This window comes from Paenibacillus sp. yr247 (assembly GCF_900103825.1).
GTDB lineage: Bacteria > Bacillota > Bacilli > Paenibacillales > NBRC-103111 > Paenibacillus_E.
In genome coordinates this window covers 57672-98502 of the sequence record NZ_FNIF01000018.1, presented here as the reverse complement: position 1 = coordinate 98502, position 40831 = coordinate 57672, and the positions used below count along the sequence as shown (strand labels likewise).

Sequence of the window (40831 nt, the reverse complement as noted above, 5' to 3'; positions counted from 1 at the left end):
GACGAGGTTGATAGGTTTGAGGTGGAAGTGCAGCAATGCATGCAGCTGACGAATACTAATCGGTCGAGGGCTTAACCTCAAAGCTTTCCGGAGGAAGGCTAGCTTCGGAAGCATAAGTATTTAACCTAAGGAAACCAACTTTACGCAAGTTTCGTATCTAGTTTTCAAGGCGCAAACACGCTTTGACTGTTTGGTGATGATGGCGGAGGGGACCCACGCGTTCCCATCTCGAACACGACCGTTAAGCCCTCCAGCGTCGATGGTACTTGAACCGCAGGGTTCTGGGAGAGTAGAACGTTGCCAAGCACATTTGAAAGAGTCTTTTTGGAAGAAATTCCAAAAAGACTCTTTTTTTTACATCAGTACAATTTGGCTCATTAAACCATACTACCCTATGAGGAGGGATTGGTATGGGTACATCGTTACACAAGAGATGGTTGAGTGTCTTACTACTTTGTTTGTTGATGACACAGGTGGTTAGTGGTTGCTCAGTGAAGATGGATTCGGTCAAGGATGAGTTACATCCACTCCGAACATTAAACAACTTAGGAAGTACATTGCCTGCTCCTATCCAAGAAGTGAAGCAAGTGTCTTCAGTAAAAAATAGCACCTTTCCACTAAAGCCTGCCAAGCAGATCGTTAAAGGTATCTATGTATCGGCCTGGTCAGCAGTAGGCAATAAATTTGAGCAGTTGATCGCGTTGGTGGATCAAACTGATTTGAATGCGATGGTCATCGATGTTAAGAACGATTCGGGACAAGTTACATATTCCTCAACGGTACCCTTGGTGAATGAGATAGGTGCGAATAGTAACGTCATTATTCGTGATTTGAGAGCCAAGCTGCAAAGGTTGAAGGAGAAGAACATTTATACAATAGCGCGGATCGTTGTTTTTAAAGATCCCTATTTAAGTCAGAAGAAAAGTAGCATTGCCATGAAGACTTATGCTGGTAACGTGTGGAAAGATAGCAAAGGAACGGCTTGGGTGGACCCCTTCAAGGAAGAAGTGTGGGACTATAATATTCAAATCGCTAAAGAAACGGCTGAGTTAGGTTTTGATGAAATCCAATTTGATTATGTGAGGTTTCCGGAGAATGGCAAAAAAGTTGATGAAGAGGTCAAATTCGATAACCCAAAGAAGTTGACGAAAGCACAGGTGATTGAGGCTTTTCTCAAGAAAGCAAAGGAACGAATTGGCGAGAGGGCCTTTTTGTCAGCAGATGTCTTTGGTTTAACGACCTCCGCGGATAATGATATGGGCATAGGACAAGATTGGTCGATGATCAGTAAGCAGGTTCATTATATTTCACCGATGTTATATCCTTCTCATTATTCTAGCGGTATATATGGGGTCAAATACCCCGATTTACAACCCTATGCGATCATTAGCAAGGCCATCAGCGACGCAAAAGGGAAGAATCAACAGCTCATGCAGGCAAATAGTCATATAGCGGAAATTAGACCATGGTATCAGGATTTTACAGCTACTTGGGTAAAGCCGCATAAGACATATGGGACGGCTGATGTTAAAGAGCAGATAAAAGCAGCTCAAGAACAGGGTGTGGAACAATTTTTATTGTGGAATTCGAGCAGTACGTACTCGTATCGTTAACGAAATCGTCTTATTCGGACAGATGCCAACCCGTGGACTTGTCCTTTTCCTTGACACGAAAAATAGGCTTTTGTTAAGATTGCAATCATATACAAAACGAATAAGCAGCTGCTTATGACGAAAGCTTACCTTAATAGATAGCTCTAAGGAGGAATACGTGTTGTGAGGGAAGACAAGTTTGGTAAGGAAGGCTTGACGTTTGATGATGTGTTGTTGGTGCCGAGAAAATCTGAAGTGTTCGGTAAGGAGATCGACGTTTCAACATTACTCGCGCCTCAGGTGAAATTAAATATCCCGTTTATTAGCTCCGCTATGGACACTGTAACGGAATCGGCGCTTGCTATTGCGATGGCACGAGAAGGCGGTATCGGGATTATCCATAAGAATATGACAATTGAGCTTCAAGCTGAGCATGTAGACCGTGTTAAAAGATCAGAGAGCGGGGTCATTACGAATCCATTCTCGCTAACTCCAGAACATCATGTTTATGACGCGGAAGAGCTTATGGCGAAATACAGGATTTCTGGTGTGCCTATTGTAGATGAGTCCAATAGGTTGGTAGGGATTTTAACGAATCGCGACTTACGCTTTGTACATGACTACTCGATCAAGATCAAAGAAGTTATGACGAAGGAAGATCTTGTTACGGCTCCGGTTGGAACGACGCTTCAACAAGCAGAAGGCATTCTTCAAAAGCATAAAATTGAGAAATTACCTCTGGTAGATGATAATTTTGAGCTAAAAGGTTTAATCACTATTAAAGACATTGAGAAAGCCATTCAGTTCCCTAACTCTGCGAAGGATGCACAGGGCCGTTTACTCGTAGGCGCAGCTGTAGGTGTTTCTAAAGACGTTTTGGAGAGAGCTGCAGCGCTTGTCAAAGCTGGTATCGACGTTATTGTCGTAGATTCTGCACATGGTCATCACATTAATATCGCAGAAACCGTGAAAAAGCTTAGAGCGAAATATCCGGAGCTGCCTATTATCGCAGGAAATGTCGCCACTGGTGACGGTACACGTGACCTCATTAAGGCGGGAGCTTCCATGGTAAAGGTAGGTATTGGTCCTGGTTCTATCTGTACAACAAGAGTTATTGCAGGGATTGGTGTTCCTCAAATTACGGCTATCTATGATTGTGCCCAAGCAGCAGCAGAGTTCGGTACTCCTATCATCGCAGATGGGGGCATCAAGTACTCAGGTGATGTTGTAAAAGCGATCGCAGCTGGGGCCAGTGCGGTTATGATTGGCAGTCTATTTGCTGGAACGGAAGAGAGTCCGGGTGAGTCCGAGATTTTCCAAGGGCGTAAATTCAAGGTTTACCGGGGGATGGGTTCATTAGGTGCAATGAAGGAAGGCAGCAAGGACCGTTATTTCCAAGAGAATGAGAGCAAGCTTGTTCCTGAGGGAATAGAAGGCCGTGTAGCCTATAAAGGGCCAATGGCTGATACGGTGTATCAACTCGTAGGCGGTCTTCGTTCAGGCATGGGCTACTGTGGTGCACGCAACATTCAGGAACTTATTAACGATACGCAGTTTATACGGATTACAGGTGCAGGATTAAAGGAAAGTCATCCGCATGATATCCAAATTACGAAAGAAGCACCCAACTACTCGATGTAAATGTTACCATGTGGTTAAAATTGGGGGCGTGGGATTTGAACCTACGTCTTCTTTTTTTTGTCTAATAGGGTGTGTTACAATATAAACTGTCATTATATCGCTAGGGAGAGTGGAATTGTGAGATTTTTAAGTTTTACAAAGAAAAAGGTTGCTTTGGTGTTAGGTGTCAGTTTAATTGCCCAATCTTTACTTTTACATATACAACCAACGTATGCCGCCGATACCAAAACGCCAGCAGCAACTACGGCTCCAGCAGCTACACCTGCTCCAACGGTAGCTCTTAATGAGCCAAAACCGGCAGCTAAATCTGCGGTAATTATGGAAGCTAGTACAGGAGCTATTATCTATGAATTAAATGCAGATGAAGCCTTTCCTCCAGCAAGTATGGCTAAAATGATGACGGAGTATATCGTATTAGAAAATATTAAAAGCGGGAAGATCAAGTGGGAAGACCCAGTTATCGCATCTAAGAAAGCCGCAGACGTGATTGGTTCCGGACAGCTCATTGCTGAAGGGGAGAAATTGACTGTAAAAGATATGTTTAGTGCAATGTCGATTTATTCCGCGAACGATGCTTCTGTTGCACTAGCTGAATTTATTGGCGGAGGCTCGGAAGAAAATTTCGCTAACATGATGAATGAGAAGGCGAAGCAGTTAGGGATGTCCGATAAAGCGCATTTCATTAGTGCAACGGGTCTTTCCAGAGCAGACCTGAAGGCTGATGCACCGGCTGGTATTCAAGGCGAAACGACGATGACGGCGCGTGATTCTGCTATTTTAGCCTATAATATTATTAAAGATCATAAAGAGATATTAGATTTTACGAAAATCATATCCACCAAGCTTCGTCCAACCGATAAGACACCCATGATTAACTGGAACTGGATGCTTGAGGGCAACTCGAACAATCCTAACTTCAAGAAATTTGCTTACCAAGGATTAGATGGTTTAAAAACGGGCCATACCGATGAGGCCAAGTATTGCTTCACTGGAACAGCAGAGCGTAACGGTATGCGTTTGATAACGGTGGTAATGGGTACGAATACCGAACCGGATCGTTTTAATGAGACACGAAAGCTTTTTGATTATGGATTCCAAAATTTTGAGATTAAACCTTTCCTCAATGCGAAGCAAGAAATAGATTCTTTGAAATTCGTAAACATTAAGAAAGGTGTTCAAACCCAAGTGCCTCTTGTGACGAAAACAGGACTAACGTTCGTTGCTAAAAAAGGCGCGAAGGATACAGACTTTAAAATGACGGCAGAGCCGCTTGAAGAGAGTAAGCTCGTAGCACCAATTGCGAAGGGCGATACGCTCGGTAAAGTGAAGGTAAGTTATAATGGTCAAGAAAAAACGATTGATCTTATTGCGAATGATGATGTTCAAAAAGGCAGTTGGATTCGTCTCCTGTTCCGTTCCTTCAAAAACTTCTTCAGTGATATGTTTAAAGGGATTAAAGGCGGTTCCTAGACCAGAAAATGGGTTGTATAATGCCCCTCCTTCATGTAAAATGAGTGTTTAGAAGTTTACTATCGAATCGTGTAGGGAACTGCATGAAATTGTTGTAGCAGAGAGACTTTGACTCCGTCAAAGTCCCTATAATTGGTATAGGAGGAAATAAAGAATGGAAACAGGAACATCCCGCGTTAAAACAGGTATGGCCGAAATGCAAAAAGGCGGCGTCATCATGGACGTCATGAATGCTGAGCAAGCAAAAATCGCAGAAGCAGCTGGTGCATCTGCTGTTATGGCGCTCGAGCGCGTACCTGCTGACATTCGTGCTGCCGGTGGCGTATCCCGCATGGCTGATCCAACCATTGTTGAAGATGTTATGAGAGTTGTTTCGATTCCGGTTATGGCTAAAGCAAGAATTGGACACTTTGTTGAAGCAAAAGTCCTGGAATCTCTGGGCGTTGATTATATCGATGAGAGTGAAGTTTTAACACCTGCGGACGAAGTGTTCCACATCAACAAACGTGATTTCACAGTTCCTTTCGTATGTGGCGCTCGTGACCTCGGAGAAGCATTGCGTCGTATTGGCGAAGGCGCTTCGATGCTTCGTACTAAAGGTGAGCCAGGAACGGGTAATATCGTTGAAGCTGTTCGTCATATGCGCATGATTACGGGTCAAATCCGTAAAGTACAAGGTATGTCCAAGGATGAGTTGATGTTTGAAGCGAAAAATCTTGGCGCACCTTATGAGCTGCTATTGCATGTTCACGAAACAGGCAAACTGCCTGTTGTTAACTTTGCGGCTGGCGGTGTTGCTACACCTGCAGATGCGGCTTTGATGATGCACTTAGGGGCCGATGGTGTATTCGTTGGTTCCGGTATTTTCAAGTCAGATAGCCCTGAAAAGTTTGCTAAAGCAATTGTTGAAGCTGTAACGCACTATACGGACTATAAATTGATTGCAGAAATCTCCAAAAACCTAGGTACCCCTATGAAGGGAATCGAAATTTCCAAGCTGCAAGCTTCCGAGCGTATGCAGGAGCGCGGCTGGTAATGACGAAGATCGGGGTTCTCGCGCTGCAAGGCGCGGTAGCAGAGCATATTCGTGGAATTGAGAAAGCAGGTGCTGAGGGCGTTGATGTTAAACGTACCGAGCAGCTAGCTGATCTTGATGGAATTATTTTACCTGGTGGAGAGAGTACAACTATCGGGAAGCTGATGCGCACGTATGGCTTCATCGACGCGCTGCAGGAATTTTCCGCCGCGGGTAAGCCAATATTCGGTACGTGCGCAGGGTTGATTGTCATCGCGAAAGAGATCACCGGGCAGCCGGAAGCTCATCTTGAGCTGATGGATATTACGGTGGCTCGCAACGCGTTCGGTCGTCAGCGCGAAAGCTTTGAGACGGACTTGCCGATCAAAGGCATCGACGAGAACGTTCGTGCGGTATTTATTCGGGCCCCGCTGATTGAGAAAGTGGGACCTGATGTGGATGTATTGGCCACGTATGACGGCCAGATCGTCGCTGCGCAGCAAGGACATCTCCTTGCGGCATCGTTCCATCCAGAGCTGACAGACGACTTCCGTCTGCACAGCTATTTCTTAGATATGGTAAAGCAAAGGCAAGCATAATTGATGGTACAAGCACCTTGATATTACCGGATGTTCCGGTAAGGGTGCTTGCTTCCATATTCTAACCATTTTGCGCTAACGGAGGAATCTCGTTGTTTGATGTAAAGTTACTTCGAAGTGATTTGGCAGCGGTTCAAGCTGCGATGCAAAACCGTGGTAAGCAGATAGATGAGCTGAACGGTTTCACAGAATTAGATCAAAAGCGTAGAGAGCTCTTGCAAGAAACGGAGCAGCTCAAAAACCGCCGCAACACCGTTTCCCAAGAAGTTGCTGGCCGCAAAAGATCCGGCGAGAATGCGGATGAGCTGATCCAAGAAATGAAGGTCGTCGGAGACCGCATTAAAGAGCTGGATGACGAGATCCGCGTACTAGACGAGTCCTTACAGCAGATCTTGCTCTCCATCCCGAATATGCCCCATGAGAGCGTGCCTGTGGGCCGCACGGAAGAAGAGAATGTGGAACTCCGCCGCGTAGGTGAAATTCCACAGTTCGATTATGAAGTGAAGCCGCACTGGGAAGTTGCACAAGAGCTGGGTATTCTGGATTTCGAAGCAGCGGCGAAGGTGACGGGTTCGCGTTTCGTTTTCTACAAAGGGCTTGGCGCGAGGCTGGAGCGCGCATTGATTAACTTCATGATGGACCTTCACAGCGATGAGCATGGCTATGAAGAGATGCTGCCTCCTTATATTGTTAACCGCGAAAGCTTAACCGGAACAGGACAGCTTCCTAAGTTTGAGGAAGATGTGTTTAAGATGGAGAATTCGGATTATTTCCTTATTCCGACAGCGGAAGTACCGGTAACGAACTATCACCGTGAGGATATACTTACGAGCGAGCAGCTTCCTGTTAACTTTGTTGCCTTCAGCGCATGTTTCCGTTCGGAAGCTGGATCTGCGGGTAGGGATACACGTGGCTTAATCAGACAGCATCAATTCAACAAAATTGAGCTTGTTAAGCTAGTTAAGCCCGAAGACTCCTACGACGAGCTAGAGAAGCTTACAGGGCACGCTGAGCGCGTCCTACAGCTGTTGAGGCTGCCATACCGAGTGCTTTCCCTGTGCACAGGCGATATTGGCTTCACATCGGCGAAGACGTATGATCTGGAAGTCTGGCTGCCGAACAGCGGTGCCTACCGCGAGATTTCGTCCTGCAGTAACTTCGAGGACTTCCAGGCTCGCAGAGCGAATATTCGCTTCCGTAGGGATGCTAAGGCGAAGCCGGAATTCGTACATACGCTGAATGGTTCAGGCTTAGCGCTTGGCCGAACAGTCGCTGCGATTTTCGAAAATTACCAGCAAGCAGACGGTTCGATCATCGTTCCGGATGTTCTCGTTCCTTACATGAACAACGTAAAAGTGATCACCAAAAAATAGCACTTGATTCTCCCCGAGTATTTATGCTACAATGCTTTTTGTCACTGCACAAGGTTGTCTCCTTACCGGGAGACACCTATCGTGGAGAGGTGGTCGAGTGGTTTAAGGCAGCGGTCTTGAAAACCGCCGAGGTGCAAGCCTCCGTGGGTTCGAATCCCACCCTCTCCGTAACCATGGTAATACCCAACCAAAAAGTCATGCGATTCTTATGAATCGTGTGGCTTTTTTTGTATGGATAAAAGACGATACACCTCCGCATTTTATACATGTGGAGGTGTTACCTATGAGAAAAGCTGACAAGCTGACGATTGATCAAGCCGAATTGGTGCATGAATGGATGACGGTACTCCCGACGACGCTGCAGCCAACCGATCAGGCGCGTGTATGGGCCGATGAGGCTGATCCTCAGGCATTAAGGGTTCATATTATGGCGGCGGGGCATACGGGCTATACAATCGATTTTAAAGTCACCTACGTGGACTCTAGAGAGGTTAAAGTCGAACTGACTGACGTGCAGAAAGGCACTCAACACATTGAGGAGACCAGCGATCTTATGCAAAACCTGGTGGAAGATTACATTCGCCATATCCATGAATGTGCACAAGCATTGCAGAAAGTTACACACGCCTAAGAAGCGGAAGGGGAGTTCACATTGACGAAACAAAAAGCAGTCGATAAAAATTTGCAGAATGTAGCCAAAGATTTTGAAGCTAGTCCTGTGAATAGTCATCAGGCTCAACAGGTACAGCAGCAAGTGAATGATCATAGACATCAAGATGCACTTAATCACGATAAGAATAGAGGGGATGTATAACGATGTCGAAACCAGAAGCATATTCGGTAGGCGGAGCTCAAACTCAGAGCGAAGTAGATGGGAATAGTCAACGTAACCGAAATCAAGAGCCTCTTTCAGGCTCTAAGAAAGTGAAAAACCGGAATCACTCAGGGCATAACCAACATGCAGAAGGAACTGGACACGGTAAATAAGGATTTTCTCCTCAGGGAAAAATCTTTACAAAATGTTTAAAATTCATTTAGCCGGACATACTATTGTTGTCGGTTAGCAGAGAGGTGTGGTTCCGTTGGAGCATTATGCGAAAGGGAAACAACCGTTGCATAGAGGACTTTTCTACCTGTTATAATCAGGCTGGAGGGGATGTGCCAAAGACACTTACCGTGTTTTATAAGCAGATTTTCCTAAGGTTTACGTGTAACATGTTTTAAAGAAATCAAAAAAACACCGACAAAAAAGAACCCTTAGGGGTTCTTTTTTTCGTCTATTTCAAGGTATACCTGAGCTGGAACGTGACCGTATGGATAAGATGGATAAGGCTGCATCGTATGAACACCTCTCGTTTTGTGATAGAACACTAATTTAATACCGCCACCAATCAAAATCAGAGCGACAATGAAGGTTTGACCGAAACTGTTAATCCAGTACGTATAATGTAAATTGAACGACGATTTCTTTGAATACATAGTAACCGCCTAGTAAGATGAGTACAAAACCGATGGAACGATGGTATGCGGTCCAGTTCTCCGAAAAAGAAAAAAGAACGAATCCAAAAATGATCCGTTCCTCAATTTACAATGCTGCTGATGTACTGCCTGGTTTGACTTGCTGCGTAGAGGAACTATTTCGAACAAACCATTGAGACAAAAGCGCGCTAAAGATACTGAGTATACCAAGAACAATAAATCCTTGATTCAAGGAGAACCAGTCGCCAATCACGCCCATTAGAACGGGCCCAATGAACATACCGAGTCCATATATCGCTTGAAAAAAGCCCATCGCCGTCGCCCGCTTATCCGCAGGCATATGTTTAATGCTCATCCCCATGAGAACGGTAAAAGAAAGTCCGCGACCAAAGCCGACAAAGGCCTGCGTTATCATAAGTACCCAAAGATGATGTGTGAAAGGAATCGTTAACGTAAACAACCCCATTAAAATAAAGCCCCATACAACCATTCGCTTCTCCCCATATCTGACAGCCCATCGCCGCCCACCAAATAAGGAAGCTAGCGCTACCGGCACATTGGCAAATAACGAGAGCATGGATAAGGAGAATTTATCAGCACCCAGCTCTATTGCATAGACGGGGGTAAACCCGAAAACAGTAGCAAATATAAGTACCTGCGACAAAATAGCTAGCAAGGATACGAAAAGAAGCGTGCGGTCCATTGCCACTTCACCGATACCGCGCATAGTAATTTTAGGAGCATCGGGTTCGACCTTCTCCACTAAGAAGAAAGATCCTAACAATCCTACTACGCCAAGCACGGCACCTAAAATGAAGGAAGCCTCCCAGCCGAGAGAGTCTGCCGCCCATCCTGCAGAGAGAATACCAAGCACCTGCCCCAAGGAATTGAAGAAGGAGATCGTTCCGATCGCTTTCGTTGAATCTTCATGCTTATAGTAGCTCGTAAATAATACGGTAAAATCAACCCATGTTGCCGCGGCTGCGCCTGCAAGTGCTCGGAGAATAAGGATCCACGTGAAATCGTGGGTTATCCAAAGTCCCAACCCAGCCATAGCTGTGAACAGCAGTCCGAAGGTAATAAATAGCTTCCTCTTATGAAAACGGTCAGACATGATACCAACGGGAATCCGCAGCAGCATCTGCGAGATGCCATACATGCCGACAATCCATCCTGCAAGTTGATGGTTCCCGCCCAAAAACTCTACATAAGGTGCCATGATGGGGACGCTCGTATACATGGACATCCAGAAGAGCAGGGTAACTGCGCAGAAAAGAGGAATCCGATAAGAGATTGGAGCTTTGATGATTGTCATTGCATGGAGCTCCTTTCGGACTGATACTTAGAATGAAATCAAGAGGAATACCAAATCTATCGTTTATTATAAAACATCGATTGTAGCAAGGCTATGACTGGATGCTTGCAAAATAAGATAATGTGCGGAAATCGGCAAGTGATCCCTTACCCTGCCTCAATATCCGTCTCACAAAAATGGATGATTGATGGAAACGGAAGTGCCATGTAAATTGAATGGAGTCTTACTGCTAGCACCGACTAGCAGTCAACATCACGATGAGAATGGAGGAAAAACAGTGGGCGCGAGTCGATTGAAACAGGTCTGGTCAGGCATCGCTCGGGATAAATTTTTATACATTCTTGCACTTCCGGGCCTGCTCTACTTCCTTATTTTCAAATATGTGCCTATGTGGGGAATTATCATTTCATTCCAAAACTATTCACCTTACCAAGGTATGTCGGGAAGCCCATGGGTGGGGCTAGAGCATTTCCATCGCTTTTTTTCCAATCCAGACTTTTTCATGCTCTTCCGCAATACGTTAGCGATCAACATCTTGTCTTTGGTCCTCTTCTTTCCGCTGCCGATTGCGCTGTCTTTAATGCTTAACGAAGTGCGAAACATGGCTTATAAGAAAATCATTCAATCGATTGTGTATTTGCCTCATTTTTTATCGTGGGTTATTATCGTGGGCATTACGTTCCTGATGTTTTCGACAGGGGATGGGGTGATCAACCAAATGCTGGTCAGCCTAGGTTATGGGAAAATTGATTTTTTAACAAATAAAAGCTTTTTTTGGGGCATGCTTACGGCTCAGTCCATTTGGAAGGATGCGGGTTGGGGAACGATCATTTTCCTTGCATCTATGGCGAGTATTGACCCTCAGTTATACGAAGCAGCCAAAATGGATAGTGCCGGAAGGTTCCGCCAAATGTGGCACATTACATTGCCAGGCATTCGCTCTGTGATTATTATTTTATTAATTTTACGGATCGGCCATATCATGGATGTCGGCTTCGAGCAGGTGTTCTTGATGATGAATGGTGCTGTGTCCGAGGTAGCCGACGTGTTTGATACCTATGTGTATCGTTTAGGTGTGAAGCAGGGTCAATTCAGCTACAGTACGGCTGTCGGTTTGTTCAAATCGGTCGTTGGCTTGCTGATGGTCATTGGAGCGAACAAGCTCGCAAAGAAATTTGGCGAAGACGGCGTCTACTAAGAAAGGGAAGGAGGAGTCCTCGATGTCTTCAATCATATCAACTAAAAGCGATCGCGTGTTTAATGCGGTGAACGCCATTCTGCTCGGCATACTGGGAATCATCACTTTCTTTCCGCTTTACTATGTCTTTGTCGTTTCGTTCAGTGATCCATCTAGCTATTTATCAAGTGAACTGAAGCTGTTTCCGTCCAAGTGGAGTCTGGCTTCTTACAAATATCTGATGTCCACAGATGCTTTCCTTCATGCCATAGGAAACAGCGTATTTCTAGCCGTTGTCGGCACAGCAATCAGTTTATTAGTTACTTCTTGTCTATCTTATGCAATTTCTCGAAAAAGACTTCAGGGCCGAAAGTTTATCATGCTGCTAATCTTGCTTACGACCTTATTTAATCCAGGTATTATTCCTCCATATTTGTTAGTGAGGGACCTTCACTTGATTAATAGCACGTGGTCGCTTATCTTGCCTGTATTAACAAGTGGTTGGTATGTTTTGCTGATGAAGGGCTTTTTTGACAGCATTCCAGCCAGCCTTGAAGAGTCAGCCAGAATCGATGGTTGTAATGATATCAGCGTATGGTATCGCATTATTCTGCCGCTTTCATTGCCTTCGCTTGCTGCTTTCGGGTTGTTTTACGCTGTAGCTTACTGGAACACCTTCTTTACGGCGCTTTTATACATTAATGACTTTACGAAGCAGCCGCTCCAAGTATTGCTGCAAAATATGTTGATTGACGCTTCAACAGCAGCAGGCGGCGGGGCCGCAGCTGAGATGATGTCGGAGCAGCGCATCCCGCCGGAAACCTTGAAGATGGCTGCAGTGGTCATTGCAACCGTCCCGATCCTGTTGGTATATCCTTTCCTTCAGAAGCATTTTGCTAAAGGAGCCATGGTTGGTTCAGTTAAAGAATAGTATATTTGATGATAATTTGGGGAGGTTGTACAATAATGATTATGAAAAAGAAAGCAATATGCGCAGTAGCTTCTACCCTTCTGGTTTCCTCGCTGCTTGCGGCTTGTGGAAGCAAGGACAGTTCAACGGCTACTAGTACGGGAGAAGCAGTATCCGCTAAGCCGACCGAGATCAGCATCATGACGATGTATTACACACCGGAGCCTCCGGGACCGGACAATGTAATCGTTAAAGAAATTGAAAAGAAAACGAACACGAAGCTGAAAATCACCTGGGTTTCGCCTAACAACTATGGCGATAAAATCAACGTGACACTGGCTTCAGGCGACATTCCTGACCTTATTTTGTTGGACGATCCATTCAGCGCTCAAGTACGCGGCATGGTGGCGCAGGGCGCATTCTGGGAATTGACGCCGATGCTGAAGGACTATCCGAATTTGATGCAATATCCAAAGGAATCTTGGGAAAATACGAAACAGGCTGACGGCAAAAACTATGGTATTCCTCGTGCCCGTCCTACGGATGGCGGAGGCTTCCCTTACCTGCGTAAGGATTGGCTCGATACTTTACATTTAGAAATTCCGAAAACAACGGACGAGCTATATACCGTATTGAAAGCTTTTGTTGAGAAAGATCCGGATGGCAACGGGAAAAATGATACGATCGGGTACATCGGCTTCGTGGACCAGAATGGCATGTCCTACATGGGCCAGCTGCAGAACAGCTTTACAAAAGTAAATGGCGATTGGAAGATCGTAGACGGCAAGCTTGTCAATGTGAATTTGCTTCCTGAAATGAAGGATGCTCTTACTTGGATGAACCGTGCCTACCAAGAGAAGTTGATTCCAGAGGATATGGCTGTACTTAAAAATACACAGGCCAAAGACTTGCTAAAGGCGAACCGAGGCGGTGGCTTCCAGGATACAGCCGAGGCAGCATGGGAACCTACAGAAGAACTGCGTAAAACGAACCCGAAGGCAGACTTTATACCATTGGTATCGCTGAACGGATACTCGAATAAAGATAGTGGATTTTTCGGTATGTACGCCATACCGAAGTCTGTGCCAGAGGCTAAAGTGAAGCAGCTGTTGAAATTTATGGATTACGGTGCTACACAAGAAGGCTATGATTTGGCTAGCTTTGGCTTGAAGGATGTTCACTATACAGTGAAGGATGGCTTCAAGACTCCAACCGAACAGGCGAAGAAAGATATTGTAGCCCAACAGGCTTTGGGTCAGATTTTCTTGAAGTACGATCAATATCTGCGTGCCTACAGAACAGGTATGCCAAATGACGTTCTGGAACGCAACAAGAAGATCATTGATGAAAAAGCTAAGATCAGTGTAGGTGATCCTTCTCTTGGTCTAAACTCCGATACAAACCAGAAGGTAGGTACGGAGCTAAGAAAGAAAATTCAAGACATGAAGACCAAGGTTATTATGGGTAAAGAAACTTTGAGCGCATGGGATAACTACGTGAACAAACTGAAGGCAGATCCGGATATGGTGAAAATCACGGAAGAAATGAATGCTGCTTATCAGAAACGGAATAGTGCTAAATAAATAAGTACCATCCCCCCCGATGCTTAAAAATTTGAGCTGTCGAGGGGGATTTCGGTATTTGGTTAGAGAGGGATTAGCTATGTGGTTTCGATGGAGGCAGTGTTGGTATTGGTGGACACAGCGTTCCGGCAGGAGCAATTTTTATCGTAGAAGCTTGATCTTGGTGTTGTGCATTACCAGCTTGCCTACAGCGATCATCGGATACACTTCTTATATTACGGGACGTGCCCACATCGAGATGGAAATTATGCGAAATCATGATGCACTTCTAAAGAAAACGATGGACCGCATGAACGATAATTTAGCTCAACTGGAATTGGCAGCTACACAGTGGTCGCTGGATAGTAGAATGGACGCAAGACTTGGGGACATGAATTTAATCGATGAATACAACGCGACGCAAAATTTATACCGTTTTCTTGGCGTAATGAAAGGAGCCTACCCGTTAATCGATCAGGCGCAGCTCTATTTGGATCGGCAGGATCCAATTCTTATTTCGGATACCGAGGGCATCGTTCCTATTAAGAATGAGCAGGAACGGGCTACCTTTCACACCTTGATGGATCAGAAGCGAGGGGTATTTTGGTGGGATTCACTTCCCAAGGTTAATGCAAAGACGGATTCAACTTCTGTGGCTTTGATCCAAAAGCTTCCTAGTGTGGGAGAGCCTTACGGTGCGCTTATTTTATATTTGGATAGAGAAAAACTAGTGCAAATGGTCGAGGAAATGACCACAGATAACAATGGGGCTTCCTTTCTAATGGCAAAGGATGGACATATTATCATCTCCCAAAGGACGATCAATGAGGAACATGCCCAATTAGAAGCGGCTATTCACGAGAGTGTAATGGGTAGGACTGAGGAAACCGGCTCTTATATCCTAGAACGCAAAGGACAGTCTTACTCTGTCGCATATGGTCAATTCTCCCGTTCAGGAACACTGTGGAAATATGTAACCGCGACCTCCTTATCTCAATTGACGGCTCCCGTGGTGTTTATGTCGAGGAGCATGCTTAGTATTGGAGGAATAGGGCTTCTTTTGGCCGTGCTGTTGTCCTGGGTCGCTTCAAAGCAAATTTACCAACCGATTGTACGTTTGGTGAATGTCATCAAAGATTACAAGCCTACGCAAGAGAGCCAAGAGGATGAACTAGCGTATATCGAGAGAGAGTGGAAGCATTTAAGTCAGGAGAGCAGAGCGCTGGAATTGAAGCTGGATCAGGCATATCCTGCGCTAAGGTCTGCCTTCCTTTTACAGCTTGTCCAAGGTCATTTCTACTCCTTAAGCGAATCAGAGTTGCGAAGTCGGATGGAGGGCTTCGACTGGCAGACGGAATCACAGTGGTTCGTTCTGCTGCTGGTACAGATTAGCGGTTTTGCGAAGGAGGATGGCAGATTCTTGGAAAGTGAGGAGCAGTTGGCTACGTTTGCAGCAGCTAATATTGCTCAAGAAATCGTTAAGACGCGAAGTCAACCTGCTGAGATTATCAACTTTCAGGATATGACAGTTGGTATTCTTCTCTCCTATCCGATGGATAGAACGAAGCAGCAGGCCAAAGATGAGATGTATTTGCTTGCCGATGATTTGGGTCATACCATTAGTTCACTGCTTAAGATACAGACAGCCGTTTGCATGGGGCGATTGACTTCTCAAGTTCATGACCTGCCGCAGCTATTGTTGTTTTTACGCAGCGCGATCCGCTATCGGGATCTAAAGGTAGATCATCAGGTGCTTGATTTGGAGGAAATGCTTCCAAACGCTAATGATGTTGTGCATTATCCGTTTTCTTTGGAGAAAGAGCTCATGCAGGCGATTCGCATGGGACAAAGCGAGCAGTCGCTGAACCTGATCGAATGCTTTATTCAGGAACTGGTTCGCCAGTCGAGCAAAGAAAAGCTTCTGCAGGAGGGAGCGATGCAGGTACTTGGCAGTATGCTTCATACGATGTTGGAATCAGGTTTTAATCCGCATCACTTTTTTGAAGGGTACAACCTGTATGAGCAGTTGAATCAGCTTCGGGAGCCGGAACAGATGGTGCGGTTTTTTCAGCAGAAGGTGATTTCGCCTTATATCGAGGGGCTTAATGAATATCAAGACATCCATATGAAGCGACTGGTTGAACGCGTAACGGATCGGATACAGGAGCGGTTTATGAGCAGCGATATTTCCTTGGAGGAATGTGCGGACGCATTCAATACAACGACTTATGCGCTGAGTAAAGCGTTTAAGCAAATCAATGGCATGAACTTTATCGATTATTTGATTTCGCTGCGTATGGACAAGGCAAAGAAGCTGCTTATCGGCACGGATTTGAAGGTAAACCAGATTGCAGAGCAGATCGGATATCAGCCTTCGTATTTTATTCGACTTTTTAAGAAGTATGAAGATATGACACCGGGTCAGTATAGGGATAAAATGAAATAGCGCTTATTGTACAAAAAAGCCTACCCGTAATAAAACGGTAGGCTCTTTACGTTTACGGCAAAGATGATCAAAACGCGCCCGAGATGATTCGAACATCCGGCCTACAGTTTAGGAAACTGTTGCTCTATCCTGCTGAGCTACGGGCGCATGGCATCGTTTATTTTATCACGATGCTTTTCATGATGCAATGCTATTCCTTCCCGCGGAGCTTACGGAAGAACTGTGTCAACATCGTCGCGCATTCTTCCTGCAAAACGCCGCTTACGACATCGACCCGGTGATTGAATCGTTCCTCCTGCAGCAAGTTCATAAGTGTTCCCGCGCAACCAGCTTTGGGATCGGTGGTGCCGTAAATAACTTGCGGGATCCGTGCTTGGACAATCGCTCCGGCGCACATGGGGCAAGGTTCAAGCGTAACATAAAGCTGGCAATCGAGCAGCCGCCAGGCTTGCAGATGCTCACTCGCTTGCTTAATGGCAATCATCTCAGCATGAGCGAGGGGGTCAAGGGTTGTTTCACGGAGATTGTAGCCGCGGCCAATAATTTGACCATGCTGAACAACGACAGCTCCAATGGGTACTTCTCGAATGGCTTCGGCTTTGAGAGCTTCTTGAATGGCTTCTTTCATCCAGGGGATATGTTCATCCACAGGGGGACACCTCGCTAAAATAATCTTATCCACATGTGCATAAAAATCGAACAAATATTCGTTTGTTAACAACCTGTGGATAATATTGTGGATAACTTAAAAAGTTGTGGATATTTAATCTTTCTACATTCATACAACAAAAAGAACGCCTATGCAAGGGATTTAGTTGATAATACGAACAGCGATAGGTATAATGATAGATATTCGTAGGTCTTTAAGACCATAATGACTATAATACATGTGTAATGAGATAGCAGCAGTTCGAAAATGGCAAACTTGCTGAAAGGCAAGGACGCAAAGCTGAGGGTCTACGGTTCCCACGGAACTATGACAGCCTGGTTACCGAATATCGATGCATTTTTGATTGAGGTAATAGGCTGTTCCGGGCTACGGAGCAGTCTATTTTTGTATACGGAAGGTGTTGAATAAATTGGGCAGCGGGCAACAAAGAATGAAGTTTTACGGCAGCAAAGAAGGCTATGACGCGGATGTTATGATCGACAGTAAGGCTGTCCTGAGCAAAAATGATTTCGTATCCACAGGCGTATTAACGTATGCGCTAGGTGACATTATCGAAGTGGAATTGCCGGAATTCGATGTTTTTGGGCTCGGCGATAAAGTGAAAATGACGGTATATACGAAATCTGGTTTGTTTGTTTTGGATACGACCGTGGTTGCCAAAGAGCAAGGATCGGTTATTATTATTAATCCACCTGAAAATCGGAGAAAGTTCACCGAAAAACGGGAGTTTCCACGTGTGGATGTGACTAACGAAGGCCTGTTGTTTGGACTTCATGACTTAAACAAGAGGAATAAACATCAGTTTGATAATCCAATTGGTATCTCCATCAAAAATATATCGGTCAACGGCTTAGGGTTTACGATTGTTGATAATGAAATGATTGAAAAAATTATTCAAAAGCATTCTCATCTTGAAGTTGAACTGAACCTGGGCTTTTCGATGCCATGTACTATGGAAATTATACGGAAAGAAAAATTGAATTCGGGCTTCTATTATGGAGCAAGTTATATCAACGTTCCGGAAGAGAAAACCAACGCATTAAGAGGATTTATTCTTAAAAATCAGATCGAAACTTACTTCGTAGAGAAGCGGGATGCCCAAATTAAAAAAGCATTGGAAAAAAGGTCTAAGGCGAATCAATAGTCTTCAGGCTTTTTTTTGAGTTCCAAGTGCTATATAATAAGAAGGATGATTTTCGAAAATTAAGGAGTTGTAACTACAATGGCTTTGAAAGCAGGTATCGTCGGTCTACCGAACGTAGGAAAATCGACATTGTTTAATGCAATTACACAGGCGGGGGCAGAATCTGCGAATTATCCGTTCTGTACGATCGATCCGAATGTTGGGGTAGTAGAAGTACCAGACGAGAGATTGCAGAAGCTGGTAGAGATCGTTGTGCCTAAGAGCATTGTCCCGACTGCCTTCGAATTCGTAGATATTGCGGGTTTGGTGAAGGGTGCGAGCAAAGGCGAAGGGCTTGGAAATAAATTTCTGGCACACATTCGTGAAGTGGATGCCATTGTGCATGTAGTCCGTTGTTTTGAGGATGATAATATTACACATGTATCCGGTAAAGTTGATCCGGTTGGCGATATCGAGACGATTAATCTCGAGTTGATTTTGGCAGATATCGAATCTGTTGATAAAAAGATTGAGCGCTCTCGCAAAAACCTTAAAGGCGGCGACAAGAAGGTTGTAGCAGAGGTTGAGTGTCTGGAACGTATCAAGGAAGCCCTTTATAACGATATGCCAGCGCGTAGTTTGGAGTTAAGTGATGATGAGAAACTTCTCGTGCGTGATCTTCACTTGCTGACGATGAAACCAGTGCTCTATGCGGCTAACGTGAGTGAGGACGAGGTAGCTACGGCCGAGGATAATCCTTTTGTGAAAATTGTTAAGGAGTTCGCGGCGAAGGAAAACAATGAAGTGGTGCCGATTAGCGCGAAGGTCGAATCGGAAATTGCTGAACTGGAAGAAGAAGAAAAAGCGATGTTCCTCGAAGAGTTGGGACTTCAAGAGTCCGGCTTGAATAGATTGATTAAAGCAGCTTATAGAAAACTCGGCTTGTACACGTACTTTACAGCTGGGGTGCAGGAAGTTAGAGCATGGACAATTCGCAAGGGAACGAAAGCTCCTCAAGCGGCTGGTGTTATTCATACCGATTTCGAACGTGGTTTTATTCGTGCAGAAGTGGTTTCTTATGAAGATCTGACGGCGGCAGGATCGATGAATGGTGCCAAGGAAAAAGGTCAAGTGCGTCTTGAAGGTAAAGAGTATGTAGTGAATGACGGGGACGTCATGCATTTCCGATTTAATGTGTAATTAATAAAAAATAAAGAAAGGAGTGATCCTGTATGTTGGATCGACTTCAGTCCATTGTGGACCGCTATGAAAAATTAAGCGAACTGCTGTGTGACCCAGATGTAACAAGTGATACGAAGAAACTTAGAGAATACTCTAAAGAGCAATCTGATCTTCAAGAAGCTTATGATGCTTATAACGAATATAAGAGTGTGAGCGAACAGCTGGCCGATGCCAAAGTGATGCAGAATGAAAAGCTGGACGATGAAATGCGTGAAATGGTCAAAATGGAGATCGATGAGCTTAGCGAGCAATCCGCCAAGTTGGAAGAACAACTTAGAATGCTCATGATGCCTAAAGACCCTAATGATGATAAGAACGTAATCGTCGAAATTCGCGGAGCTGCTGGCGGTGATGAAGCAGCGTTGTTCGCAGGTGACTTATACCGTATGTATACTCGTTACGCGGATGCGCAAGGTTGGAGAACCGAGATTCTCGATGCTTCTGTGAACGATTTGGGTGGGTTTAAAGAGATTATTTTCATGATCACGGGTAAAGGTGCCTATAGTAAGTTGAAATATGAGAGTGGAGCGCACCGTGTACAACGAATTCCTGTAACGGAATCAGGTGGACGTATCCATACCTCAACGTCGACGGTAGTGGTTATGCCGGAAGCGGAAGATGTAGAGATTGTTATCCATGATGCGGATATTCGCGTTGATACGTTCTGTTCCAGTGGAGCGGGTGGTCAGTCTGTTAATACAACGAAATCCGCTGTTCGTGTGACGCACGTGCCTACAGGTATCGTAGCGACTTGTCAGGATGGGAAATCGCAGAATTCGAATAAAGAGTCAGCGCTGCGCGTGCTTCGTACACGTATTTCCGATAAAATGCGTGAGGAAGAGGAAGCGAAGTATGCGGGCGAGCGTAAAAGCAAGGTTGGTACGGGTGACCGTTCCGAGCGGATTCGTACGTATAACTTCCCGCAAAGCCGGATTACCGATCACCGTATTGGCTTGACTTTGCATCGATTGGAAACCGTGCTTAATGGTGACATGGAAGAGATCGTTTCGGCGCTCACGATTGCAGCGCAGTCCGATGCTTTGGATAACGGGGAGCAGGCGATGTGATGCCGACTGCTGCTAAGAGTGTAAGAGAAGCCTTTGTTGAGGCTTCTTCTTTTTTAGGGAAGCTAGGCGTGGCGGAGGCTGGTTCCTGCACGGAATTGCTGCTTCAGCATCTGCTGAGCTGCAGTCGAACAGATTTGTTGTTCCGCTGGTGGCAGGAACAGCTGCCTGAGGAGCTGACGGAGACATGGCGCCAGCTAGTGGAACGGAAGGCCGCGGGTGAGCCGGTGCAGTATATTATCGGCGAGCAGGATTTCTTCGGCCTTCCATTTGGGGTTAGCCCCGCGGTGTTGATTCCGCGGCCAGAGACAGAGCTGCTCGTGGAAGCTTTGCTCCACGAGGGCTCACGTCTGTTCCCGCAAGGTGCGCCGCTGCTTGCGGATGTAGGCACCGGGAGCGGAGCCATCCCGGTGACGGTAGCGCACGCGCGCCCGGCGTGGCGCGTGGCGGCCAGCGACATCTCCGCGGCAGCGCTGGAGATGGCTCGCTTGAACGCGCAGCGCCACGGAGTGGCTGCGCGGATTGAGTGGCTCGAGGGCGACCTTCTCGAGCCCTTCATTGAGCGCCGGATCGCGCCGGATATACTGGTGTCGAACCCACCGTATATCCCTGATGGCGACCTGCCGGCGCTTCAGCCGGAGGTGCGGCTTTATGAGCCGCACACAGCTTTGTTCGGCGGTGTCGAGGGACTCGACCTGTACCGCCGGATGATCTCACAGCTGCCGCTGCTGCCGCGAATCCCGACCGTGGTCGGGTTCGAGGTTGGCATTCGGCAGGCGGAGGCTGTGGCGGCGATGCTGCGCGCCGCCGCTGACTGGGACGAGATCCGGTTCGTGCCGGATCTCCAGGGTATTGATCGCCACGTGATCGCGATCCGTGTGCGTGAGTAGAGGGCCCTCCCCCTCCCCCTCGCCCAACTCTATCATTTTTCCCAAATTTAAATAGATTAATAGGTTTAGCTCCTTCTCTTATTGCCCATACTGGTTAGTAGAAGCGAAGGGAAAGGGGCTTTTCCTCATGGTAAAAAGACCGCAGCGTCAATCGTTTAAGCACTTATTATTGGTAGCTTTTGCACTTATTGTTATGATAACTTGTTGGGAATCGAATCGTACGAATGCGGCGGTTATTTCGCCTACTATACCGGAAGAATCTATTCGCTTACGTATTCTAGCAAACTCCGATTCGCCGCAGGATCAAGCGTTGAAACGCGAGATTCGTGATGCGATTATTGCTCGTATGCAGAACTGGGTCGTTGGTCCGCAATCGCTAGAAGAAGCAAGAGCCGTGGTGATTGCTCATTTACCCGAATTCGATTTGCTTGTTGGACAGATGATTGAAGCACGTGGTTACAGCTATTCACACGCGGTGGAACTCGGTAAAGTCCCTTTTCCAACGAAAATGTATGGAAACGAAGTATACCCAGCGGGAGATTACGAAGCGCTGCGCGTTACGATTGGAACTGGTGAAGGCCAAAATTGGTGGTGCGTCTTATTTCCGCCACTATGTTTCGTGGATTCCTTATCTGGTGAAGCGGTAGCATCGGCTGCTGTCGTAGCCAAAACAGAGGGTGATGCGAAGGTCAAGACATCCCCTACACCCACAGTTAAAGACAGTAAAGCTGCCCCAACGGTTAAATCGGACAAATTGAACGCTGCGGGTAAAGATGCACAGTTGAAAGAAACGGCTCAACCTGCTGATACTCAGCCCCAAGTGAAGTTCTTCATTTGGGAAATGATTAAGAAAATAGCCTCATGGTTCAGCTAAAATAGAATTTATTTGAAGTAAGGATGATAGAGCGTGACAAAGTACTGGAAAGTGGATCAGGGATTGGGGTGCGAGACGTTTGAGCCAATAATTGAAGCTGCGATGCTTCTCCGACGCGGGGAAACGGTAGCTTTTCCAACAGAGACGGTATACGGTCTTGGAGCAGACGCTACGAATACCGCAGCTGTGGAACGAATTTTCTTGGCGAAAGGCAGGCCTTCCGATAACCCGCTGATTGTCCACATTGCCGATATCGAACAGCTCTCAGGCTTAATAGAACCTGCTAGCGTCACATCGGATCATCGCAAGCTTATGGAGTTTTTCTGGCCGGGTCCTCTTACCCTTGTGCTGCCTGTGAAGACAGGTGGCATTTCGTCGTTAGTGACAGCTGGTCTTACGACGGTGGGGGTGCGTATACCTGATCATCCGGTGGCCTTGCAGCTTCTTCGTGAAGCGAAGCTTCCCATAGCTGCACCGAGTGCGAATAGCTCCGGCAGACCTAGTCCGACACTAGCTTCTCATGTCCGAGAAGATTTAGATGGCCGAATTGGCGGGATCGTGGACGGTGGTGCAACCGGAGTTGGTGTCGAGTCGACAGTGATCCAGCTTGTAGATGGTCAACTTTACATTTTGCGTCCTGGCGGAGTTACGGCGGAGCAGCTGCAGTCGGCGCTTCCAGGCATTCAAATTCATGAGCCAGAGCGGGAAGAGATACTAGATTCGGAAACACCGCGTGCTCCGGGAATGAAGTACGCGCATTACGCACCGAAGGGATTTATGCATATTGTACATGGTGACGATACAGAAGCGGTCGTTGCGTGGATTCAAAGTGATATTAATGCAGCCAAGGCGCGAGGGGAATCGACGGGTATCCTTACTTTTGAGGAGAGAGCTTTTCGCTATGATGCTGATTTGGTTATTGCCTGCGGATCGTTATCTCAACCGGAAACGATTGCCCAGGAGCTTTATGCGGCATTAAGACAATTTGATCAAGAAGGCATTCATTATATTGCAGCAGAGGGCTGTCCCGAGACTGGGATTGGCCTCGCTATCATGAATCGTCTGCGTAAAGCGGCCGGTCACCGGCTTGTACGTGTTTAGCTAGCATGATTCACTGTTTGTCCGCATATCTTGGGAGAGAAACGCGGACAAGGGGGATAGCGCTATGCTTCTATCTGGGGTGGAATTAGGGCAGCTGATAACGATAATTATTATGGCGATTGCTCTTGGTCTGGATGCTTTTTCCTTAGGAATTGGCATAGGGATGAAGGGTATTCGTTTGTTGGATATTTTGAAAACTAGCATAATAATTGGTATTTTTCACATTATCATGCCTCTAATGGGTATGTTTATGGGGCAATACGTCTCATTGCTTCTTGGTAACGTCGCGACTGCAGCAGGGGGGTGTTTGCTCATTCTCTTGGGTTCGCATATGGTGTATAGTTCGATTCGGGGGGAAGTAGCGATTTCTTTTGATCATAGGTCGCTATGGGGTCTCACGATCTTCGCGCTTGGTGTCAGTATAGATTCGTTCTCTGTGGGTGTATCCCTCGGTATGTTTGCTACGGATATAGTATTGACCGTGCTTATTTTCGGTCTGTTTGGCGGCTTGCTTTCCATAGCTGGTTTGCTGGTTGGTAGGCATGTTAACGGCTGGGTAGGGGAGTATGGCGAAGCGTTCGGCGGGCTTATTTTGCTCGGGTTTGGGATCAAGTTTTTGCTATGATATAATAGGAGTATAGGAAGTTTTCTGACGAAAACTTAGCCTATGCTTACGAAGAAAGTTTTCTAAAGAAAACTCAGCCAATGCTTACGAAGAAAGTTTTCTAGAGAAAACTCTTAGGAGGATTTCATGTTGCGAATTCTATTTGTCTGTACAGGAAATACGTGCCGCAGTCCATTAGCAGAAGGTTTGCTGCGTATCAGGGTGCACCAAGAAGGACTTGCGGCGGAGGTTCGATCAGCAGGGGTATCCGCGGTGACCGGCGGTCCTATTTCCCGAAACAGTGCATCGCTTCTGCGAGAAGCGGGCTTCAAGGAGCTCATTCAATCCTTAACAATCCAGGAGTCAGAAGTGAAGTGGGCTGATCTCATTTTGACAATGACGATGGGTCATAAACGTGCAGTCATCCAGAGGTTTCCTGATGCGATGGAGAAGATTTTTACGCTCAAAGAATATGTCGAGGATGATGCTCATATTTTACAGGCGATTGAGGAAAGGGAGCAGCTCATTACCGAGCTTGAACTCAAACAAGCTCTTTCGCAAACAGTAACGATAGAAGAACGAAGCCGCATTTATAAACTTGAACATGTGATTCCCGACTATGACATATCTGACCCGTATGGAGGTTCCTTAGAGGTTTACCGACAAACAGCTGAGGAAATCAGCGGGAGTTTAGATAAATTGGTAAAGAAAATACGTTTAAAAAAAGAAGGCAGCGAATAACACGCAGTATGGATATCTGAATTGCGGATATAACTTTACACCTCGGGCGGAATGCGATAAAATAAAGATATCAATCAAGACTCAATGTAACTGGCGACGAGTGGGAGCAACCACAATGGAGCATTGAGCTATACGGCCGGTCGCCTGGGCAAAAGAGCAACGCGCTTATTCTAGCGTGTCCGCTCTTTTTTTCGTTTTCTGGTGAACTTTGGGATATAATAGGATGGTCGAACTCGAACAAACAAAGGAGCGTTCTACTCATGAAAATTGCCTTAGGTGCGGATCATGCAGGCTATCGTTTGAAAGATGTTATCATTCCTTTTATTGAGTCATTAGGTCATCAAGTCATAGATTATGGCTGCAGCTGTGCAGATTCGGTCGATTATCCCGACTATGCGCTTCAAGTTTGTGAGCAAGTGATAGCAGGCGAAGCTGACAAAGGCATTCTGATTTGCGGAACAGGTATTGGGATGTCGATTGCCGCGAATAAGGTTCCTGGCATCCGCTGTGCACTCGTACATGACCTATTTTCAGCAAAAGCGACGCGCGAGCACAACGATACGAATGTGCTTGCGTTGGGAGAACGTGTTATTGGACCGGGCGTAGCTGAGGAAATCGTAAAAATCTGGCTCGAAACCGAGTTTTCCGAAGGGGTCCGGCACAAGAACCGAATTAATAAAGTGCAAAGCATCGAAGATCGCTTCACGATTCATCCCTAGGAACGGGGGACAATGATGACAGATTCCATACTTAACAATATTGCGGAAGCTTTGGAAACGAATCTTCGAGAGTTGGTCAAAGTGGGCAGTTTGCGGCCAGGTCACATTCTGGTCATCGGAACGAGTACGAGTGAAATTCTCGGGCAACAGATCGGTACATCGGGTACGCTGGATGCGGCGAAGCCGATTTTTGAAACAGCGCAGCGTATTTGCCGCGAGTTCGGGCTGCACTTAGCCTTTCAATGCTGTGAGCATTTGAACCGCGCGATCGTCATTGAGGAAGAACTGCTATTGCAAGCGCCTCAGCTCGAGCCCGTATCTGTTATTCCGGTTCCAAAGGCTGGAGGCTCGATGGCCACTTACGCGTATCGTCACTTCGCGAAGCCGGTCGTTGTCGAAACCATTCAGGCACATGCCGGAATTGATATCGGCAGTACGCTCATCGGGATGCATCTGCGTCGAGTAGCTGTGCCTGCAAGGCCGCCAGTGCGAAACATTGGGCATGCCTATGTAACGATGGCTTTTACCCGGCCTAAGCTGGTCGGCGGTATAAGGGCTGTATATTCACAGGATATCGCTGATCAGCTCTATCGAACAGCCGCTCCTGATGCGGATTGTTAGCTATTACTCATTGAATGAAGACTTAACAGATAAGACTATCCTGTAGGAGGAATTTGATATGACAAATTTTTTGAGTAAACAAGATCCTAAAATTGTAGAAGCGATGAATCTAGAACTTGGCCGTCAACGTGACAAAATCGAGCTTATTGCCTCTGAGAACATTGTTAGCCAAGCTGTACTTGAAGCTATGGGTACGGTTCTGACGAACAAATACGCAGAAGGCTACCCAGGCAAAAGATACTACGGAGGCTGTGAGTATGTAGACATTGTAGAAAATATCGCCCGTGATCGCGCGAAAGAGCTTTTCGGTGCTGAACACGCGAACGTTCAACCGCATTCCGGCGCACAAGCGAACATGGCTGTTTATCTGGCAGCTCTTAACCCTGGAGATACTGTGCTTGGCATGAATTTGGCACATGGCGGTCACTTAACGCATGGTAGCCCGGTAAATGCATCCGGTATTCTATATAACTTCGTAGCTTACGGCGTAAGCGAAAAAGATTTCCGCATTGACTACGATGATGTTCGCAAAGCAGCATTCAAACATAAGCCTCGCATGCTCGTAGCTGGCGCAAGTGCTTACCCGCGTACGATCGATTTCGAAGCATTGGCTTCTATCGCTAACGATGTTGGGGCGCTGTTCTTCGTCGATATGGCTCATATTGCTGGTCTTGTTGCAGCTGGCCTGCATCCGAATCCAGTGCCACACGCACATTTCGTAACAACTACAACGCACAAAACGCTTCGCGGTCCTCGCGGCGGTATGATTCTTACTCGAAAAGCTTGGGCTGCAGCGATTGATAAAGCGGTATTCCCTGGTTCCCAAGGCGGTCCTTTGATGCACACAATCGCAGCAAAAGCTGTATCCTTCGGTGAAGCCCTGCAACCGGATTTCAAAACTTACGGACAAAACGTGATCAACAATGCACAAGCATTGGCGACTGCTCTAACAGCTGAAGGGATTAACCTCGTTTCCGGCGGTACAGATAACCACTTGATGCTGGTTGATTTGCGCAACCTGAACATCTCGGGTAAAGATGCTGAGCACGTGTTGGACGAAATCGGTATTACAGCAAACAAAAACGCGATTCCTTTTGACCCAACAAGTCCGTTCATCACAAGCGGTATCCGTTTGGGTACACCGGCTGTAACGTCCCGTGGCATGGGTGAAGAAGCGATGAAAACAATCGCGAAAGTAATAGGACTTACCCTTAAAAACCCGAAAGACGAAACCGTTTTAGAGAAAGCTCGCGGTTTAGTAAAAGATTTGACTGCGCAGTATCCCCTCTACCCAGGTTTGACTTATTAATCCTTATTTGAAAAAAACTATTTGAGATTACGATAGCCGAAGCCGCTAGGGAGATTAATCCCAGCGGTTTTCTTTACTTTGAAAAAGTAATTCATGGAAGCTTCGGTTTTTCAGAGGATAAGTTGGATAACATATGATATAATGGACGAGGTTTGTCGTACCATGGCGTAATTTTTTGCGAAATACATATAATACGCAGCTTTTTAGGAGGAAATTTATGGGGAAGTTATTTATTTGTGATCATCCGCTTATCCAACATAAGCTGACCTATATTCGGGATGAGAATACGAACACGAAGGACTTTCGAGAGCTCGTTGATGAAGTTGCGACCTTGATGGCTTATGAGATTACGAGAGAAATTCCGCTTGAGCATATTCAGGTGAAAACACCTGTTACGACAGCGGATTGCCGAATTATTTCTGGCAGAATGCTCGGACTCATTCCTATCCTGCGTGCAGGTTTGGGTATGGTAGATGGGATACTTAAGCTGATTCCGGCTGCTAAGGTTGGACATGTTGGCTTATATCGTGATCCCGATACGCTTCAGCCTGTTGAGTATTATGTAAAGCTGCCAACGGATGTCTTGGAACGGGAGTTAATTGTTATTGACCCGATGCTGGCAACAGGCGGATCTGCGATAGCAGCGATAGAAGTACTGAAACGCAGAGGCTGTACGCAAATGAAGCTGATGTGCTTAATTGCTGCGCCAGAAGGGATCAAAGCCGTTCAACAAGAGCACCCCGACGTTGATATTTACGTAGCCGCAGTGGATGACTACTTAAACGATCATGGCTATATCGTACCAGGGCTTGGAGACGCGGGAGATCGTCTGTTCGGAACTAAATAGTAGGCTAACGAAGAAGCTTTTCCTTTCGATAGCTCTAGCGTTCACGCTTACGAAGTCAGCTTTCCAACGGAAAGCTCTAAGGTCCATGCTTACGAAGCTAGCTTTGCTACGCAAAGCTTTAAGGGGAGAAACCAATGAAACGTCTAAAAGTCATTACAATCTTCGGAACTAGACCCGAAGCGATTAAGATGGCTCCGCTTATTTTGGAGCTCGAGAAGCATCCTGAGCATATTGAGTCTCTCGTCTGTGTGACGGCGCAGCATCGCCAGATGCTGGACCAGGTACTCGATATTTTCAAAATTACACCTGATTTCGACTTGAACGTCATGAAAGACCGTCAAACATTGAATGAAATTACGATACGTGTGCTGCAAGGTTTGGAGCCTGTCTTCCAAGAAGCGAAGCCGGATCTGATTCTCGTGCACGGTGATACGTTGACAACATTCCTTGCGAGCTATGCGGCGTTCATGCAGCAAATCCAAGTGGGCCATGTCGAAGCAGGTCTTCGTACATGGAACAAAATGTCTCCTTACCCGGAGGAAATGAATCGTCAATTAACGGGCGTTTTGGCTGATCTGCACTTTGCTCCAACTCAACAATCGGCGGATAATCTGCGTAAGGAAAATAAAGCCGAGTCCCAGATTTATGTGACGGGAAATACCGTCACGGATGTATTTAAATACACGGTACAGCAGAAATTCGAGCACCCTGTTCTGGAGTGGGCAGCGGGCCGTAAATTAATCCTGATGACGGCGCATCGCCGTGAAGCGCAAGGTGAGCCGCATCGTCAAATTTTCCGTGCTGTGAAGCGGATCGCTGATGAGTTCGAAGATATTGCGATCGTTTATCCTGTGCATCCGAGTCCCGCTGTTAAAGAACCTGCACATGAGATTCTTGGCAATCACCCCCGCATCAAGCTGGTAGAGCCTTTTGATGTGTTCGAGTTCCATAATTTCTATCCGCACGCACATATGATCCTGACAGACTCTGGCGGTCTTCAAGAAGAAGCGCCGTCTTTTGGTGTGCCTGTTCTTGTTCTGCGTGATACAACAGAGCGTCCTGAAGGTATACAGGCAGGAACGTTGGAGCTTGTAGGCACGAATGAGGAGAAAGTCTATGAGCGTGCTCGCGCGCTTCTAATGGATCCAGATTTATACAAAAAAATGAGTCAAGCCGCCAATCCTTACGGTGATGGTAAAGCGTCAGAACGCATCGTTCAAGCGATTCTGCACCACTTCGGAAAGACCTCAGAGCGTCCAGAAGCATTCTAACCGTGACAAAATCATGACAAACGCTACAGCGTACAGTTCGACTGTTTGGTTTGGAAACCCGCAAACCTTAGAGCCGCAAGGATTTGAGGAGTTTCGTGTGAAGCGACAAAGGAAGTTCCGTCAATTGACAAACCTTGCATCGCTTCGATACAATGGATGAGGATTCGTAGCACTATGCCTACGAAGCGGGTTTTCCCATGTGGAAAACTCTCAGGAGGATGCGATGAAACGGCCAGATCCCAAAGATAATCCGTGGCGAGCAGCAGCGTTAACTAGCGCAATTGGTATTGACCTTGTAGTTTGTTTACTAGCCGGATATTGGTTCGGCGAATGGTTGAGTCACATGCTAGGGGGACAGCTCTGGTTGTTGGGCGGGTTCATGCTCGGGCTTGTAACCGGAATCATTAGCATTTACTTCATGATAAAGCAGTACGGAGGGCTATGATGGATGACTTTTCAGCCACTCTGAAAACAGTTCAAAATGTGTTTCTTTTCTTTTTATCCTTTTGTTTGGCTGCATGGGCGCTTCTTGTCGATTACCGGGTTTACATTGCCGGAATTATGCTTGGTTCTTTAGCAAGTATGGTGAATGCAAGGTTTCTAGCCTGGAAGATTAACAAGTTGGCAGCAGCTGCGATAGAGCAGAAGGGGCGCAAGGTGACCCTAGGTTTTCTGACAAGAGCAGCAATTGCTGGTTTCGCTGGTTTGGTTGCCGTCCGGTATCCAGAACACATCGCGCTACCTACGACGATCGTTGGATACTTTTTTGCTCAATTGGCAACACTCGTACTGGGTATTCTTTCTATTAGGAAGTCTGAGAAGTAATTCCATTCGATGAAAGGGGTGAAAATGGAAAACATGGAACATCACGCACCAGAGTTTGAGTGGATGGGCATTCACTTCGACGCATCAGCTCTTATGATGATCGGAATTACCACCATTATTGTGCTTATTCTAGCTATTGCAGGCGCCAGCCGAGCATCTGTTACAAATCCTTCGAAGTTACAAAATTTTATGGAATGGACCATTGAATTTGTAGAAGGTATTATCGGAAGCACAATTGGTTCGAAGCATGGCAAAGGGTTTATCGCACTTGGTCTTACGCTCATTATGTATATCTTTATCGGCAACATGCTCGGCCTTCCTTTCTCGATCGTGACAGAAGATCATGTATCTTGGTGGAAATCGCCGACTGCTGATATCGCAGTAACAGGAGCATTAACCGTTATCGTTATCGTACTAAGTCACTTCTTAGGGATAACACGTAACACAAAACATTACTTCGCGCATTATTTTGAGTTCAAAGGGGCAATGTTGATCCTTCATTTAATTGAAGTTGTATCAAAGCCGCTTACACTCGCTTTCCGTCTTTACGGTAACATTTATGCAGGTGAAATCATGATATCTGTCATTGTTGGAGCAGGTTGGTTTGGAATTGCGCCTCTCTTCGTATGGCAGGGCTTCAGTGTGTTCGTTGGTGCAATTCAAGCCTTCGTATTCACGATGCTGACAATGGTTTACATCTCGCAAACGTTGATTCATGAAGAACAGCATTAAGAGTAAGACTTACCTCGGGAAGTCTCGAGTCACTTATAAAACAACAAAAACCTAAGAGTTTAAGGGAGGATTTTATCAATGGGAGCAATAGCATTAGTAGCAGCAGGTATCGTATTCGGTTTGGGAGCACTAGGTGCAGGTATTGGTAACGGTTTGATCGTAGGTCGCGCTTTGGAAGGTATTTCTCGTCAACCAGAACTTCGTGGTACGCTTCAAACAACAATGTTTATCGGGGTAGGTCTAGTTGAGGCAATGCCGGTCGTTGCATTGGTTCTTGCGTTCATCTTTATGGGAAAAGCTTAAGAAACCGCTTGGCGTTGATGGCCGTAGTCGCCACCACGCCTTCGTTTTGCCCATGTTATCAGAAGGGAGTGACGTTACTTGCATATTGAATGGTCCACATTTTGGATACAACTTATCGCGTTCTTAATTTTATATTTGTTGCTTTCTAAATTTGCGTTCGGTCCTCTGTTCGGCATGATGGAGAAACGCAGACAATTGGTGAAAGACCAAATTCAAACAGCTGAAACTAGCCGCAAGCAGGCTGAGCAACTGTTGGAGGAACAAAAGCAAGCGCTGCAACAAACTCGTAAGGAAGCTTACGACATCATTGAACAAGCAAAGCACACAGGCTCCAAGCAAGCTGATGATATTATTCACGCAGCTAGTGCAGAAGCAAATCGTCTGAAAGACGAAGCGCTGAAAGATATCGAAAATGAGAAGAACAAAGCGGTTGCCGCTCTTCGCAGCCAAGTAGGCGCGATGTCCGTTCTGATCGCATCCAAAATTATTGAGAAACAAATCGACGAAAAGTCACAAGAAGAACTTGTTGAGCATTACCTCAAAGAGGTAGGAGGCAACGTATGAGTGACATCGTCGTAGCGAAGCGTTATGCCAAAGCTTTATTCGAAGTAGCAAAGGAAAAGATTATTATTTCCCAAGTTGAAGATGAGCTTAAATCTGTAGCTAGTGCGATTAGGGATAATGCAGACTTGCAGAAGTTCCTGAACCATCCGAACATCGGGAATTCCGCTAAAACGGACCTGCTGAAGCAGATTTTCGAAGGCAAAGTTTCCGAACCGGTGTGGAACACGCTGCTTGTCTTGATTGATAAAGGTAGACAGTCGATTATTTCTGCTTTGGCGAGTGACTATGCTAAGGTTGCGAATGAAGCGCTCGGTCAAGCGAGTGCGACGGTATACTCGGCATTCGTACTTTCGGATGAACAGCAAGCTGAGATTGCTTCACATTTCAGTAAAGTAACAGGTAAAACGATCCGTGTTTCGTCTGTGGTTGAACCTAAACTGCTCGGCGGTATTCAAGTGCGAATCGGTGATCGTTTATATGATGGAAGCTTGGCAGGCAAACTTGATCGTTTGGCCAAAGCGTTAGTTTAATATAAGCACTGTAAGAATAGGGGTGAAGTTCGTTGAGTATCAAACCTGAAGAAATCAGCTCATTGATTAAACAACAGATTGAAAACTATAATTCCGATATCCAAGTAGTTGATGTAGGTACAGTCATTCAAGTAGGTGACGGTATTGCTCGTGCTCACGGCTTGGAAAACGTTATGGCAGGCGAGCTGCTTGAGTTCCCAAGCGGCGTACTAGGCTATGCTTTTAACCTTGAGGAAAGCAACGTAGGTATCGTTATTCTTGGACCTTACAAAGATATTCGTGAAGGTGATCAAGTTAAACGTACTGGACGTATCATGGAAGTTCCTGTTGGTGAAGAGCTTCTAGGTCGTGTAGTTAACTCCTTGGGTCAACCTGTCGATGGCAGAGGTCCAATTAATACAACAGCGTTCCGCCCTGTAGAGAACATGGCTCCAGGCGTAATGGCTCGTAAATCCGTACATGAACCAATGCAAACAGGTATTAAAGCGATTGACGCGATGGTACCAGTTGGCCGTGGCCAACGTGAGTTGATCATTGGTGACCGTCAAACAGGTAAAACGGCGATTGCGATCGACGCAATCATCAACCAAAAAGGCAATGGCGTGAAATGTATCTACGTGGCTATCGGTCAAAAACAATCCACAGTCGTAGGTGTTGTTGAAACCCTTCGTGCTGCTGGCGCGCTTGACTATACGATCGTTGTAACAGCATCTGCTTCCGAGCCTTCACCGATGCTATGGTTAGCTCCATACTCCGGTTGTGCAATGGCTGAGTACTTCATGTACAAAGGCGAGCACGTTCTTATCGTATACGATGACTTGTCCAAACAAGCTGCCGCATACCGTGAGTTGTCCCTCTTGCTTCGTCGTCCACCAGGTCGTGAAGCTTATCCAGGTGACGTATTCTACTTGCACTCCCGTTTGCTGGAGCGTGCTGCGAAATTAAACGATGAGCTTGGCGGTGGTTCCATTACGGCACTTCCATTCATCGAGACACAAGCAGGCGATATCTCTGCTTACATTCCGACGAACGTAATTTCCATCACCGATGGTCAAATCTTCTTGGAATCCGACTTGTTCTACTCTGGTCAGCGCCCAGCGGTTAACGTTGGTAACTCTGTATCCCGTGTAGGGGGCTCCGCTCAAACGAAAGCGATGAAAAAAGTTGCCGGTACACTTCGTGTTGACTTGGCACAATATCGTGAGCTTGCAGCGTTCGCAGCATTCGGATCCGATTTGGATAAAGCTACTAAAGCACGTTTGGATCGTGGGGTTCGTACCCTTGAAATCTTGAAACAAGGCGTGCATCAGCCGATGTCTTTGGAAAAGCAAGTTGCTTCTCTTTACACGGTTGTAAAAGGTCATGTGGATGATATTCCAGTTCAAGATGTAACGCGTTTTGAAGCTCAATTCTTGGCTTTCTTGGAATCTAACCGTCCTGAAGTTCTGCATAGCATTCGTGACACGAAAGATATTACTGCGGATAACGATAAAGCATTGGTTGATGCAATCAATACATTTAAAAAGAGCTTTGCAGTTTCTGAATAAATCATGATGGCAGAGCTTCCTGTTGAAGTGAAGCTCTCCCTACCATGTGAATCCTGGGCAGGCGGACGCCTGAATTCAGGTCTTCGAATGAAGGCTTTTCTAAGCCTCAAAAGAGAGGTGAGCAGGTATGGCAAAAGGAATGCGCGAGATTAAGCGCCAAATCAAATCCACACAAAGCACGAAGCAAATCACGAGAGCAATGGAAATGGTTGCAGCAGCGAACTTACGTAGAGCGCAGCAATCAGCGGAAGCGGCACGTCCGTACTCCGAGAAGTTGAAGGAAGTGGTTGCAAGCATTGCAGCTGGCACTAAAGGCGTGAAGCACCCGATGCTGCAATCACGTGAAGTGAAGAAAACGGCCTATTTGGTCATTACTTCCGATCGTGGTCTCGCTGGTGGTTACAACGCAAACGTGTTGCGTAAAGCAATGACTGAAATTCGTGAAAATCATAAATCAACAGCTGAGTACTCCGTTTTCGTAATCGGACGAAAGGGAAGCAATTTCTTCTCGAAACGAAATATTCCGATTGTTGAAGAAGTAACCGGAGTTCCGGATACGCCGAAATTCTCGGATATTAAGCCTGTTGCAACAGCAGCGGTCGCTAATTTCGTTAACGGTACGTATGACCAACTGTTCCTGATTTACAACAAGTTCCAAAACGCGATTACCCAAATTCCAACCATGATTCGTCTGCTTCCGATGGAAGATGTATCCGGCGTGGCTGCAGCTAGCTATGAGTATGAGCCATCACCGGAAGGCGTTCTGGAAGTACTGCTCCCTAAATATGCTGAGACGCTTATTTACAGTGCTGTTCTGGAAGGTAAAGCAAGTGAGTTTGGCGCGAGAATGACAGCAATGAACTCCGCAACGAAGAATGCAACGAAGATGATCAGCAGCTACACATTGGCTTACAATCGTGCACGCCAAGCTTCGATTACGCAAGAGATTTCGGAAATCGTCGCTGGAGCTAACGCGAACGCATAATGATAAACGGTCTCGATGGAGACACAAGCTTTACTTAGGAGGGAAACCATGAGCAAAGGGCGCGTTGTGAATATTACAGGGCCCGTCGTCGACATTGAGTTCGAACGCGGACAACTCCCTGAAATTCTGAATGCAATCAAAATTGAAAGAACCGAAGGTGGACAATCATCCACTATGACGGTTGAAGCGGCTGTTCACCTTGGTGACAACCTCGTACGTTGCGTAGCAATGTCCTCTACAGACGGACTTGTACGTGGTGCCGTAGCAACAGATACTGGCGCAGCGATTACTGTACCAGTTGGCGCAGCAACACTGGGTCGTGTATTTAACGTATTGGGCGATCCGATCGATGGTAACGAAACAGTTGACCGTACATTAACTAGCCCGATCCACAAAGAAGCTCCTGCATTCGACAACTTGTCGACAAAATCAGAGATTCTTGAAACAGGTATTAAAGTTATTGACCTTATGGCTCCTTACGCAAAAGGTGGTAAAATCGGTCTCTTCGGTGGAGCGGGTGTAGGTAAAACCGTTACGATGCAAGAGTTGATTCACAACATTGCGCAAGAGCACGGCGGTATCTCCGTATTTGCGGGCGTTGGTGAGCGTACTCGTGAAGGTAATGACCTTTATCACGAGATGAAAGACTCCGGCGTTATTGCAAAAACAGCGATGGTATTCGGTCAAATGAATGAGCCTCCAGGCGCGCGTCTTCGCGTAGCATTGTCCGGCTTGACAATGGCTGAGTATTTCCGTGACGAAGAAGGAAAAGACGTTCTTCTGTTCATCGACAACATCTTCCGTTTCACGCAAGCAGGTTCTGAGGTTTCCGCTTTGCTAGGCCGTATGCCTTCCGCGGTAGGTTACCAACCAACACTTGCAACAGAAATGGGTCAATTGCAAGAGCGTATTACTTCCACGAAAAAAGGTTCTGTTACTTCCATTCAAGCGATTTACGTTCCTGCCGATGACTATACGGATCCGGCTCCGGCAACGGCTTTCGCTCACTTGGACGCTACAACGAACTTGGAGCGTAGTATCGCGGCTGCAGGTATCTTCCCAGCGGTAGATCCACTTGCGTCATCTTCCCGTGTTTTGACACCAGAAATCGTTGGTGAAGAGCACTATAAAGTAGCACAGGGCGTTAAACAAATTCTTCAACGTTACAAAGAGCTTCTGGATATCATCGCGATCTTGGGTATGGATGAGTTGTCTGATGAGGACAAATTGGTCGTTACTCGTGCGCGTCGTCTTCGTCTGTTCTTGTCTCAGCCGCTTCACGTTGCTGAGCCGTTCAACGGATTCCCAGGCTTGTATGTACCAATGAAGGATACCGTGCGCAGCTTCAAAGAAGTTCTTGAAGGTAAGCACGACAATCTTCCTGAAGTTGCCTTCCACAACGTGGGCACAATCGAGGATGCAATCGCGAAAGCTAAAACGCTGTAAGGTGCATGCTCTCTAAGTAAGTTTAGGAAGGAGAATCCAAGTGAGTACATTCCTACTGGAAATTGTTACCCCAGAGCGCAAAGTGTACGCTGAACAAGTGAACATGGTTAGCGTGAAGGGTGTCGAAGGGGAGCTTGGAATTCTGCCGAATCACATTCCACTGGTCACTCCATTGAAAATTGCGTCTATTACTGTGAAGAAACAGGGCTCTAAAGACGAAATCATCGCAGTAAATGGCGGTTTCATGGAAGTGCGCAAGGATAAGGTGGTTATATTGGCGGAAAGCGCCGAGCTACCAGAACAGATTGATATCGATCGTGCGAAAGCAGCAAAGGAACGTGCGGAGAAGCGTCTTGCTGAAACAAAGCAAGAAAACGTTGATTTCAAGCGTGCTGAAGCCGCTCTTCAAAGAGCATTAAATCGTATCAATGTGTCCGGGAAATAATAGATGTTTGATTAAATGCGAGGGAACTTTGAGTTCCTTCGCTTTTTTTCGTATAGGCAGACTAATAAAAGATAATTTTGGAAAATCTACTCACTAGGATTGAAAAGTGGTGTTTGGAATTAGTCATCGACGCCTAAAAGGCTTTTTGATATAATGTTGTAGGTGAATATTACCAAAACTAAAAGGATGATTAAGGAAAGCAAATAAGAATGGAGGCGGTTACATGCAGATGATGTATACAAATAACTATGTAATCGTAGCGATTTTTCTCGGGTTAGGTATTCTCCTCCCTGTGGCAGCGCTGACGATAGGCAAATGGTTAAGACCGAGTAAGCCCGTCGATGAGAAGTATACGACGTATGAGAGTGGTAACGAGCCTGTAGGTGAGGGTCAAATCCGGTTTAATATTCGTTATTATTTGTTTGCTTTAATGTTTGTCATCTTCGATGTTGAGACCGTGTTCCTCTATCCTTGGGCTGTTGCATTTAATCAGCTTGGCCTTTTTGCCTTAGTGGAAATGTGTATTTTCGTAGCCTTGCTAGCCATTGGATTAATATACGCTTGGAAGAAGAAGGTGCTGCAATGGACTTCAGTTTAGAGTCGATATCTCCCGAAGAACGGGAAGAGTTAAACCGCAATGTATTCATGACGACGTTAGAGCAAGTGAAAGCTTGGGCGCGCAGTAATTCGCTTTGGCCGTTAACGTTTGGCCTGGCCTGTTGTGCCATTGAAATGATGGGAACTGGCGGCTCTCACTATGATTTAGACCGTTTCGGAGTCATCTTCCGTACGTCTCCTAGGCAATCCGATGTGATGATTGTTGCGGGGACTGTAACGAAGAAAATGGCTCCTTTGCTGCGCCGTCTTTATGAACAAATGCCTGAACCGAAATGGGTCATTGCGATGGGCTCGTGTGCGACAGCAGGAGGACCTTATGTGAAGTCATATTCCGTTGTAAAGGGCGTTGACCAGATCGTTCCGGTTGATGTTTATATTCCGGGTTGTCCACCAAATCCGGCGGCACTCATCTATGGCATTAATAAGCTTCAGGAGAAGATTCGCTATGAAGCGAAGACCGGGAAGCAGGTGACCAATCGATGAGTGATGAAAAGAAGCCGGAGGGTAAAGTTGACCAGACTCCTCCTGCTGAGGAAGGTAAGAAAAAGAGCGAATCTCCTCTAGAGGAAGCTATCGCTGAGGTAGGCGAGCTGACGCCAGAGGCGCGCGCGAGTAAGACGCCGCTTAGCGCTGACGTGCAAGCAGCCGTAGATCGCGCGGCGGAGAATCAGGCCGCTGATCCGGCTGTGCAGACGACGAACGAGCCAAGCGATGCGCCTGCGGCTGAGCTCGCGGAGCGTGCGCCAGGCGCCGATGCTCCGGCGGCGGAGAAGAGCAGCAGTGACGCGGCAGCGGAGCGCGCCGCGGCGAGAGTTGCCCGCCTCGCTGCGCGGGCGGCCGCTGAGCCGACGGGCGAGCCCGCGTCGGCTGGAGCCGAGGCGTCACCAGTGCCTGCGGACGCTGGGGAAGACGAGAAGGCGGCCAAAGCCCAGGCCGCAGCTGAAGCACGCGCTGCGCGAGCTAGCGCGCGCGGGGCGAAAACCGATTCGGCGGAGCCTGCCGCGCCGAAGGAGCCTTCACCGAACCAGCCGCTGCTTGATCGGCTGGTCGCGATCTTGAAAGCCGACGTTGGCGAAGACGTCGTCGTCGATGCTTTCATCAACGAAAGGGACGCGCATCGTCCTTACGTGGTCATCCACAGCTCCCGCTGGCCGCAGGCCGCGGTGACGCTGAGGGATCACGAAGAGCTGCGCTGCGACTACTTGCGCAATCTCTCCGGCGTTGACCAGGAGACGCACCTGGAGGTGGCGTATCATCTGCTTTCCCTCACACACAAGCGTGAGTATTGCGTAAAAGTGAAAACAGACCGAGATCAGCCGAGCATTCCTTCCGTTGCTCTTATATGGCCAACCGCGAATTGGAATGAGCGGGAAGTGTATGACCTGCTGGGAATTGATTTCCCGGGTCACCCTAATTTAGTACGAATCATGATGCCTGACGATTGGGTCGGCCATCCACTGCGCAAAGATTACGAACCGCTCGACCCGGAGGTGTAGCATTTGTTACGGACAGAAGAGCTCCTGTTAAACGTTGGTCCTCAGCATCCAAGTACGCACGGCGTTTTCCGCGTGATCGTGAAGCTGGATGGAGAAATAATCAAAGAAGCTATACCCGTCATGGGCTATCTACATAGAGGAACAGAGAAACTGGCTGAAAACCTTAGCTACACGCAAATTATTCCTTACACGGATCGCATGGATTACGTATCGGCCATGACGACTAACTACGTGCTTGTTAATGCCGTAGAGAAAATGATGCAGCTGGAAGTGCCAGAACGAGCGGAGTTTCTTCGCTTAATCGTGATGGAGCTTCAACGCATTGCTTCTCACATGGTGTGGTGGGGTACCTATTTGCTGGACATTGGCGCGATGAGCCCGTTCTTATACGCTTTTCGTGATCGGGAAATTATTATTGACCTGTTCAATGAACTTTGTGGGGCGCGTCTGACTTATAACTACATGCGAGTTGGAGGCGTAAAGTGGGATGCTCCTGACGGTTGGATTGATAAAGTTAAGAAATTTATACCTTATATGTACGGTAAGCTGGAAGAATATCACACGTTAGTGACGGGGAATGAAATCTTTCTCTCCCGTATCAAAGGTGTAGGCAAGTATGACGCTGATACAGCTATTGCATATGGCCTTAGCGGCGCTAACCTAAGATGTACCGGTGTAGACTGGGATATTCGCAAAACGCAGCCGTACAGCCTGTACAGCCGTTTCCAGTTCGATGTGCCGGTTCGCAGCGGCGGTGATTGCTATGATCGCTACTTGCTGCGTATGGAGGAAGTGAAGCAATCCCTTCGTATCCTGGAGCAAGCCGTTGAGCAGTTCCCTGAGCAAGGCGAAACCATGGGCAAGGTGCCTAGAGTCATTCGTCCTCCAGAAGGAGAAGTGTATTCGGCTATCGAGTCTCCGCGCGGGGAAATTGGATGCTATATCATTTCTCGCGGCAAACAAGAGCCTTTCCGTCTAAAATTCCGCAGACCCTCCTTCGTGAATCTGCAAATATTGCCCAAGCTGCTGGTCGGTGAGTCGATGACCAACCTGATTACGATTTTGGGCGGCATCGATATTGTCGTTGGGGAGGTGGATGCCTAATGGTGAATTTACTTGAGGCGAGTCTAACTTGGACGAACTTCTTCGTTTTCCTGTTCTGGGGCATCGTCATGCTGATGCTGGTCCTGGGCTTCGTAACCTATGCAATCTACTTCGAGCGTAAGGTTATCGGCTGGATGCAGATGCGAATCGGACCGAACCGAACAGGACCTTTTGGGCTCCTACAGAGTGTCGCGGACGTATTTAAGCTCTTAATCAAAGAGGATACGATTCCCAAAAAGGCGGAGCGTGAGCTCTTTATTCTAGCGCCAATCATTACCTTTATCCCTTCGTTCACGATTATTGCGACGATTCCGTTTTCGGATCGGTTGTTTAACGCGAATTTAAATGTGGGTCTGCTCTTTTATGTCGCCCTTACGGGAATTTCTACGATTGGTATCATACTCGGCGGTTGGGCGTCGAATAACAAATACGCGCTGCTTGGCGGTATGCGTTCGGCGGCTCAAATGATTAGTTACGAGGTTCCGCTCGTGATTTCCGTTATTGGTGTCATCATGATGACAGGCAGTTTAAATCTACACACCATTGTTGATCATCAATCGGGCGGCTTCTGGCATTGGAAC

General features: G+C 46.7%; 44 protein-coding genes, 2 tRNA genes, 1 rRNA gene and 2 riboswitches (1 of these 49 running past the window's edge). Of the genes, 43 read left to right on the top strand and 4 right to left on the bottom strand.

The window, feature by feature from the left end:
* Positions 1-189 precede the first annotated feature (189 nt).
* From rrf to BLT91_RS22445, 11 genes are all read left to right on the top strand, one after another.
* A 5S ribosomal RNA gene (gene rrf / locus BLT91_RS22490) occupies positions 190-306 on the top strand.
* A gap of 104 nt (positions 307-410) precedes the next feature.
* Entirely contained in the window at positions 411-1613 is a 1203-nt protein-coding gene (locus BLT91_RS22485) for a putative glycoside hydrolase (RefSeq protein ID WP_254777075.1), read from the top strand.
* Between the two features lie 162 nt (positions 1614-1775).
* Positions 1776-3233 (top strand): IMP dehydrogenase, encoded by a 1458-nt coding sequence (guaB, locus tag BLT91_RS22480; protein WP_090825111.1) that lies wholly within the window; start codon positions 1776-1778, stop codon positions 3231-3233.
* A gap of 117 nt (positions 3234-3350) precedes the next feature.
* Positions 3351-4703 carry a D-alanyl-D-alanine carboxypeptidase family protein gene (locus BLT91_RS22475; RefSeq protein ID WP_254777074.1) on the top strand — a complete coding sequence of 451 codons (1353 nt, stop codon included), beginning with the start codon at positions 3351-3353 and terminating at the stop codon, positions 4701-4703.
* A 154-nt stretch (positions 4704-4857) separates the two neighbouring features.
* Positions 4858-5739, top strand: a complete 882-nt coding sequence (gene pdxS / locus BLT91_RS22470; RefSeq protein ID WP_090825109.1) for a pyridoxal 5'-phosphate synthase lyase subunit PdxS — start codon at positions 4858-4860, stop codon at positions 5737-5739.
* A complete protein-coding gene (pdxT, locus tag BLT91_RS22465; RefSeq protein ID WP_090825107.1) occupies positions 5739-6317 on the top strand; it encodes a pyridoxal 5'-phosphate synthase glutaminase subunit PdxT in 579 nt (192 codons plus the stop codon). Before pdxS ends, pdxT begins: the two co-directional genes overlap by 1 nt.
* Positions 6318-6409: 92 nt before the next feature.
* The gene (serS, locus tag BLT91_RS22460; RefSeq protein ID WP_090825104.1) at positions 6410-7690 is read left to right on the top strand and encodes a serine--tRNA ligase; all 1281 of its coding nucleotides are present in this window, start codon (positions 6410-6412) and stop codon (positions 7688-7690) included.
* A gap of 83 nt (positions 7691-7773) precedes the next feature.
* A tRNA-Ser gene (locus BLT91_RS22455) sits at positions 7774-7858 on the top strand.
* Between the two features lie 100 nt (positions 7859-7958).
* Positions 7959-8321 (top strand): hypothetical protein, encoded by a 363-nt coding sequence (locus BLT91_RS22450; protein WP_368086844.1) that lies wholly within the window; start codon positions 7959-7961, stop codon positions 8319-8321.
* 21 nt (positions 8322-8342) lie between these two features.
* On the top strand, positions 8343-8504 hold the full coding sequence (locus tag BLT91_RS31865) for a hypothetical protein (RefSeq protein ID WP_175532470.1): 162 nt from the start codon (positions 8343-8345) through the stop codon (positions 8502-8504).
* Between the two features lie 2 nt (positions 8505-8506).
* A complete protein-coding gene (locus BLT91_RS22445; RefSeq protein WP_090825099.1) occupies positions 8507-8677 on the top strand; it encodes a small acid-soluble spore protein P in 171 nt (56 codons plus the stop codon).
* A 270-nt stretch (positions 8678-8947) separates the two neighbouring features.
* On the opposite strand, the gene BLT91_RS22440 is transcribed toward BLT91_RS22445, so the two are convergent.
* Positions 8948-9169: a hypothetical protein gene (locus BLT91_RS22440; protein ID WP_090825097.1), complete on the bottom strand. Its 222-nt coding sequence runs from the start codon at positions 9167-9169 to the stop codon at positions 8948-8950.
* A 106-nt stretch (positions 9170-9275) separates the two neighbouring features.
* Positions 9276-10484 carry an MFS transporter gene (locus BLT91_RS22435; protein WP_090825095.1) on the bottom strand — a complete coding sequence of 403 codons (1209 nt, stop codon included), beginning with the start codon at positions 10482-10484 and terminating at the stop codon, positions 9276-9278.
* A gap of 187 nt (positions 10485-10671) precedes the next feature.
* Here BLT91_RS22435 and BLT91_RS22430 point away from each other — a divergent pair, with 187 nt between their 5' ends.
* From BLT91_RS22430 to BLT91_RS22415, 4 genes are all read left to right on the top strand, one after another.
* Positions 10672-11682, top strand: a complete 1011-nt coding sequence (locus BLT91_RS22430; RefSeq protein ID WP_090825093.1) for an ABC transporter permease — start codon at positions 10672-10674, stop codon at positions 11680-11682.
* A 22-nt stretch (positions 11683-11704) separates the two neighbouring features.
* The gene (locus BLT91_RS22425; RefSeq protein ID WP_090825091.1) at positions 11705-12592 is read left to right on the top strand and encodes a carbohydrate ABC transporter permease; all 888 of its coding nucleotides are present in this window, start codon (positions 11705-11707) and stop codon (positions 12590-12592) included.
* A gap of 35 nt (positions 12593-12627) precedes the next feature.
* Positions 12628-14154, top strand: coding sequence for an extracellular solute-binding protein (locus BLT91_RS22420; protein ID WP_254777073.1), 1527 nt, complete (start codon positions 12628-12630; stop codon positions 14152-14154).
* Positions 14155-14233: 79 nt separating this feature from the next.
* Complete coding sequence (locus BLT91_RS22415; protein WP_090825089.1) at positions 14234-16579, top strand: helix-turn-helix domain-containing protein; 2346 nt, start codon at positions 14234-14236, stop codon at positions 16577-16579.
* A 73-nt stretch (positions 16580-16652) separates the two neighbouring features.
* On the opposite strand, the gene BLT91_RS22410 is transcribed toward BLT91_RS22415, so the two are convergent.
* A tRNA-Arg gene (locus BLT91_RS22410) sits at positions 16653-16726 on the bottom strand.
* A gap of 43 nt (positions 16727-16769) precedes the next feature.
* Positions 16770-17207: a tRNA adenosine(34) deaminase TadA gene (gene tadA, locus BLT91_RS22405; protein WP_090825131.1), complete on the bottom strand. Its 438-nt coding sequence runs from the start codon at positions 17205-17207 to the stop codon at positions 16770-16772.
* 280 nt (positions 17208-17487) lie between these two features.
* Positions 17488-17575, top strand: a riboswitch (cyclic di-GMP riboswitch).
* A 71-nt stretch (positions 17576-17646) separates the two neighbouring features.
* Between tadA and BLT91_RS22400 the strand changes: the two genes are divergently transcribed.
* The 28 genes from BLT91_RS22400 to nuoH form a co-directional block, all read left to right on the top strand.
* Positions 17647-18393 (top strand): PilZ domain-containing protein, encoded by a 747-nt coding sequence (locus tag BLT91_RS22400; RefSeq protein ID WP_175532469.1) that lies wholly within the window; start codon positions 17647-17649, stop codon positions 18391-18393.
* Positions 18394-18471: 78 nt separating this feature from the next.
* Positions 18472-19572 (top strand): redox-regulated ATPase YchF, encoded by a 1101-nt coding sequence (gene ychF / locus BLT91_RS22395; RefSeq protein ID WP_090825085.1) that lies wholly within the window; start codon positions 18472-18474, stop codon positions 19570-19572.
* 32 nt (positions 19573-19604) lie between these two features.
* Positions 19605-20681 carry a peptide chain release factor 1 gene (prfA, locus tag BLT91_RS22390; protein ID WP_090825083.1) on the top strand — a complete coding sequence of 359 codons (1077 nt, stop codon included), beginning with the start codon at positions 19605-19607 and terminating at the stop codon, positions 20679-20681.
* Positions 20681-21568, top strand: coding sequence for a peptide chain release factor N(5)-glutamine methyltransferase (gene prmC / locus BLT91_RS22385; RefSeq protein WP_090825080.1), 888 nt, complete (start codon positions 20681-20683; stop codon positions 21566-21568). The genes prfA and prmC overlap by 1 nt, the downstream gene beginning before the upstream one ends.
* 127 nt (positions 21569-21695) lie before the next feature.
* Positions 21696-22442, top strand: coding sequence for a stage II sporulation protein R (spoIIR, locus tag BLT91_RS22380; RefSeq protein WP_090825078.1), 747 nt, complete (start codon positions 21696-21698; stop codon positions 22440-22442).
* A gap of 33 nt (positions 22443-22475) precedes the next feature.
* Positions 22476-23543, top strand: a complete 1068-nt coding sequence (locus tag BLT91_RS22375) for an L-threonylcarbamoyladenylate synthase (protein ID WP_302847535.1) — start codon at positions 22476-22478, stop codon at positions 23541-23543.
* Between the two features lie 64 nt (positions 23544-23607).
* A complete protein-coding gene (locus BLT91_RS22370) occupies positions 23608-24168 on the top strand; it encodes a manganese efflux pump MntP (protein ID WP_090825076.1) in 561 nt (186 codons plus the stop codon).
* Positions 24169-24294: 126 nt separating this feature from the next.
* Positions 24295-24888, top strand: coding sequence for a low molecular weight protein arginine phosphatase (locus BLT91_RS22365; protein ID WP_090825074.1), 594 nt, complete (start codon positions 24295-24297; stop codon positions 24886-24888).
* Between the two features lie 76 nt (positions 24889-24964).
* A riboswitch (ZMP/ZTP riboswitch) is annotated at positions 24965-25045 on the top strand.
* Between the two features lie 103 nt (positions 25046-25148).
* The gene (gene rpiB, locus BLT91_RS22360; RefSeq protein WP_090825072.1) at positions 25149-25607 is read left to right on the top strand and encodes a ribose 5-phosphate isomerase B; all 459 of its coding nucleotides are present in this window, start codon (positions 25149-25151) and stop codon (positions 25605-25607) included.
* Between the two features lie 12 nt (positions 25608-25619).
* Complete coding sequence (locus tag BLT91_RS22355) at positions 25620-26228, top strand: TIGR01440 family protein (RefSeq protein ID WP_368086843.1); 609 nt, start codon at positions 25620-25622, stop codon at positions 26226-26228.
* A 58-nt stretch (positions 26229-26286) separates the two neighbouring features.
* Positions 26287-27537 (top strand): serine hydroxymethyltransferase, encoded by a 1251-nt coding sequence (glyA, locus tag BLT91_RS22350; RefSeq protein WP_090825068.1) that lies wholly within the window; start codon positions 26287-26289, stop codon positions 27535-27537.
* A 217-nt stretch (positions 27538-27754) separates the two neighbouring features.
* On the top strand, positions 27755-28384 hold the full coding sequence (upp, locus tag BLT91_RS22345) for a uracil phosphoribosyltransferase (RefSeq protein WP_090825066.1): 630 nt from the start codon (positions 27755-27757) through the stop codon (positions 28382-28384).
* A gap of 134 nt (positions 28385-28518) precedes the next feature.
* The gene (gene wecB / locus BLT91_RS22340; protein WP_090825064.1) at positions 28519-29655 is read left to right on the top strand and encodes a non-hydrolyzing UDP-N-acetylglucosamine 2-epimerase; all 1137 of its coding nucleotides are present in this window, start codon (positions 28519-28521) and stop codon (positions 29653-29655) included.
* Positions 29656-29878: 223 nt separating this feature from the next.
* Entirely contained in the window at positions 29879-30100 is a 222-nt protein-coding gene (locus BLT91_RS22335; protein ID WP_090825062.1) for an AtpZ/AtpI family protein, read from the top strand.
* A complete protein-coding gene (locus tag BLT91_RS22330) occupies positions 30097-30480 on the top strand; it encodes an ATP synthase subunit I (RefSeq protein WP_254777071.1) in 384 nt (127 codons plus the stop codon). Before BLT91_RS22335 ends, BLT91_RS22330 begins: the two co-directional genes overlap by 4 nt.
* Positions 30481-30513: 33 nt before the next feature.
* Positions 30514-31212 carry a F0F1 ATP synthase subunit A gene (atpB, locus tag BLT91_RS22325; protein WP_090825126.1) on the top strand — a complete coding sequence of 233 codons (699 nt, stop codon included), beginning with the start codon at positions 30514-30516 and terminating at the stop codon, positions 31210-31212.
* A gap of 78 nt (positions 31213-31290) precedes the next feature.
* A complete protein-coding gene (gene atpE / locus BLT91_RS22320; RefSeq protein ID WP_028556930.1) occupies positions 31291-31515 on the top strand; it encodes a F0F1 ATP synthase subunit C in 225 nt (74 codons plus the stop codon).
* A 78-nt stretch (positions 31516-31593) separates the two neighbouring features.
* Positions 31594-32079 (top strand): F0F1 ATP synthase subunit B, encoded by a 486-nt coding sequence (gene atpF / locus BLT91_RS22315; RefSeq protein ID WP_090825058.1) that lies wholly within the window; start codon positions 31594-31596, stop codon positions 32077-32079.
* Positions 32076-32609 (top strand): F0F1 ATP synthase subunit delta, encoded by a 534-nt coding sequence (locus BLT91_RS22310; protein ID WP_090825056.1) that lies wholly within the window; start codon positions 32076-32078, stop codon positions 32607-32609. Before atpF ends, BLT91_RS22310 begins: the two co-directional genes overlap by 4 nt.
* Positions 32610-32641: 32 nt before the next feature.
* Positions 32642-34156, top strand: a complete 1515-nt coding sequence (atpA, locus tag BLT91_RS22305) for a F0F1 ATP synthase subunit alpha (protein WP_090825054.1) — start codon at positions 32642-32644, stop codon at positions 34154-34156.
* A 127-nt stretch (positions 34157-34283) separates the two neighbouring features.
* Positions 34284-35141 carry an ATP synthase F1 subunit gamma gene (gene atpG, locus BLT91_RS22300; RefSeq protein ID WP_029195659.1) on the top strand — a complete coding sequence of 286 codons (858 nt, stop codon included), beginning with the start codon at positions 34284-34286 and terminating at the stop codon, positions 35139-35141.
* Positions 35142-35189: 48 nt separating this feature from the next.
* Positions 35190-36587 (top strand): F0F1 ATP synthase subunit beta, encoded by a 1398-nt coding sequence (atpD, locus tag BLT91_RS22295; protein ID WP_057303735.1) that lies wholly within the window; start codon positions 35190-35192, stop codon positions 36585-36587.
* A gap of 40 nt (positions 36588-36627) precedes the next feature.
* Positions 36628-37032 (top strand): F0F1 ATP synthase subunit epsilon, encoded by a 405-nt coding sequence (locus BLT91_RS22290; RefSeq protein WP_090825052.1) that lies wholly within the window; start codon positions 36628-36630, stop codon positions 37030-37032.
* 232 nt (positions 37033-37264) lie between these two features.
* Positions 37265-37630: an NADH-quinone oxidoreductase subunit A gene (locus tag BLT91_RS22285; protein ID WP_090825124.1), complete on the top strand. Its 366-nt coding sequence runs from the start codon at positions 37265-37267 to the stop codon at positions 37628-37630.
* On the top strand, positions 37615-38133 hold the full coding sequence (locus tag BLT91_RS22280) for a NuoB/complex I 20 kDa subunit family protein (RefSeq protein ID WP_029195655.1): 519 nt from the start codon (positions 37615-37617) through the stop codon (positions 38131-38133). The genes BLT91_RS22285 and BLT91_RS22280 overlap by 16 nt, the downstream gene beginning before the upstream one ends.
* Positions 38130-39146, top strand: a complete 1017-nt coding sequence (locus tag BLT91_RS22275) for an NADH-quinone oxidoreductase subunit C (RefSeq protein WP_090825050.1) — start codon at positions 38130-38132, stop codon at positions 39144-39146. Before BLT91_RS22280 ends, BLT91_RS22275 begins: the two co-directional genes overlap by 4 nt.
* A 3-nt stretch (positions 39147-39149) precedes the next feature.
* A complete protein-coding gene (locus BLT91_RS22270) occupies positions 39150-40250 on the top strand; it encodes an NADH-quinone oxidoreductase subunit D (RefSeq protein ID WP_090825048.1) in 1101 nt (366 codons plus the stop codon).
* A protein-coding gene (nuoH, locus tag BLT91_RS22265) for an NADH-quinone oxidoreductase subunit NuoH (RefSeq protein ID WP_090825046.1) crosses the window boundary here: on the top strand, positions 40250-40831 show its 5' portion. Its footprint extends 423 nt past the window's final position; only the first 582 of its 1005 coding nucleotides appear in the window; it begins with the start codon at positions 40250-40252; its stop codon lies off the right edge, out of view. Before BLT91_RS22270 ends, nuoH begins: the two co-directional genes overlap by 1 nt.

Bases quoted from the DNA above. Each gene is read 5' to 3' on its own strand.
- upp (WP_090825066.1), top strand. From the start codon at position 27,755: ATGGGGAAGTTATTTATTTGTGATCATCCGCTTATCCAACATAAGCTG.
- BLT91_RS22445 (WP_090825099.1), top strand. From the start codon at position 8,507: ATGTCGAAACCAGAAGCATATTCGGTAGGCGGAGCTCAAACTCAGAGC.
- BLT91_RS22310 (WP_090825056.1), top strand. From the start codon at position 32,076: ATGAGTGACATCGTCGTAGCGAAGCGTTATGCCAAAGCTTTATTCGAA.
- BLT91_RS22365 (WP_090825074.1), top strand. From the start codon at position 24,295: ATGTTGCGAATTCTATTTGTCTGTACAGGAAATACGTGCCGCAGTCCA.
- rpiB (WP_090825072.1), top strand. From the start codon at position 25,149: ATGAAAATTGCCTTAGGTGCGGATCATGCAGGCTATCGTTTGAAAGAT.
- atpD (WP_057303735.1), top strand. From the start codon at position 35,190: ATGAGCAAAGGGCGCGTTGTGAATATTACAGGGCCCGTCGTCGACATT.
- wecB (WP_090825064.1), top strand. From the start codon at position 28,519: ATGAAACGTCTAAAAGTCATTACAATCTTCGGAACTAGACCCGAAGCG.
- glyA (WP_090825068.1), top strand. From the start codon at position 26,287: ATGACAAATTTTTTGAGTAAACAAGATCCTAAAATTGTAGAAGCGATG.
- tadA (WP_090825131.1), bottom strand. From the start codon at position 17,207: ATGAAAGAAGCCATTCAAGAAGCTCTCAAAGCCGAAGCCATTCGAGAA.
- BLT91_RS22435 (WP_090825095.1), bottom strand. From the start codon at position 10,484: ATGACAATCATCAAAGCTCCAATCTCTTATCGGATTCCTCTTTTCTGC.
- ychF (WP_090825085.1), top strand. From the start codon at position 18,472: ATGGCTTTGAAAGCAGGTATCGTCGGTCTACCGAACGTAGGAAAATCG.
- atpE (WP_028556930.1), top strand. From the start codon at position 31,291: ATGGGAGCAATAGCATTAGTAGCAGCAGGTATCGTATTCGGTTTGGGA.
- spoIIR (WP_090825078.1), top strand. From the start codon at position 21,696: ATGGTAAAAAGACCGCAGCGTCAATCGTTTAAGCACTTATTATTGGTA.
- BLT91_RS22440 (WP_090825097.1), bottom strand. From the start codon at position 9,169: ATGTATTCAAAGAAATCGTCGTTCAATTTACATTATACGTACTGGATT.
- BLT91_RS22335 (WP_090825062.1), top strand. From the start codon at position 29,879: ATGAAACGGCCAGATCCCAAAGATAATCCGTGGCGAGCAGCAGCGTTA.
- atpB (WP_090825126.1), top strand. From the start codon at position 30,514: ATGGAACATCACGCACCAGAGTTTGAGTGGATGGGCATTCACTTCGAC.
- BLT91_RS22275 (WP_090825050.1), top strand. From the start codon at position 38,130: ATGAGTGATGAAAAGAAGCCGGAGGGTAAAGTTGACCAGACTCCTCCT.
- BLT91_RS22370 (WP_090825076.1), top strand. From the start codon at position 23,608: ATGCTTCTATCTGGGGTGGAATTAGGGCAGCTGATAACGATAATTATT.
- atpG (WP_029195659.1), top strand. From the start codon at position 34,284: ATGGCAAAAGGAATGCGCGAGATTAAGCGCCAAATCAAATCCACACAA.
- prfA (WP_090825083.1), top strand. From the start codon at position 19,605: ATGTTGGATCGACTTCAGTCCATTGTGGACCGCTATGAAAAATTAAGC.
- BLT91_RS22280 (WP_029195655.1), top strand. From the start codon at position 37,615: ATGGACTTCAGTTTAGAGTCGATATCTCCCGAAGAACGGGAAGAGTTA.
- BLT91_RS22425 (WP_090825091.1), top strand. From the start codon at position 11,705: ATGTCTTCAATCATATCAACTAAAAGCGATCGCGTGTTTAATGCGGTG.
- BLT91_RS22485 (WP_254777075.1), top strand. From the start codon at position 411: ATGGGTACATCGTTACACAAGAGATGGTTGAGTGTCTTACTACTTTGT.
- BLT91_RS22330 (WP_254777071.1), top strand. From the start codon at position 30,097: ATGATGGATGACTTTTCAGCCACTCTGAAAACAGTTCAAAATGTGTTT.
- BLT91_RS22420 (WP_254777073.1), top strand. From the start codon at position 12,628: ATGATTATGAAAAAGAAAGCAATATGCGCAGTAGCTTCTACCCTTCTG.
- BLT91_RS22430 (WP_090825093.1), top strand. From the start codon at position 10,672: ATGGAAACGGAAGTGCCATGTAAATTGAATGGAGTCTTACTGCTAGCA.
- BLT91_RS22355 (WP_368086843.1), top strand. From the start codon at position 25,620: ATGATGACAGATTCCATACTTAACAATATTGCGGAAGCTTTGGAAACG.
- BLT91_RS22285 (WP_090825124.1), top strand. From the start codon at position 37,265: ATGTATACAAATAACTATGTAATCGTAGCGATTTTTCTCGGGTTAGGT.
- pdxS (WP_090825109.1), top strand. From the start codon at position 4,858: ATGGAAACAGGAACATCCCGCGTTAAAACAGGTATGGCCGAAATGCAA.
- prmC (WP_090825080.1), top strand. From the start codon at position 20,681: ATGCCGACTGCTGCTAAGAGTGTAAGAGAAGCCTTTGTTGAGGCTTCT.
- pdxT (WP_090825107.1), top strand. From the start codon at position 5,739: ATGACGAAGATCGGGGTTCTCGCGCTGCAAGGCGCGGTAGCAGAGCAT.
- BLT91_RS22415 (WP_090825089.1), top strand. From the start codon at position 14,234: ATGTGGTTTCGATGGAGGCAGTGTTGGTATTGGTGGACACAGCGTTCC.